This is a genomic window from Streptomyces sp. CRN 30 (assembly GCF_034105845.1).
In genome coordinates this window covers 1-49,163 of record NZ_JAVRHI010000135.1, presented here as the reverse complement: position 1 = coordinate 49,163, position 49,163 = coordinate 1, and the positions used below count along the sequence as shown (strand labels likewise).

General features: G+C 71.5%; 49 protein-coding genes and 1 pseudogene. 32 read left to right on the top strand and 18 right to left on the bottom strand.

Features of this window, described 5'->3' with window-relative positions:
* Positions 1–128 precede the first annotated feature (128 nt).
* A complete protein-coding gene (locus UW392_RS13060; protein ID WP_320775109.1) occupies positions 129–773 on the top strand; it encodes a PhzF family phenazine biosynthesis protein in 645 nt (214 codons plus the stop codon).
* Positions 774–943: 170 nt separating this feature from the next.
* A complete protein-coding gene (locus tag UW392_RS13055) occupies positions 944–1,765 on the top strand; it encodes an endo alpha-1,4 polygalactosaminidase (RefSeq protein WP_320775108.1) in 822 nt (273 codons plus the stop codon).
* 59 nt (positions 1,766–1,824) lie between these two features.
* Here UW392_RS13055 and UW392_RS13050 read toward each other — a convergent pair whose 3' ends face one another.
* Positions 1,825–2,472: a biliverdin-producing heme oxygenase gene (locus UW392_RS13050; RefSeq protein WP_320775107.1), complete on the bottom strand. Its 648-nt coding sequence runs from the start codon at positions 2,470–2,472 to the stop codon at positions 1,825–1,827.
* 166 nt (positions 2,473–2,638) lie between these two features.
* On the bottom strand, positions 2,639–3,496 hold the full coding sequence (map, locus tag UW392_RS13045) for a type I methionyl aminopeptidase (RefSeq protein WP_320775106.1): 858 nt from the start codon (positions 3,494–3,496) through the stop codon (positions 2,639–2,641).
* A gap of 67 nt (positions 3,497–3,563) precedes the next feature.
* Between map and UW392_RS13040 the strand changes: the two genes are divergently transcribed.
* The 4 genes from UW392_RS13040 to UW392_RS13025 all read left to right on the top strand — a co-directional run bounded on the left by UW392_RS13040 (position 3,564) and on the right by UW392_RS13025 (position 6,017).
* The gene (locus UW392_RS13040) at positions 3,564–3,791 is read left to right on the top strand and encodes a hypothetical protein (RefSeq protein ID WP_320775105.1); all 228 of its coding nucleotides are present in this window, start codon (positions 3,564–3,566) and stop codon (positions 3,789–3,791) included.
* A gap of 151 nt (positions 3,792–3,942) precedes the next feature.
* Complete coding sequence (locus UW392_RS13035; protein WP_320775104.1) at positions 3,943–5,013, top strand: sialidase family protein; 1,071 nt, start codon at positions 3,943–3,945, stop codon at positions 5,011–5,013.
* 37 nt (positions 5,014–5,050) lie between these two features.
* The gene (npdG, locus tag UW392_RS13030) at positions 5,051–5,758 is read left to right on the top strand and encodes an NADPH-dependent F420 reductase (protein WP_320775103.1); all 708 of its coding nucleotides are present in this window, start codon (positions 5,051–5,053) and stop codon (positions 5,756–5,758) included.
* 79 nt (positions 5,759–5,837) lie between these two features.
* Positions 5,838–6,017: a hypothetical protein gene (locus UW392_RS13025; protein ID WP_320775102.1), complete on the top strand. Its 180-nt coding sequence runs from the start codon at positions 5,838–5,840 to the stop codon at positions 6,015–6,017.
* Here UW392_RS13025 and UW392_RS13020 read toward each other — a convergent pair.
* Entirely contained in the window at positions 6,007–6,804 is a 798-nt protein-coding gene (locus UW392_RS13020; protein WP_320775101.1) for a site-2 protease family protein, read from the bottom strand. The two genes, UW392_RS13025 and UW392_RS13020, sit on opposite strands and share 11 nt — an antisense overlap.
* A gap of 160 nt (positions 6,805–6,964) precedes the next feature.
* Between UW392_RS13020 and UW392_RS13015 the strand changes: the two genes are divergently transcribed.
* Positions 6,965–10,765 carry an AfsR/SARP family transcriptional regulator gene (locus UW392_RS13015; protein ID WP_320775100.1) on the top strand — a complete coding sequence of 1,267 codons (3,801 nt, stop codon included), beginning with the start codon at positions 6,965–6,967 and terminating at the stop codon, positions 10,763–10,765.
* Between the two features lie 17 nt (positions 10,766–10,782).
* On the opposite strand, the gene UW392_RS13010 is transcribed toward UW392_RS13015, so the two are convergent.
* The 3 genes from UW392_RS13010 to panB all read right to left on the bottom strand — a co-directional run bounded on the left by UW392_RS13010 (position 10,783) and on the right by panB (position 13,704).
* Complete coding sequence (locus UW392_RS13010) at positions 10,783–11,589, bottom strand: ABC transporter permease (protein WP_320775099.1); 807 nt, start codon at positions 11,587–11,589, stop codon at positions 10,783–10,785.
* Positions 11,586–12,617: an ATP-binding cassette domain-containing protein gene (locus tag UW392_RS13005; RefSeq protein WP_320775098.1), complete on the bottom strand. Its 1,032-nt coding sequence runs from the start codon at positions 12,615–12,617 to the stop codon at positions 11,586–11,588. The genes UW392_RS13010 and UW392_RS13005 overlap by 4 nt, the downstream gene beginning before the upstream one ends.
* Positions 12,618–12,816: 199 nt before the next feature.
* Positions 12,817–13,704 carry a 3-methyl-2-oxobutanoate hydroxymethyltransferase gene (gene panB, locus UW392_RS13000; protein ID WP_320775097.1) on the bottom strand — a complete coding sequence of 296 codons (888 nt, stop codon included), beginning with the start codon at positions 13,702–13,704 and terminating at the stop codon, positions 12,817–12,819.
* A gap of 247 nt (positions 13,705–13,951) precedes the next feature.
* On the opposite strand from panB, the gene UW392_RS12995 reads away from it, so the two are divergent.
* The 4 genes from UW392_RS12995 (at position 13,952) to UW392_RS12980 (ending at position 19,202) form a co-directional block, all read left to right on the top strand.
* Complete coding sequence (locus UW392_RS12995; RefSeq protein WP_320775096.1) at positions 13,952–15,001, top strand: endonuclease/exonuclease/phosphatase family protein; 1,050 nt, start codon at positions 13,952–13,954, stop codon at positions 14,999–15,001.
* Between the two features lie 123 nt (positions 15,002–15,124).
* Positions 15,125–16,339, top strand: a complete 1,215-nt coding sequence (locus UW392_RS12990) for an MFS transporter (RefSeq protein ID WP_320775095.1) — start codon at positions 15,125–15,127, stop codon at positions 16,337–16,339.
* Positions 16,340–16,433: 94 nt separating this feature from the next.
* Complete coding sequence (locus UW392_RS12985; protein ID WP_320775094.1) at positions 16,434–17,843, top strand: MFS transporter; 1,410 nt, start codon at positions 16,434–16,436, stop codon at positions 17,841–17,843.
* Between the two features lie 60 nt (positions 17,844–17,903).
* Positions 17,904–19,202 carry a hypothetical protein gene (locus tag UW392_RS12980; protein ID WP_320775093.1) on the top strand — a complete coding sequence of 433 codons (1,299 nt, stop codon included), beginning with the start codon at positions 17,904–17,906 and terminating at the stop codon, positions 19,200–19,202.
* On the opposite strand, the gene UW392_RS12975 is transcribed toward UW392_RS12980, so the two are convergent.
* On the bottom strand, positions 19,195–20,634 hold the full coding sequence (locus tag UW392_RS12975) for an FAD-dependent oxidoreductase (protein ID WP_320775092.1): 1,440 nt from the start codon (positions 20,632–20,634) through the stop codon (positions 19,195–19,197). The two genes, UW392_RS12980 and UW392_RS12975, sit on opposite strands and share 8 nt — an antisense overlap.
* Positions 20,635–20,884: 250 nt before the next feature.
* On the opposite strand from UW392_RS12975, the gene UW392_RS12970 reads away from it, so the two are divergent.
* The gene (locus UW392_RS12970) at positions 20,885–21,997 is read left to right on the top strand and encodes an agmatinase family protein (protein ID WP_320775091.1); all 1,113 of its coding nucleotides are present in this window, start codon (positions 20,885–20,887) and stop codon (positions 21,995–21,997) included.
* On the opposite strand, the gene UW392_RS12965 is transcribed toward UW392_RS12970, so the two are convergent.
* The 7 genes and pseudogenes from UW392_RS12965 to UW392_RS12935 all read right to left on the bottom strand — a co-directional run bounded on the left by UW392_RS12965 (position 21,994) and on the right by UW392_RS12935 (position 27,467).
* Positions 21,994–22,305 (bottom strand): DUF6092 family protein, encoded by a 312-nt coding sequence (locus UW392_RS12965; RefSeq protein WP_320775090.1) that lies wholly within the window; start codon positions 22,303–22,305, stop codon positions 21,994–21,996. The genes UW392_RS12970 and UW392_RS12965 overlap by 4 nt on opposite strands.
* Entirely contained in the window at positions 22,265–22,831 is a 567-nt protein-coding gene (locus UW392_RS12960) for a nitroreductase family protein (RefSeq protein WP_320775089.1), read from the bottom strand. Before UW392_RS12960 ends, UW392_RS12965 begins: the two co-directional genes overlap by 41 nt.
* An 84-nt stretch (positions 22,832–22,915) precedes the next feature.
* Positions 22,916–25,276, bottom strand: coding sequence for an excinuclease ABC subunit UvrA (locus tag UW392_RS12955; protein WP_320775088.1), 2,361 nt, complete (start codon positions 25,274–25,276; stop codon positions 22,916–22,918).
* 81 nt (positions 25,277–25,357) lie between these two features.
* Entirely contained in the window at positions 25,358–25,774 is a 417-nt protein-coding gene (locus tag UW392_RS12950) for a VOC family protein (RefSeq protein ID WP_320775087.1), read from the bottom strand.
* Positions 25,775–25,784: 10 nt separating this feature from the next.
* A complete protein-coding gene (locus UW392_RS12945) occupies positions 25,785–26,204 on the bottom strand; it encodes a helix-turn-helix transcriptional regulator (RefSeq protein WP_320775086.1) in 420 nt (139 codons plus the stop codon).
* Positions 26,205–26,215: 11 nt separating this feature from the next.
* Positions 26,216–26,302, bottom strand: a pseudogene (locus tag UW392_RS12940) (glutamine synthetase); the annotation flags it as partial.
* 217 nt (positions 26,303–26,519) lie between these two features.
* Complete coding sequence (locus UW392_RS12935) at positions 26,520–27,467, bottom strand: pentapeptide repeat-containing protein (RefSeq protein WP_320775084.1); 948 nt, start codon at positions 27,465–27,467, stop codon at positions 26,520–26,522.
* 512 nt (positions 27,468–27,979) lie between these two features.
* Here UW392_RS12935 and UW392_RS12930 point away from each other — a divergent pair.
* Complete coding sequence (locus UW392_RS12930) at positions 27,980–28,330, top strand: GntR family transcriptional regulator (protein ID WP_320775110.1); 351 nt, start codon at positions 27,980–27,982, stop codon at positions 28,328–28,330.
* A 1-nt stretch (position 28,331) separates the two neighbouring features.
* Positions 28,332–28,898, top strand: coding sequence for an HD domain-containing protein (locus tag UW392_RS12925; RefSeq protein WP_320775083.1), 567 nt, complete (start codon positions 28,332–28,334; stop codon positions 28,896–28,898).
* On the opposite strand, the gene UW392_RS12920 is transcribed toward UW392_RS12925, so the two are convergent.
* The gene (locus UW392_RS12920; RefSeq protein ID WP_320775082.1) at positions 28,886–29,359 is read right to left on the bottom strand and encodes an NUDIX domain-containing protein; all 474 of its coding nucleotides are present in this window, start codon (positions 29,357–29,359) and stop codon (positions 28,886–28,888) included. The genes UW392_RS12925 and UW392_RS12920 overlap by 13 nt on opposite strands.
* A 1-nt stretch (position 29,360) precedes the next feature.
* Positions 29,361–30,128, bottom strand: coding sequence for a helix-turn-helix transcriptional regulator (locus UW392_RS12915; protein ID WP_320775081.1), 768 nt, complete (start codon positions 30,126–30,128; stop codon positions 29,361–29,363).
* Positions 30,129–30,954: 826 nt separating this feature from the next.
* Here UW392_RS12915 and UW392_RS12910 point away from each other — a divergent pair.
* From UW392_RS12910 to UW392_RS12835, 16 genes are all read left to right on the top strand, one after another.
* The gene (locus tag UW392_RS12910) at positions 30,955–31,224 is read left to right on the top strand and encodes a DUF6284 family protein (protein WP_320775080.1); all 270 of its coding nucleotides are present in this window, start codon (positions 30,955–30,957) and stop codon (positions 31,222–31,224) included.
* Positions 31,221–31,673, top strand: coding sequence for a Pycsar system effector family protein (locus UW392_RS12905; protein ID WP_320775079.1), 453 nt, complete (start codon positions 31,221–31,223; stop codon positions 31,671–31,673). Before UW392_RS12910 ends, UW392_RS12905 begins: the two co-directional genes overlap by 4 nt.
* Positions 31,673–32,008 carry a hypothetical protein gene (locus UW392_RS12900; protein WP_320775078.1) on the top strand — a complete coding sequence of 112 codons (336 nt, stop codon included), beginning with the start codon at positions 31,673–31,675 and terminating at the stop codon, positions 32,006–32,008. Before UW392_RS12905 ends, UW392_RS12900 begins: the two co-directional genes overlap by 1 nt.
* Positions 32,005–33,024, top strand: a complete 1,020-nt coding sequence (locus tag UW392_RS12895; protein ID WP_320775077.1) for a DUF2637 domain-containing protein — start codon at positions 32,005–32,007, stop codon at positions 33,022–33,024. The genes UW392_RS12900 and UW392_RS12895 overlap by 4 nt, the downstream gene beginning before the upstream one ends.
* Positions 33,021–33,671 (top strand): GGDEF domain-containing protein, encoded by a 651-nt coding sequence (locus UW392_RS12890; protein WP_320775076.1) that lies wholly within the window; start codon positions 33,021–33,023, stop codon positions 33,669–33,671. Before UW392_RS12895 ends, UW392_RS12890 begins: the two co-directional genes overlap by 4 nt.
* Positions 33,671–34,054, top strand: coding sequence for an RRQRL motif-containing zinc-binding protein (locus UW392_RS12885; protein WP_320775075.1), 384 nt, complete (start codon positions 33,671–33,673; stop codon positions 34,052–34,054). The genes UW392_RS12890 and UW392_RS12885 overlap by 1 nt, the downstream gene beginning before the upstream one ends.
* A 125-nt stretch (positions 34,055–34,179) precedes the next feature.
* Complete coding sequence (locus UW392_RS12880) at positions 34,180–36,411, top strand: cell division protein FtsK (protein ID WP_320775074.1); 2,232 nt, start codon at positions 34,180–34,182, stop codon at positions 36,409–36,411.
* A 141-nt stretch (positions 36,412–36,552) separates the two neighbouring features.
* Positions 36,553–36,804 (top strand): hypothetical protein, encoded by a 252-nt coding sequence (locus UW392_RS12875; RefSeq protein WP_320775073.1) that lies wholly within the window; start codon positions 36,553–36,555, stop codon positions 36,802–36,804.
* A 36-nt stretch (positions 36,805–36,840) separates the two neighbouring features.
* Positions 36,841–37,032 (top strand): hypothetical protein, encoded by a 192-nt coding sequence (locus UW392_RS12870; RefSeq protein ID WP_320775072.1) that lies wholly within the window; start codon positions 36,841–36,843, stop codon positions 37,030–37,032.
* Between the two features lie 20 nt (positions 37,033–37,052).
* Complete coding sequence (locus tag UW392_RS12865; protein ID WP_320775071.1) at positions 37,053–37,541, top strand: hypothetical protein; 489 nt, start codon at positions 37,053–37,055, stop codon at positions 37,539–37,541.
* 32 nt (positions 37,542–37,573) lie between these two features.
* Positions 37,574–37,999 carry an NUDIX hydrolase gene (locus tag UW392_RS12860; protein ID WP_320775070.1) on the top strand — a complete coding sequence of 142 codons (426 nt, stop codon included), beginning with the start codon at positions 37,574–37,576 and terminating at the stop codon, positions 37,997–37,999.
* A 92-nt stretch (positions 38,000–38,091) separates the two neighbouring features.
* The gene (locus UW392_RS12855) at positions 38,092–38,784 is read left to right on the top strand and encodes an SAM-dependent methyltransferase (protein ID WP_320775069.1); all 693 of its coding nucleotides are present in this window, start codon (positions 38,092–38,094) and stop codon (positions 38,782–38,784) included.
* Entirely contained in the window at positions 38,781–39,629 is an 849-nt protein-coding gene (locus tag UW392_RS12850) for a bifunctional DNA primase/polymerase (RefSeq protein WP_320775068.1), read from the top strand. Before UW392_RS12855 ends, UW392_RS12850 begins: the two co-directional genes overlap by 4 nt.
* Positions 39,630–39,632: 3 nt before the next feature.
* Complete coding sequence (locus tag UW392_RS12845; RefSeq protein WP_320775067.1) at positions 39,633–41,114, top strand: ATP-binding protein; 1,482 nt, start codon at positions 39,633–39,635, stop codon at positions 41,112–41,114.
* A gap of 448 nt (positions 41,115–41,562) precedes the next feature.
* Entirely contained in the window at positions 41,563–41,802 is a 240-nt protein-coding gene (locus tag UW392_RS12840; RefSeq protein WP_320775066.1) for a helix-turn-helix domain-containing protein, read from the top strand.
* 79 nt (positions 41,803–41,881) lie between these two features.
* Positions 41,882–43,150: a site-specific integrase gene (locus UW392_RS12835; RefSeq protein WP_320775065.1), complete on the top strand. Its 1,269-nt coding sequence runs from the start codon at positions 41,882–41,884 to the stop codon at positions 43,148–43,150.
* Between the two features lie 76 nt (positions 43,151–43,226).
* On the opposite strand, the gene glnA is transcribed toward UW392_RS12835, so the two are convergent.
* Complete coding sequence (gene glnA, locus UW392_RS12830; RefSeq protein ID WP_320775064.1) at positions 43,227–44,588, bottom strand: type I glutamate--ammonia ligase; 1,362 nt, start codon at positions 44,586–44,588, stop codon at positions 43,227–43,229.
* Positions 44,589–44,883: 295 nt separating this feature from the next.
* Here glnA and UW392_RS12825 point away from each other — a divergent pair, with 295 nt between their 5' ends.
* Positions 44,884–46,635, top strand: coding sequence for an NAD+ synthase (locus tag UW392_RS12825; RefSeq protein ID WP_320775063.1), 1,752 nt, complete (start codon positions 44,884–44,886; stop codon positions 46,633–46,635).
* A gap of 77 nt (positions 46,636–46,712) precedes the next feature.
* Here UW392_RS12825 and UW392_RS12820 read toward each other — a convergent pair whose 3' ends face one another.
* Positions 46,713–47,162 (bottom strand): VOC family protein, encoded by a 450-nt coding sequence (locus UW392_RS12820; protein ID WP_320775062.1) that lies wholly within the window; start codon positions 47,160–47,162, stop codon positions 46,713–46,715.
* A 142-nt stretch (positions 47,163–47,304) separates the two neighbouring features.
* On the opposite strand from UW392_RS12820, the gene UW392_RS12815 reads away from it, so the two are divergent.
* A partial coding sequence (locus UW392_RS12815; RefSeq protein ID WP_320775061.1) for a bifunctional [glutamine synthetase] adenylyltransferase/[glutamine synthetase]-adenylyl-L-tyrosine phosphorylase occupies positions 47,305–49,163 on the top strand: 1,859 nt, incomplete at its 3' end.

Below are 49,163 nucleotides of genomic sequence, written 5' to 3'. Positions count from 1 at the left end.
GGTCGCCGTCGCGGCGGGCGCGGGCGTCGTGGTCGCCGTCCGCAGGCGCCGTACGGCCGCGCAGTGACCGGCCGGGGGGACCCGCACCGCCCGGCCCGGGTCCCCCCCCCGGGTGTTTGAATGCCCTGGTGACTGACTACGACGTGCTGCGCGTCTTCTGCGCGGCGAACGGCGGCTACGGCAACGAGCTGGGCGTCGTCCGCGAGGGCTCCGTACTGCCGGAACGGGCGGACCGGCAGGCGCTCGCCGCCAAACTCGGCTTCAGCGAGACCGTGTTCGTCGACGACCCCGAGCGCGGCGTCGTCGACATCTACACCCCCACCCTGCGGCTGCCCTTCGCCGGCCACCCCTGCGTCGGCACCGCCTGGCTCCTCGACGTGCCCGAACTCATCACCCCCGCCGGGGTGGTGGGGGCCCGCCAGGACGGCGAGTTCAGCTGGATCGAGGCACGGGCGGAGTGGGCGCCGCCGCGCACCCTGCGCCAGTACGCCACGCCCGCCGAGGTCGACGACCTCGCGGTGCCGCCGAAGGGGGAGTGGGTTTATGCGTGGGCGTGGGAGGACGAGGCGGCCGGACGCGTCCGCGCCCGCGCCTTCCCCGGGCGCGACGACGGCATCGACGAGGACGAGGCGACGGGCGCGGCGGCCCTGCTGCTGACGGACCGGCTGGGCCGCGCGCTGAACATCACGCAGGGCGCGGGATCGCAGATCCTGACCGCCCCGCAGCCGGAGGGCTGGGTGGAGATCGGCGGACGGGTCCACCTGGAACGTTGACAGGGGGCACAGCTGATCGATTTACTCGGGCATCGCCGACCCCACACTCGGCGCAAGAGGTACGCCCAGCCGGTAATTGGCCCCCACCAAGAGTCCGGACCGAGTCGCCAGGAGCCCGTCGACGGGCGTCCGAGGCGGGGACGTACCCGCAACACCATGGAGCTCACCCCATGAGCCGTCATTCCCTCACCTCCCGCAAGACCCTGATCGTCGCCGGTGCGGCGACGACGGCGCTGGCCGCCGCGCTGCTCAACCCGTTCGGCGCCACCGCGGCCACGGCCGCCGTCACGACCCCGCCCGTCGGCGCGGAGTTCGACTACCAGATCGGCGGGGCCTACACCCCGCCGTCCGGCGTCGGGATCGTCTCCCGCGACCACACGGCCGACCCGGTCGACGGCCTGTACAACATCTGTTACGTCAACGCCTTCCAGACGCAGCCCGGCGCCACCTCCGAGTGGAAGAACCTGCTGCTGAAGGACGAGGACGGCAACGTCGTCTACGACGACGAGTGGGCCGGCGAGGCCATCCTCGACATCACCACCAAGGCCAACCGCGAGGCCATCGCCGAGAAGGTGAACGGCTGGATCGACGACTGCGCCGCCAAGGGCTTCCAGGCCGTCGAGCCGGACAACCTCGACACCTACGACCGCTTCGACGACCTGCTCACCGCCTCCCAGGCGCAGGCGATGATCCAGCTCCTCTCGGCGCACGCGCACGAGAAGGGCCTCGCCATCGCCCAGAAGAACGCCTCCGAGCTGGCCGGGAACCGCGAGGCCAACGGCCTGGACTTCGCGGTGGCCGAGGAGTGCGGCAAGTGGGACGAGTGCGGTGACTACGCCGAGGCGTTCGACGACAAGGTCGTCGTCATCGAGTACGACGACGAAGGCATGGCCAACGCCTGCTCCGGCTGGGGCGACGAGCTGAGCATCGTCAAGCGGGACCTCGACGTCGTGACGCCCGACGACAGCGCGTACGTCCGCGAGACCTGCTGACATGACGGTGCCGGGGCGGCTCACCGCTCCGGCACCCTCCCGCGTGGCCGCACGGCGTGTCACGCGCTCAGCGGGAACTCCTCGCCCAGCGCCCGGAAGACCGCCGTGTTCAGCGCGAACGCCCGCTTGCACTCGGCCACGATCCGCTGCTTCTCCAGCTCGTCGGCGCGTACGCCGTCCAGCAGCTCCCGGTAGTCGCGCTTGAACGCGGCCGGGTTGGTGATCTCCTCGAAGACGTAGAAGCGGACGCCGTCGCCCTTCTTCGTGAAGCCCCAGGTCCGCTCGGCCTTGTCGCGGATGATCTGTCCGCCGGAGAGGTCGCCGAGGTAGCGCGTGTAGTGGTGGGCGATGTACCCGCCGGGCCACTCCCGCGCGCACTCCCGCACCCGCTCCGCGTACTCCTCGGTCGCCGGCAGCGGGGTCAGGCCCGTCCGCCACTTCTCGCCGCGCAGGTGCGCGAGGTCCCGCTCCAGGGAGGGCAGCCGGTACAGCTCGGGCTGGACGAAGGGCCCGGCCACCGGGTCGGACGCGAGCCGCCCGGCGGCGGCCTCCAGCGCCTCGTAGACGAACCACAGCTGCTCGGTGTAGCGCGCGTACGCGTCGACGCCGAGGCGGCCGCCGAGCAGGTCGCTCATGAACGTCGACGTCTCCGCTTCCACGTGCTGCTCGTGGGAGGCGGTGCGGATGAGGGTGGAGAAGGAGTCCATGGCCTCAGCTTCTATGGTTAGGCTTACCTAAGTCAATAGGTATCCGACGTACTGTCGGTAACCTTTCCGACAGTCTGTCGGTAACGACGATACCCGGGCCGACCAGCCCGGGAAACGCGAAAGCCCGCACTCTCGCAAGGAGTGCGGGCGCGCGGTACGGCGCGGCTCAGGGCAGCGTGAGGATCTCCGCCCCCGACTCGGTCACCACCAGCGTGTGCTCGAACTGGGCCGTCCGCCTGCGGTCCTTCGTCACGACCGTCCAGCCGTCGTCCCACATGTCGTAGTCGTACGACCCGAGCGTCAGCATCGGCTCGATCGTGAACGTCATGCCGGGCCGGATGACGGTCGTCGCGTGCGGGCTGTCGTAGTGCGGGACGATCAGCCCGGAGTGGAACGACGAGTTGATGCCGTGGCCGGTGAAGTCCCGGACCACCCCGTACCCGAAGCGCTTCGCGTACGACTCGATGACCCGGCCGATGATGTTGATCTGCCGGCCCGGCCGGACCGCCTTGATCGCGCGGTTCAGGGACTCGCGGGTCCGCTCGACCAGCAGGCGGCTCTCCTCGTCGACGTCGCCGACGAGGTAGGTGGCGTTGTTGTCGCCGTGCACACCGCCGATGTACGCGGTGACGTCCAGGTTGACGATGTCGCCGTCGTTCAGGACCGTCGAGTCCGGGATGCCGTGGCAGATGACCTCGTTGACGGAGGTGCACAGCGACTTCGGGAAGCCGCGGTAGCCGAGGGTCGAGGGGTAGGCCCCGTGGTCGCACATGTACTCGTGCGCCACCCGGTCCAGTTCGTCCGTGGTCACGCCCGGCGCGATGAGCTTCGCGGCCTCCGCCATGGCCCGCGCCGCGATCCGCCCGGCCGTGCGCATCGCCTCGACCGTCTCGGGCGTCTGCACCTCCGGTCCGGTGTACGGCGTCGGGGCGGGCTTGCCGACGTACTCGGGCCGGCGGATGTTTCCGGGTACGGAACGGGTGGGAGACAGCTCCCCTGGTACGAGCAGCGACTGGCCAGACATGTCAGCGAGTCTAACCAGCGGGCATACGAGACCATGTCCTCGCGACATCTGGCGGAAGGAGCCGGTCATGGCCCTGTTCAAGAAGCGCACGGTGGGCAAACCGGGCGAGTGGTACTACTGCCTGGAGCACGGCAAGGTCGAGGAGGGGCCGGAGTGCCCGGCGAAGGACCGGTTCGGGCCGTACACGTCCCGTTCCGAGGCCGAACACGCGATGGCTACCGCTCGGGAGCGGAATCTCCAGTGGGAGAACGATCCCAAGTGGCACGACGCGCCGTCGGAGGGCTCGAAGGACTGACGTCGCGGGGCGGCCGCGGGCAGTCGGTGGTTGCTCGCGCAGTTCCCCGCGCCCCTGACGGGGCACGTGCACCGCGCGTCCCTGAAAGGGGCGCGGGGAACTGCGCGACCAGCCACCACGCACCCGCAGCCGGAAAAACACAGGAGGCCCCATGACCGCCGCCGGTCCCGGCGTGAGAGAACCGTCCGTCCCGTTCCGCGCGGGCGAGGACGGATACACCAGCTTCCGCATCCCCGCCGTCGTACGCACGACGGAGAACACCCTCCTCGCCTTCTGCGAGGGCAGAGAGGACGGCCCCGCCGACCACGGCACCATCCGAGTCGTCTGCCGGCGGTCACAGGACGGCGGCCGCACCTGGGGCCCGCTCCACGTCGCCGCCGAGAACGGCGACGGACTCGCCGGCAACCCCGCCCCCGTGGTCCTGGCCGACGGCCGGGTCCTCCTCGTGCACGTCCGCAACGCCGCGTACGCCACCGAGGCCGCCATCCGCCGCGGCGAGGTCCCCGCCGAGGACGGCCGCCGCGTATGGGTGACGCACAGCGACGACGACGGCCGCACCTGGACGGCACCCACCGAGATCACCGCCGGCGTGAAACGCCCGGACTGGCTCTGGTACGCCACCGGCCCCGGCCACGCCCTGCGCCTCACCACCGGCCGCGTCGTCGTCCCCGCCAACCACTCCGTACCCGACGGCCCCGGCGGACCTGACGGCGGACCGGACGGCGGGCACTGCCTGATCAGCGACGACGGCGGCACCACCTGGTCCCTGGGGTACGCCGACGACGGCGGCGCCAACGAGTCCACCGCCGCGCAACTCCCCGACGGCACGCTCTACGTCAACGCCCGCACCATGTCCCCGTCCGCCACCGTCCGCGCCGACGCCCGCTCGACGGACGGCGGCACGACGCTCACCGCGCCGTTCGCGCCGTGCCCCGACCTGACCGGACCGGTCTGCCAGGGCAGCCTCCTCCAGCTCCGCGACCCCGACGTGCTGCTCTTCTCCGGACCCGCCGACCCCGCCGCCCGCGCCCGGATGACCGTGCGCGCCTCCACCGACGGCGGCACGAGCTGGTCCCCGGTCCGTACCCTCGACGACCGGCCCGCCGCCTACTCCGACCTCGTACGCGTCGACGACCGCACCGTCGGCCTGCTCTACGAGACCGGCGACGACGGCCCCTACGACACGATCACCTTCGAGCGGCTGACGGTGTGGCGTACCTGACCCGGTGACGGGTGCCGCGCGCACATAGAGTCGGCCCATGACCTCTACCGAGAGCGCCGCACAGAAGGCGCCCGCCAAGGACCCCTGGGACCTCCCCGACGTATCCGGCCTGGTCGTCGGCGTCATCGGCGGCACCGGACCGCAGGGCCAGGGCCTCGCCTACCGCCTCGCCAGGGCCGGCCAGAAGGTGATCGTCGGCTCGCGGGCCGCCGAGCGCGCGCGGGCCGCCGCCGAGGAGATCGGCAACGGCGTCGAGGGCGCCGACAACGCCGAGACCGCCCGCCGCAGCGACGTCGTCATCGTCGCCGTCCCCTGGGAGGGCCACGGCGACACGCTGACGGCGCTGCGCGAGGACCTGGCCGGCAAGCTCGTCGTCGACTGCGTCAACCCGCTCGGCTTCGACAAGAAGGGCGCCTACGCGCTCAGGCCCGAGGAGGGCAGCGCCGCCGAGCAGGCCGCCGCCCTGCTCCCCGACAGCCGGGTCACCGCCGCCTTCCACCACCTCTCCGCGGTGCTGCTGAAGGACCCGGAGATCGACGCCATCGACACCGACGTGATGGTGCTCGGCGAGGTCCGCGCCGACGTGGAGACCGTGCAGGCGCTGGCCGGCCGCATCACCGGCATGCGCGGCGTCTACGCGGGGCGGCTGCGCAACGCCCACCAGGTCGAGTCGCTGGTCGCCAACCTGATCTCCGTGAACCGCCGCTACAAGGCGCACGCGGGACTCCGCGTCACGGACGTATGAGGCGATGGGGGACACTGGTGGCCATCAGCACAGCCAGCCCGTGTCCCCCTTCCCGGGCAGACAGACAGGAGCCCACGCCATGCCCCGCCTCGCCCTCTACGCCCTCATCGTCTGCGTCCTCGCCGTCGTCGCGGCCGTCGTCTCCTTCGTGCAGGGCGTCGCGCTGGTAGGCGTCGTCTGGGTGCTGCTGGCCGGGCTGTCCTCCAACATGTGCTGGTACTACCTCAAGCGCCGCCGGAGCCCCTCCGTCACGAACTGACCGTGCAGATGTCGGCCGTCTGCCAGAAACGGAACAGTTCGAAGCCGCAGTAGGTCTCGTAGTCGCTGATGCCGAGCCCGCGCAGGACCGCGTCGACCGCGTCGAAGAACACGCCGTTCACCGCGGGGACCCACAGCAGCGCGAACACGAACAACAGCCCGAACTGCGCGAACGGCTCCAACTGCCGCCGGACGCCGTACGACAGCCAGGGCTCGACCACGCCGTAGCCGTCCAGGCCCGGCACCGGCAGGAAGTTCAGGATCGCCGCCGTCACCTGGAGCAGCGCCAGGAAGGCCAGCGCGAGACGGAAGTCGCGCGGCACGCCGTCCAGGGCGCCCAGCCAGAACGGCGCCGTGCAGACCACCGCGAACAGGACGTTGGTCAGCGGACCGGCGGCCGAGATCAGACTGTGCCGCCACCGGCCCCTGATCCGGCCCCGCTCGATGAAGACCGCCCCGCCCGGCAGACCGATGCCGCCCATGATGACGAAGACCACCGGCAGCACGATGCTCAGCAGGGCGTGGGTGTACTTCGCCGGGTTCAGCGTCAGATAGCCCTTCGCGCCGACCGAGATGTCACCGCTGTGCAGGGCGGTGCGGGCGTGCGCGTACTCGTGCAGGCAGAGCGAGACGATCCAGGCGGCCGTCACGAACAGGAACACGGCCAGCCCCGGCTGCTCGGCGAAGCCGGTCCAGGTGGCCCAGCCGGTGACCGCGGTGACGGCGACGATCCCGAGGAAGACCGGGCTGATCCGCCGGTCGCTCGGGCGGGCGGGGGCGGTGGTCATGGGGCTCCTGAGTTCGCGTCCGGGTGGAGGGGACGACCGTACCGGTGACAAGGGGGGAACGCGCCACGGGGCGCCCGGGGTTCCGGGACGGAACGGCCCCGCGGTCACGCCCGTGCAAACCCGGAGGCGGCTCCCCGGCCCGGCCGGGGACAATGGGCCGGTGCGCTACCGCATTCTCGGCACCACCCAGGCAGTCCGCCCCGACGGCGCCACCGTCCCCGTCGGCGGCGCGCGGCTGCGCGCCCTGCTGACCGTGCTCGCCCTCAGGGCCGGCCGGACCGTCCCCGCGGGCCTGCTGGTGGCCGAGGTGTGGGGCGAGGACCCGCCCGCCGACGCCCCGGGCGCGCTCCAGGCGCTGATCGGGCGGCTGCGCCGGGCGCTCGGCGCGGACGCCGTCGCCTCCGCCGACGGCGGCTACCGGCTGACGGCCGCCCCGGACGACGTGGACCTGCACCGTTTCGACCGGCTGGCCGGTGACGGTGCCCGCGCCCTGGCCGACGGCGACCCGGCGAAGGCCGCCGACGCCCTCGACGACGCCCTCGCCCTGTGGCGGGACCCCGTCCTCGCCGACCTGCCCGACCGCACCGCCGAGGCGGCCCGCTGGGAGCGGCGGCACCTCGACGCGCTGCGCGTCCGGCACACCGCCGCCCTCGGTCTCGGCCTCGGCCACGCCGAGCGGTCCCTGCCCGAGCTGACCGCCCTGTGCGACGCACACCCGCTGGACGAACCCCTCCAGGCGCTGCGGCTGCGGGCCCTGCGCGCCACCGGCCGCACCGCCGAGGCGCTCGCCGCCTACGAGGACGTACGCCGCCTCCTCGCCGACCGCCTCGGCTCCGACCCGGGCCCGGAACTCCGCGCCCTCCACGCGGAACTGCTCCACCCCGACCCGACACCCCCGTACCAGGCGCCCCCGTACTCGGGTCCTCCGTACTTGGGTCCCCCGTACCCGGGTGCCTCGTACCCGGGGACCCCGCACCAGGGACCCTCGTCCCCGGAATCGTCGTACCCGGGGACCTCGTACCCGCCGGCCCCAGGATCGCCGCCCGCCGCGCCGCGTCCGGCCGCGGGTGCCTCCGGTCCTTCCGCCGCGCATCCGGCCGCGGGTGCTTTCGCTTCTCCCGTCGTGGACGCCGCCGCGCGTCCGGCCGCGGGTATCTCCGCTCCTTCCGCCGCGCATCCGGCCGCAGGCGCCTCCGCTCCTCCTGCCGTGGACGCCGCCGCGCGTCCGGCTGCGGGTGCCTCCGCTCCTCCCGCCGCGCATCCGGCCGCCGGTGCCTTCGCTCCTTCCGCCGGGCATCCGGCCGCTGGCGCCTCCGGTCCTCCCGTCGTGGACGCCGCCGCGCGTCCGGCCGCCGGTGCCTCCGCTTCTCCCGCCGCGGACACCGCCGCGCATCCGGCCGCGGACGCCGCCGCCTCGCCCCCCGCCCGTGAGACCCGCCCGCGCGGGAACCTGCGGGCCCGGCTCACCTCCTTCGTCGGGCGGGACAGCGACATCGAGACGCTCCGTGCCGACCTGGCCGGCACCCGGCTCGTCACCCTGCTGGGTCCCGGCGGCTCCGGCAAGACCCGGCTCTCCCTGGAGGCGGCCGACACGGCGGGCCCGGAGACCGCCCGGGACGGCGCGTGGCTCGCGGAACTCGCCCCCGTCGACGACCCGGCCGCCGTCCCCGAGGCCGTGCTGACCGCCGTGGGAGGCCGCGAGACCGTGCTCTACGGCGCCGGCGCCGAGGAGCTGCGCGCGGTGTCCGACCGTACGGACACCGCCGTGGACCGGCTCGTGGAGCACGTCGGACGGCGCCGGATGCTGCTGGTCCTCGACAACTGCGAGCACCTCGTCGACGCCGCCGCCCGCCTCGCCGAGGAACTCCTCGCCCGCTGCCCCGGCGTCACCGTCCTCGCCACCAGCCGGGAACCGCTCGGCGTGCCGGGGGAGCTGCTGCGGCCGGTGGAGCCGCTGCCCGAGCCGTCCGCGCTGCGGCTCCTCGCCGACCGGGGCGCCGCCGCCCGCGCCGGATTCCGCGTCGACGCCGACGCCGGGACCGCGGCCGCCTGCGCCGAGATCTGCCGCCGCCTCGACGGACTGCCGCTCGCCATCGAACTGGCCGCGGCCCGGCTCCGGGTGCTCACCCCCCGGCAGATCGCCGACCGGCTCGACGACCGGTTCCGGCTGCTCACCTCCGGCAGCCGCACCCTCCTGCCCCGCCAGCAGACGCTGCGCGCCGTCGTCGACTGGTCCTGGGACCTGCTGGACGGCGAGGAACGCCAGGTGCTGGGCCGCCTGTCGGTGTTCGCGGGCGGCTGCGACCTCGCCGCCGCCGAGGCGGTGTGCGGCGCCGCCGCCCTGGACGCGGTCGGCTCCCTCGTCGACAAGTCCCTGGTGGTGGCCGCCCCCGACGACGACGGCGGCGAGATGCGCTACCGGCTCCTGGAGACCGTCGCCGAGTACGCGCGGGAGCGGCTCGACGAGACCGGCGACCGCGCCGCCGCCGCCCGCGCCCACCTGACGTACTACCGTGAACTCGCCCGCACCACCGACCCGTTGCTCCGCGGCCCCGGCCAGCTCGCCGCCGTGCGACGCCTGGAGCGCGAGTACGAGAACATCCGCACCGCGCTGCGGTACGCCGTCGCCGAACGCGACGAGCAGGAGGCGCTCTGCCTGATCCTGTCGATGGTCTGGTACTGGCAGGTGCGCGACCTGCGGATCGAGGCCCGCACCTGGTGCGCCGAGGTGATGACGCTCGGCCCCGACCCGTTCGCCGGCCCGGTCCGGCCCGCCGCCCCCGTCTGGGAGCGGCTGACGCACAACCCGCCCCCGATGACCGGCGAGGTCCTCGCCGAGGCCCGGCGCGGCGTCCACCTCGCCCACCTGGCCTGCATGGACACCGAACTGGACGCCTGGCACAACCCCAGGGCCCAGGAGAAACTCCAGATCATCGCGGACACCTACGAACCCGGCCTGCCGCAGACCTGCCGCAGCCCCGGCCTGCTCTGGTTCTACGCCGTGATGCTCACCGGCGACATGGAACGGCTGCGCGTCATCATGGACGCCGCCGTCGAAACCGGCCGCACCACCCCCGACTTCGAGTGGGAGCTGGCCGGCGCCCTCCAGATGCGCGCCAACCTCCTCGCCAACCGCGTCGAGTGGGCGGGCGACGCCGTCCGCGACGCCGACGAGGCACTGGAGATCTACGGCCGGCTCCACGACGCGTGGGGACTGGCCGAGGCGTACTCCTCCCGTGCCGAGGCCCGGGAACGCACCGGCGACGCCACGGGCGCCGCCGCCGACTACGAGGCCGCCAAGGTGTACGCGGAGAGACTCGACGCGCACGCCCAGGTGGACGTTCTCGACGCCCGGCTGGGCAGCGTCCTGGCCGACTCGGGCGAGATCGAGCGGGGCGAACGCGTGCTGCGCGAGGTGATCGACCGTACGGCCGGTTCCGCGCACAACGGGGCGATGCCCGCCGCCCGGCTCTTCCTCGCCGGGCTGCTCGGCACGACCGGCCGCGTCGCCGAGGCCCGCGAGCAGCTCAGACGGCTCCGGCAGGACTTCAGCATCGCCCAGTTCGTCGTCTTCGACGCCTTCATCCTGGGCACGGAGTCCTGGATCGACGCGCTGGAGGCCCACTACGAGGAGGCCCTCGACAAGGCCCGGCGGGCCCTGGAACAGGCCGGGGACCCGCTGTCGGTGACGATCGCGCCGCAGATGCGCTCGGCGTATCTGGTCATCGCCGCGCTGTCGCTGGCCCACGTCGACGGCGGGCGCCGGGCCCCGGACGCCGCCCGGTGCCTGGGCGCCGCCGCCGCGATGCTGCCGGCCGGGCACGTCGAGAACATGAGGGAGCGGAGCGTGCGGGAGCGGGCCGTCGAGGAGGCCCGAGCCGTGCTCGGCGCAGCCGCTTTCGACACCGCCTACGCCGAGGGCGGCGGCCTCTCCGTGGGGGAGGCCGCCGCCCTCGTCTGATTCCGCCGGGCGGGCGCTCAGCTCTTCGTACGGAACTTGTGGATGGCGACCGGCGCCATCACCGCCGTGATCGCCGCGGACCAGCCCAGGGTGATCCACAGGTCGTGGGCGACGGGACCGCCGACCATCAGGCCGCGCGCCGCGTCCGCGAGCGTGGAGAGCGGGTTGTAGTCGGTGAAGGCCTGGAGCCAGCCCGGCATCGACTGGGTCGGCGCGAAGATCGACGAGCCGAACTGGAGCGGGAACAGCACCAGGAAGCCCATCGCCTGCACGGACTGCGCGTTCTTCAGGACCACGCCGAGGGTGAGGAACACCCACATGATCGACGAGGCGAACGCCGCGGAGAGGCCCACGGCGGCGAGGAGCCCGCCCCAGTGGACGATGTCGAAACCGACCAGCACGGCGACGACCATCAGCACGGCCGTCGCGAACAGCATCCGCGCCAGCTCCACCGTGATCTTCGCGAACAGCACCGAGCCGCGCCCGATCGGCAGCGACCGGAAGCGGTCCATCACGCCCGAGTTGAAGTCCTGGCTGAACCCGGTGCCGACGCCCTGCGACAGCGTCATGCTCATCATCGCGATCATGCCGGGGATCACGTACTGGACGTAGCCGTCCTGCCCGCCGCCCAGCGCCTGGCCGATCGACCCGCCGAAGACGTAGACGAAGAGCAGGGTGAAGACGACCGGCATCAGCAGCGCGTCGAACATCGACTCCGGGTCCTGCCGTATCCACAGCAGGTTGCGGCGGATCAGGGCGCCGGTGTGGCGTACGTGCGCACGCGGGGAGATACGGGCATCGGGGGTCACGGTCACGGCGCTCATACGGCGACCTCCTCGCGGTTGTCGGCGGTGGCGGGCACGGTGTCCTGCGGGGCACCGGCCCTGTGGCCGGTGAGGGAGAGGAACACCTCGTCCAGGCTGGGGAGTTCGGTGGTGACGGAGGCGAGTGTGATGCCGCGCGCGGTGACGGCGCCGACCACGGCGGTCAGCTGCTCGTCGCTGAGGATCGGCACCAGCACGGTGCCGCGCTCGGCGTCGACGGTGGTGGTGGCGAGCCCGGTGATGCCGAGCCCGTCGAGGTGGCCGGCGAGCGGGGCCAGCTGTCGCGGGTCGGCCGGGCGGACGCGCAGCGTACGGCCGCCGACCTTCGCCTTCAGCTCCTCGATGCCGCCGTTCGCGATGACCTTCCCGCGGTCCACGACGGTCAGCTCGGAGGCGAGCTGCTCGGCCTCCTCCATGTACTGCGTGGTCAGCAGGACCGTGACGCCGTCGCCGACCATGGCCTTGACCTCGTCCCACACCTCGTTGCGGGTGCGCGGGTCCAGGCCGGTGGTGGGCTCGTCCAGGAACAGCACCTGCGGCCGGCCGATCATGGAGGCCGCGAGGTCGAGCCGCCGGCGCATACCGCCGGAGTAGGTGCTCGCGGGCCGCTTGGCGGCCTCGGTGAGCGAGAACCGCTCCAGCAGCTCGTCGGCGCGGGTACGGGCGTCCTTGCGGGACAGGTCCAGGAGCCGCCCGATCATGTAGAGGTTCTCCCAGCCGGGGAGCTTCTCGTCCACGGAGGCGTACTGCCCGGTGAGACCTATCACCCGGCGCAGCTGCCGGGGCTGGCGCAGGACGTCGTACCCGGCGACCGTGGCCTCGCCGCCGGTCGGCTCCAGCAGGGTGGACAGGATGCGGACCAGGGTGGTCTTCCCGGCGCCGTTCGGCCCGAGCACGCCCATCACGGTGCCCTCGCGCACGTCCAGGTCCACCCCGTCCAGCGCCTTGGTCTCGCCGTAGTGCTTGACCAGCCCCCGTACACGGACGGCGGGGCGCGCACCGTCGGGGCGGTTGTCGATTCGCTTCATGGGGACGACGGTGCCAGCCCCCGCCGACATCCCACCGACATATCGCCGACAGCCGTTCCGACAGCCGTGCGACCGTTCCGACAGGCGTGCCTACAGCCGTGCCGACAGTCGTGCCGACGCGCCGGGGCCCCGCCGACGGGGGAAGGATCGGCGGGGCCCCGGTTCCGAACCGCGATGGCTCTTCGAGAGGGAGCGGTCCCTAGTGGACGGAGTGCTCCTCCTGCGGGAACGTTCCGCCTACGACGTCCTCGGCGAACGCCTTCGCCGCGCCGGTCATGACCCCGCGCAGGTCGGCGTATTTTTTGACGAACTTCGGCATCCGCCCGCCGGTCAGCCCGAGCATGTCGGTCCAGACCAGCACCTGCGCGTCCGTGTCCGGACCCGCGCCGATGCCGACGGTCGGAATGTGCAGGGTCCGGGTCACCTCGGCGGCCAGCTCGGCCGGCACCAGCTCCAGGACGACCGCGAAGGCGCCCGCGTCCTGCACGGCCTTGGCGTCGCGCAGCAACTGCTGGGCGGCCTCCTCGCCGCGGCCCTGCACCCGGTAGCCCATGGAGTTCACGGACTGCGGGGTGAGGCCGATGTGCGCCATCACCGGGATGCCGGACTCGACGAGCAGCCGGATCTGCTCGTGCGACCGCTCACCGCCCTCCAGCTTCACGGCCCCGGCGCCGGCCTCCTTCACCAGCCGCATCGCCGAGCGCAGCGCCTGCACCGGGCCCTCCTGGTACGAGCCGAAGGGCAGGTCGGCGACGATCAGCGCCCGGCCGGTGCCGCGGACCACCGCCGCGGACAGCATGGTCATCTCGTCGAGGGTGACGGGGACGGTGGTGTCGTACCCCAGGTGACAGTTGCCGGCCGAGTCGCCGACCAGCATGACCGGGATACCGGCCTCGTCGAACACGGACGCGGTCATCGCGTCGTACGCGGTGAGCATCGGCCACTTCTCGCCGCGCTCCTTGGCGAGGGCGATGTCGCGGACGGTGACGCGGCGGGTGCTCTTCCCTCCGTACAGCGCCTTGCTGCCGTCGGAGGGTGTGGTGGCTTGCGCGCTCGATGCGCTCCGGGCAGCGGAAAGCTGCGTCATGGCGACGGCTCCTTCATGTCATCTCGAGGCGCCCTGACGGCGTCCCCGGATCTCCTCCATGGTGGCACCTGGTGCCCGCGTCGGGCTAGGGGACCCACGTCACGTGGTGCCGACCGCAACCGCGCACGCGTACCGGGTCGTCCCCGTGCGAGTACGACCCACACAAGTGGGCCGGAACCGGACTGTTCATCCCCTAGTGTTTGGTCGCACGGGGTGACCGTGTGCACAGCAGGCAGTGAGGCGAGTGATGGCGCAACAGGCGTATCTGGCGGAGACGGACGACGGAGGCCCGCGGTCCGGGCGCCGGCAGGACCGGCTCCGGCGCCTGCGGCACCGGGTGACCCGGGGCTGGCGCGGCCGGCCCCTGTGGACCAGGGGAATCGTCACGGCGGTGGTGGCGCTCCTGCTGGCCGGGGTCATGGCGGGCCACGCCCGCATCCCCAACCGGATCGGCAACCTGGGCAGCCTCACGGAGACCTTCCTGCCCTGGCTGGGGCTGCTGCTGCCGGTGCTGCTGCTGATCGGGCTCTTCCGCAAGTCGGCGACGGCGCTGATCGCGCTGCTGGTGCCGGTGACGGTGTGGCTCAACATGTTCGGCGGGCTGCTCACCACCAAGTCCACGGGCGGCGGCGACCTCACGGTGGCCACGCACAACGTGAACGCCGACAACGCGGACCCCGCCGGGACCGCCCGCGCCGTCGCCGCGTCCGGCGCGGACGTGGTGGCGCTGGAGGAGCTGAAGGCGTCGGCGGTGCCGACGTACGAGAAGGCGCTGGCGTCGGCGTACGAGTACCACGAGGTGGTCGGCACCGTCGGGCTGTGGAGCAAGTACCCGATGACCGGTGTGGAGGCCGTCGACATCAAGCTGGGGTGGAAGCGGGCGATGCGCGCCACGGTCGCCACCCCGTCCGGCCCGGTCGCCTTCTACGTCGCCCACCTGCCGTCGGTGCGGGTGAAGCTGGAGGCCGGTTTCACGGCCCGGCAGCGGGACCGCAGCGCGGACGCGCTGGGCGAGGCCATCGAGAGCGAGAAGACCGAGAAGGTGATCCTGCTCGGTGATCTCAACGGCACGATGAACGACCGTGCGCTGAACGCCGTGACCTCGCAGCTGCGCTCCACACAGGGCGCGGCAGGTGACGGGTTCGGCTTCAGCTGGCCGGCGTCGTTCCCGCTGGCGCGGATCGACCAGATCCTGGTCCGGGGCGTCGAACCGGAGAGCAGCTGGACCCTGCCGGAGACGGGCAGCGACCACCTGCCGGTGGCGGCGCGGGTGAAGGTCGACACGTCGCGGTCTTGAGGGCCTCCGGGATCTTCAGGGTCCTGAAACGCGTGCGTCACCTGGTGGAATACTCGACCTGAGAGACTTTGTTCCGTACGTGAACTTAAGTTGCTCTGTTGGTCTCGAAAGGTGAAGCCCCTCATGCCCCTGGCCCTGCTCGCCCTCGCCGTGGGCGCCTTCGGCATCGGTACCACGGAGTTCGTGATGATGGGGCTGCTGCCCGACGTCGCGGACGACCTGGGCATCTCGATCCCCTCCGCCGGCCACCTCGTCTCCGCGTACGCGCTCGGCGTCGTCGTCGGCGCCCCGCTGCTCGCGGCGCTCACCGCCCGCATGTCCCGCCGCACGGTCCTCATCGGCCTGATGGCCCTGTTCGTGATCGGCAACGCCCTGTCGGCGGTCGCCCCCGACGACCACCTCCTGCTCGCCGCCCGCTTCGTCAGCGGACTGCCGCACGGCGCGTTCTTCGGCGTCGGCGCGGTCGTCGCGACCGGCATGGTCGCGCCCGAGCGCAAGGCCCGCTCCGTCTCCCTGATGTTCCTCGGCCTGACCGTCGCCAACATCGTGGGCGTCCCCGCCGCCACCGCCGTCGGCCAGTCCCTGGGCTGGCGTGCGGCGTTCTTCGGCGTCAGCGCGATCGGCGTCGCGGCGATCGCGGCACTGGCGTTCCTGGTCCCGCGCGACCGGCCCGCCCCGGCCGGGACGACGGCCGGCCTGCGCGGCGAACTGGCGGCACTGCGCTCCCTGCCCGTCTGGCTGGCCCTCGGCACGACGGTGGCGGGCTTCGGCGCGCTCTTCTCGGCGTACAGCTACATCACGCCGATGCTCACCGACACGGCCGGGTACGCCGAGACCAGCGTCACCCTGCTCCTGGCCCTCTTCGGCGTCGGCGCCACGGTGGGCAACCTGCTCGGCGGCCGCCTGGCCGACCACTCCCTGCGCGGCACGCTGCTCGGCGGCCTGGTCTCCCTGGCCGTGATCCTGGCCCTGTTCCCCCTCCTCCTCCAGACCCAGGTGACGGCGGCGCTGGCGGTCGCCCTCCTGGGAGCCGCCGCGTTCGTCACCGGCTCCCCCCTCCAGCTGATGGTCATGGAGAAGGCGTCGGCGGCCCCGTCCCTGGCGTCCTCCGCCAACCAGGCGGCCTTCAACCTCGCCAACGCGGGCGGCGCCTGGATCGGCGGCCTGGCCCTGTCGGCGGGGTTCGGCACGACGTCCCCGGCGCTCGCGGGCGCGGCCCTGGCGGTCCTCGGCCTGATGGTCGCGGGGGCGGCGTGGGCGGTGGACCGGCGGACGGTGACCCCTGGCCGGGTGGTCGCGGGGTATGTGCCGGAGGCGGCGGAGGCGGTACGCCACTGAGGTCCCCGCCGCGTGGACGCGGCTCACCCGCGCCCTGGCGGAGTGACTCACCGCTCCGCCGTGTGCGACCGCCCCGAACGGTGACCCGGGACGCGTGTCCCACGCGTCGGAGCAGCACCACGTCACCGCCACCGTCACCGTGGCCGTACTCGGCGTCTTCTGCGTCTACCTCCCGGTGAACGCCGTGGCGGCCGCGCTGCACGACATCGCCGCCGCCACGGGAGCCCGTACCGCCCAGTTGCAGTGGGTCTCCGACGCCTACGTCATCCCGATGGCGGCGGCCGTGCTGTCCGCCGGGGTGTTCGGGGATCTGTACGGCCGCCGCCGTGTCTTCGCCCTGGGCCTGGCCCTCACCGGTACCGGGGGGACCCTCGCGGTGGTGGCCGGGCTGCTGGGCGGCGGCGCCGCGCTGCCGCTGCTGTGGGCCGGGCAGGCCGTCTCCGGTCTCGGTGCCGGGCTGCTGCTGCCCACCACCCTCGCGCTCATCGCCCATGCCGTTCCCGACGAAGGCGGGCGGGGCCGCTGCATCGGGTGGTGGGCCGCCGGGGTGGCCGCCGGACTCGCGCTCGGCCCGCTGGTGTCCGGGGCGCTGCTCGCGATCGGCGCCTGGGGGTGGGTCTTCCTGCCCGCCGCCGTCCTCTCCTTCGCCACGCTCGGGTACGGGTACCTGTGCCTGCCGGAGTCGAAGAGCCCGGAGGGCCGCCGCCCGGACTGGCCGGGGCAGCTCACCGCCGCCCTCGCCATCGCCGCCCTCGTCCTCGGCGTCATCGAGGGCGGGGCCAGGGGCTGGACCTCCGCCGTCGCGCTGGCCGGCCTCGCCGTCGGCACCCTCGCCCTGGCCGCGTTCCTCGCCGTCGAGCGGCGCGCCCCCGCCCCGCTGATGGACCTGCGGCTGTTCGCCTCGCCCGGCTTCGCCACCGCCGGCTTCGCCTCCGTGATCGCCCTCTTCTCGACCGTGGGCTTCACCTTCCTGCTCAGCCTCTATCTGGGGGACGTCCACCATTACTCCGCCCTCGACGTCGGCCTGCGGCTCTTCCTCTTCGCCGGGGTCAGCGCGGTGGTCAACGTGCCGGTCGGGTACCTGATGGGCCGCGTACCGCCCCTGGTGGTGCTCACCGCCGGTCTCGCCCTGGGGACCGCAGCCGTCTTCCTGTTCACCGGGGTCGTCCCCGGCACCGGCTTCGGCGGCCTCGCCTGGCGGCTGGCGCTCTTCGGCGTCGCCGTCTCCCTGATGCTCACCTCCGTCACGGTCGTCTCCGTCAACGCGGCGCCCTGGCATCTCGCCGGCATGGCCTCCGCCACCAGTACCGCGCTGCGCCAGTTCGGCGGCGCCCTCAGCCCGGCCGTCCTGGGCTCCGTGTACGCCGGGGGACTCACCGGGGCCGGCGGTCCCACCGCCGCCTTCCACACGGCCCTGGTCGTCACCGGCGCCCTGCTGGCCGTCGGCTTCCTCGGCTGCCTGGCCGTCCTGGCCGCCGAGTTGCCCGGCCGAGAAGGACCCTGATACTGGAAAGAGCGCTTTACGCCTCATTTGCCCACCTGTGTCCATGCCCCGGGAGGATGTGTGCGTGGCAGCGACGATCTGTTCGTGATCAGACAGCCGGAGGACCCGGCGGAGCCCGCCGTCCTGCGCCGGTACGACACCCCCGACGGCTCGGGCCCACGGCCCGTCCCCGGCACCGAGGGCCTGTGGCAGACGGCGGCCACCGGGGCGCCGGACCAGGAGAAGGCCGTGCGGCGCGCCTTCCAGCGCGTGCACACGCTCGGCGAGTACCTCGGCGAGGGCGACTTCGCGACGGGCGCCGACGCGCTGATCGTGCGGAGCCGCAGGGACCAGGCCCACAAGGCGGTCTTCGCCGGGGCCGAGTTCGGCGGCAGCCGCCACCGCGTCCACATCAAGGGGGCCCGCAACCTCCAAGGCACGGCCCGCCACGCGGACCGCGTGGAACTGGTCAGCGGCGTCTGCCTCTTCAGCCACCGCAACCTGCGCTTCGTCGACGAACACGGAGACCGCACCGAACTGCTGCGCGCCGACGCCGCCCCGCCGGCCGCCCGGCTGCGGTCCATCGTCACCGAGGGCGAGCTGTCGTTCTACGAGTACGAGACCGTCGTCCGCCAGGCCCGCGTGATCGGCGACGTCGCCGCGATGCTGCCGTCCTCCCTGCCGCTGACCGTCACCCTCGACGTGCCACGGGTCCAGTACTACCTGTACCTCCTCGACGCCTTCCAGGGCGGCCTGGTCGCCACCGAACTGGTCCAGGACTACTTCCGCCTGGTCGACGGCCGCTACACCCAGGTGCTGGACCTGTTCCGCCGGCACATCCGCCGCGCCCTGGACGCCACCGGCCGCACCGACGCCACCCTGCGGGTCGCGCCGGGGCTCGACCCCCTGGCCGAGTGTCTGTGGGAGGCCGTGACCACCGGCGGCGTCCCGGACGACGAGGACCTTCTCGGCCTGATGCTCGCCACCGGTGACCCGCTCTGGAAGGAGCTGCGGGAACTGGACGTCCCGCACGGCCGCCACTGCCTCGGTTACACCAGCTACCTCGCCGAGCTGCTGCGGGCGACCGGCCTCTCCGACGAGACCGGGGGCGCCCTGAGTATTAACGTGGACAGCTTCGGCGAGGCGCTGCTGTTCGACCAGGCCCGGCAGTTGCGGCAGCGGCTCGACCCACCGGACGACGGCCTGCCGTCGCTGGGCATCTACGCCGCCGAGACCGTGCAGACCCTGCGCCCCGACGGCCACGCGGCCTCGCTCTACCTGACCGACCCCGGCCGGTACGCCGTCGACGAGGACGGCGCGCGCGTCGACCTCTTCGGTCTGGTCGACGGGGTGTACGCACCGCGTCCCGGCGTCACCTGAGATAGGTGACCAGCAGCGACCACAGGGCCTCGGGCACGGGGGCCTGCTGCCAGGTGCGCCGGACCTCCGCACCACGCGGGTGGTCCCCGTCGGCGGCCAGGCCCCGCAGGCTCTGGTGCAGCAGGTCCGCCAGTACGCCCTGCATGGGGGTCGGTGTTCCGCTCGGCGGGAGGAAGAGGTCCACCAGCTCCGGCAGCCACCGTTCGAGGGTCTCGGGCAGGGCGTGCGGGGTGATCGGACGGGTCGGGTCGAAGGGGTGCGCGGCGACCGGGTCCAGCGTCAGGTGGTCGGCGATCATCTCGGCGAGGCGGGGCGCGAGGAGCATGCCGTTGCGGTAGGTGCCGGACGCGATGAGCACCCGCGGATCGGCGGTGGGGCCGACCAGCGGGAGGTGGTCGAGGGTGAAGGGGCGGTACCCGACGCGGGTGCCGACGAGCTGGCCCTCGTAGAGCTTGGTGCTCAGCTCCTCGCCGGCCTCGCGCAGCAGGTCGGCCAGTTCCATGACCAGCGGGAACCGGACGGCCGCCGAGGGGGAGAGGCGGTTCGTGGCGCCCAGGTAGACCGTCCCGTCGGCGCGGGGCACCAGGTGCATTCCGCAGGCGAAGTCCCGCATCGGGGTGCGGACCGCGGCCGGCAGCTCGACCGGGACGTCGCGCAGCAGCGCGCTCACCCCCTTGCCCGCCAGCATCGGCGGCAGCGCCAGGTCCAGTTCCCCGCTGCCCGCCACCAGGTCGGTCAGGCCGACGCCGACGGCCAGCACGACGCGCGGCGCGGCGACCTCGGGTGTGCCGGGCGCCCCGGCGCAGGTGACGGTCAGCCCGCCGCCGTCCGACGGACGCAGACCGGTGGCCTCCGCATCGGTCCACTCCACGTGCGCGTGGGCGTGGAGCGCGTCGGTCAGGGCGGCCATCAGCTCACCCGAGTCGACGGTGGCCTCACCGGGCAGCCACAGGGCGCCGTGGGCGGTGCAGGACCGGGCCGGGGACAGGCCGGGCACCTCGCCCGGGTCGTGCCGCTCCGCCACGTGGCCGTGGCCGAGCGCCGCGTCGGCGATGGCGTCCAGCTCCCGCGCGTCGCCACGGCCGCCGGTGGTCGCCACCACCCACATGCCGGGTGTCAGGGCGAGCGGCCTGCCGGTCGCCTCCCGCAGCGACGGCAGCCACGCGTCGTACAGGTTCCGCGCGGCCACCCGCTCGCCGACCTCCAGGGCGACACGCTCCGGGCTGTCGGAGGCCGCCACCTCGCTGAACGGGGCGAGCATCGCGCCTGCCGCCCGGGACGCCTGTCCCTGGTGCGCCCCCGAGCACGGCCCGACCAGGTGCACCCGCAGCCCCCGGCGGGCGGCCTCCCAGGCCGTGGCCAGTCCGATGACGCCCGTACCGACGACCGCGACATCCGCGCGCGTGTCAGCGCCCGTGTCAGTTGGCAGCATCAGCTTTCCCTTCGGGTGCTTCGGCCGGTACGCCGGTAGCCTCGCGGTGCACGCACGCTTCGCCACCGACGTTTCCCGGACGCCGGGCCGCGCGCACCTCCGAGGGCTCCGTTCGAGGGAGTGCGCGCCGTCCACCGGGCGGGCCGGGCCGCCGCCGGGAAGGACGGTCCCGGGGGACCGGGCAGGACGGCCCCGGGAGCCGGCCGGAGACCGCCGGTCGCGCCCCGTACGCGACGACAAGGAGCGCCCCGTGCAGGACGACGCGACCGCGGACGCCTGGAGACGGCGGATCGACCGCAGGGGCGGCCCACGGCGCGAGCCCGGCCCGATCGACCTCCAGCGCTACGCGTTCACACCCCCGTACGCCGGTATCGCGACCCTCTTCGGGCTCCCGCTCTGCCTCGACCAGGACGACCTGCGCGCGGGGCAGGTCGACGTGGCGGTCCTGGGAGCACCCGTGGACATGTCCACCGGGCACCGGGGCGCCGCCTTCGGCCCGCGGGCCATCCGGGCGGACGAGCGGTGCCTGCCGCACACCCCGCAGCTGCTCATCAACCCCACCACCCGTGTCAAGCCCTTCGAGGAGCTGACGGTCGTCGACTACGGCGACGCGGCGGTGGACTGGTTCAGCGTCGAGAACTCCATGGAGCCCGTCCGCGCCCTGGTCCGCGAGATCGCCGAGACCGGCGCCGTTCCGATCGTGCTCGGCGGCGACCACTCGATCCTGTGGCCCGACGCCGCCGCGATCGCCGACGTCTACGGGGCGGGCAACGTCGGCGTCATCCACTTCGACGCGCACCCGGACTGCGCCCCCCACCTCTCCGGGCACCTCGCCTCGCACGGCACGCCGATCCGCCGGCTCATCGAGGACGAGCACATCCCCGGGCGCAACTTCATCCAGATCGGCCTGCGCAGCGCGATCGTCCCCGAGGACGGCCTGCTCGACTGGATGCGGGACAACGGGCTGCGCGCGCACTTCATGGCCGAGATCGACCGGCGCGGCTTCGACGCCGTCCTCGACCAGGCCATCGAGGAGGCACTGGACGGTCCCGAGCACCTGTTCCTGTCCCTGGACATCGACGTGCTCGACCCGGCCTACGCGCCCGGCACGGGCACCCCCGAGCCGCCGGGCCTGACCAACCGCGAGCTGCTGCCGGCCATCCGCCGCATCTGCCACGAGACCCCGGTCGTCGGCATGGACGTCGTCGAGGTGGCGCCCCACCTCGACCCCACCGGCACCACCGCGATGAACGCCCGCCGGGCCGTCTTCGAGGCGGTGTCCGGCCTGGCGGCGCGGCGCATGGGGCTGCCGGGTCCCGACTACGTCGACCCCCGGGTGGCGGGATCGTCGGAAGCGCCCTAGTCGCGGGGCTCCTTGACGACCGTCGCCACCTGCTCGCACAAGGAGTCCAGCAGGTCGGGGGAGTGCTCGTGGTTCTGCGGTCCGGTGAGCACCTCCTCGATCCGGGCGCGGACGGCGTCCAGCCGGGGTTCGCCGGCCTGTGCCTCGTCGAGCAGGTCCAGTACCCGGGCGGCGGCGCCCAGACAGCGCATCGGCCCGTAGTTCTGCGGCTCCTGCAGCAGACCCCGGGCGCTGCACAGCAGGTTCCCGGCGAGCAGGAGCAGTTCCTCACGCAGCGGGGCCGGGAGCGTGCTGTCCGAAGACTTCATAGCTGATCACTTCGCTTCTGGGTCGGCGCTTGGACATCTGGCGCTCGCCGGCCGGGTGGCCCATCGGCACCATGAACACCGGCTCGATGTGGTCGGGCAGGTCCAGCAGCACCCGCAGGACCCCGGGCCGGAAACTGGTGACGGGGCAGGCGCCCAGCCCGTACGCGTGAGCCGCCAGCAGCAGGGTGTTGACGGCCATGGTCACGCAGAGCCGCGGTGCCCCGTCCTGCGAGGCCAGGTCGAGGCGTTCGCCGTCCACGCAGGCGACCACCACGGCCTGCGGCCTGCCCACCAGTCCGGGCGAGAACGCCCGCAGCCGCCGCAGTGCCGTGGCGTCCCGCACCACCACGAAGGCCCACGCCTGGGCGTTGCTCCCGGTGGGCGCCGACAGCATGGCGTCGAGCACGTCCTCCAGGACCCGGTCCTCGATGGGGGCGTCGGTGTAGTCGCGCACGGCACTGCGGGTGCGTACGACCCGCACGAACCGCTCGGGCGACAGGACCTCACTGCATCGACCGTCAGTCACCCCTCCGGTATAACCGGACCTCGGGCGGGCAGCCACCCGGGCCACCCGCCCGTGCCACCCGCCCGTGCCGTCACGCCCGTGCCGTCACGCCCCCACGTACGCCGCCAAGTGCTCACCCGTGAGCGTCGACCGCGCCGCCACCAGGTCGGCCGGTGTCCCCTCGAACACGACCCGTCCGCCGTCGTGTCCGGCGCCGGGGCCCAGGTCGATGATCCAGTCCGCGTGGGCCATGACCGCCTGGTGGTGTTCGACGACGATCACCGACTTGCCGGAGTCGACCAACCGGTCGAGGAGGCCGAGCAGTTGCTCCACGTCCGCGAGGTGGAGGCCGCTCGTCGGCTCGTCGAGGACGTAGACGCCGCCCTTGTCGGCCATGTGCACCGCCAGCTTCAGCCGCTGGCGCTCGCCGCCGGAGAGGGTGGTGAGGGGCTGGCCGAGGGTGAGGTAACCGAGGCCCACGTCCGAGAGCCGGGTCAGGATCCTGTGCGCGGCGGGGGTGCGGGCCTCACCCTCGGCGAAGAACTCCAGCGCCTCCGACACCGGCATCGCCAGCACCTCGGCGATGTCCCGGCCGCCGAGCCGGTGGACGAGGACGGAGGCGTCGTAGCGCCGCCCCTCGCACTCCTCGCAGGTCGTGGAGATGCCGGCCATCATGCCGAGGTCGGTGTAGACGACGCCCGCGCCGTTGCAGTTCGGGCAGGCGCCCTCGGAGTTGGCGCTGAACAGGGCGGGCTTGACCCCGTTGGCCTTGGCGAACGCCTTGCGGATCGGGTCGAGCAAGCCCGTGTACGTGGCCGGGTTGCTGCGCCGGGAGCCGCGGATGGCGCCCTGGTCGACGGAGACCACGCCCTCGTCGGAGCGGACCGAGCCGTGGACCAGGCTGCTCTTGCCGGACCCCGCGACGCCCGTCACCACGCACAGCACCCCGAGCGGGATGTCGACGTCCACGTCCCGGAGGTTGTGCGTGGTCGCGCCGCGGATCTCCAGCGCGCCCCTCGGCTCGCGCACCGTGTCCTTGACCTTCGCCCGGTCGTCGAGGTGCCGGCCGGTCAGTGTGCCGCTCGCCCGCAGCCCCGCCACGGTCCCCTCGAAGCAGACCGTGCCGCCGCCCGTGCCCGCGCCGGGCCCGAGGTCCACGACGTGGTCGGCGATCGCGATCGTCTCCGGCTTGTGCTCGACCACCAGCACCGTGTTGCCCTTGTCGCGCAGCCGCAGCAGCAGGTCGTTCATCCGCTGGATGTCGTGCGGGTGCAGGCCGACGGTCGGCTCGTCGAAGACGTACGTGACATCCGTGAGGGACGAGCCCAGGTGGCGGATCATCTTCACGCGCTGTGCCTCGCCGCCGGAGAGCGTGCCCGAGGGGCGGTCCAGGGAGAGGTAGCCGAGGCCGATCTCGGTGAAGGAGTCGAGGCTGTGCCGGAGCGCGGTGAGGAGAGGCGCCACGGACGGGTCGTGCAGCCCCCGTACCCACTCCGCGAGGTCGCGGATCTCCATCGCGCAGGCGTCCGCGATCGAGACGTCCCCGATCCTCGACGCCCGGACGGCCGGGCTGAGCCGCGTACCGTCGCACTCCGCACAGACACCGGTCGTCGTCGCCCGCAGGACGAAGGCGCGGATGTGCGGCTGGAGGGAGTCGACGTCCTTCGACAGCATCGACTTCTGGATCTTCGGGATCAGGCCCTCGTAGGTGAGGTTGATGCCGTCGACCTTGATCTTGGTGGGCTCCTGGTGGAGCAGCGCGTGCAGTTCCTTCTTGGTGAACTCCGCGATCGGCTTGCCCGGGTCGAAGAAGCCGCAGCCCCGGTAGATCCGGCCGTACCAGCCGTCCATCGTGTAGCCGGGGATGGTCAGCGCGCCCTCGTCCAGCGACTTCGTCGCGTCGTAGAGCTGGGTGAGGTCGATGTCGGAGACGGTGCCGCGCCCCTCGCAGTGGGTGCACATACCGCCGGTACGGCTGAAGCTGACCTTCTCCGTCCTCGTCTTCTCGCTGCCCCGGTCGACGGTGAAGCCGCCGCTCGCGGACACCGACGCCACGTTGAACGAGTAGGCGCCGGGCGGCCCGACGTGCGGCTCGGCGAGGCGGCTGTAGAGGATGCGCAGCATCGCGTTGGCGTCGGTGACGGTGCCGACCGTGGAGCGCGGGTCGGCGCCCAGCCGGGACTGGTCGACGATGATCGCGGTGGTCAGCCCGTCGAGGACGTCGACCTCCGGCCGGGCCAGTGTCTCCATGAACCCCTGCACGAACGCGCTGTACGTCTCGTTGATCAGCCGCTGCGACTCGGCCGCCACCGTGTCGAACACCAGCGAGCTCTTGCCCGAGCCGGAGACCCCGGTGAACACCGTCAGCCGGCGCTTCGGTATCTCGATGCTGACGTCCTTGAGGTTGTTCTCCCGCGCTCCGTGTACGCGGATCAGGTCGTGGCTGTCGGCGGCGTGCGTGGTCATGTGTGTCGTCTCCCCCTGTGGATCTGGACCGGCCCCCGGCCCCGTCCCCGGGGGCCGGGAGACCTTACCGGACGGCCGTGGCTAACGCTTGCGCGGCTGGTTGAAGCGGAGCATGTTCCCCGCCGGGTCCCGGAACGCGCAGTCGCGCACACCGTACGGCTGGTCGATCGGCTCCTGGAGCACCTCGCCGCCGGCCGCGCGAATCCGCTCGAAGGCGGCGTCCACGTCGTCCGTGGAGAAGATCACGCCCCGCAGCATCCCCTTGGCCAGCAGCTCCGCCATCGCCTTGCGGTCGGCCTCGGGCGCCATCGGGTCGGCGAGCGGCGGCTCCAGCACGATCTCCACGTCCGGCTGGCCGGGCGGCGCCACCGTCACCCAGCGCATCCCCTCGAAGGCGACGTCGTTGCGGACCTGGAAACCGAGGACGTCGCGGTAGAACGCGAGAGCCTTGTCATGGTCGTCGACCGCTATGAAGCACTGTGCGAGTTTGATGTCCATGACGCCGACGCTACGAGGTGGCGGCGCCCGGCGCTTCTCCATTCCTGACCGGACGCGTACGGACTTTCGCGACGCACGCCGGAATCGGTGCCCCCGTCTCGTGCGACCGGGCCTTGTACGCGCTCGGCGACTCCCCGACCAGCTCCGTGAAGCGCGTGCTGAACGACCCCAGCGACGTACACCCCACGGCGAAGCACACCTCGGTGACGCTCAGATCGCCCCGCCGCAGCAACGCCTTCGCCCGCTCCACGCGCCGGGTCATGAGATAGCTGTACGGCGTCTCCCCGTACGCGGCCCGGAAACTCCGCTGGAAGTGCCCGGCCGACATCAACGCGACCCGCGCCAGCGCCGGGACGTCGAGCGGCTCGGCATAGTCCCGATCCATGACGTCCCGCGCACGGCGCAGCCGCTTCAGGTCATCGAGGTCCATACGGCGCCCGCCTACAGCACCGGCAGGTTCTTCCGCAGCTCGAACGCGGTCACCTCGGAGCGGTACTCCTCCCACTCCTGGCGCTTGTTGCGCAGGAAGAGATGCATATTCGTCATGGGCTCAGGCTACGGCGTAGATCGGGCGTAGCCCAGCGGGGGAGCGGTCGGTGTTGGTCGTCGTTGGTCGCTGTGGGCCGTGCTCCGACGGCCCACAGACGGCCCGGCCGCGGTTGGTGTACCGGAGGACTTTCCCTTCTCACGGGCTATAAGAGCCATACCCGGAGACAGGCAAGAGGTGGCGGCAACGGAACTCGGCCTATTCGAGAACCGTTGTAGGGCCCGATAGGATCGTACCCCGAACAGTGGCCCCAGACAGATCTGCGTCCTCAAGATTAGCCTCAGTTAAATCGGCCTCGGTTAGATTGGATTCCTGGAGGTTGGCTCGGCGGAGATTGGCTTTGCTCAGATTCGTCCTGTACATTTCTGCGGCGCTAATCGTGGCTCCTACCAAGCTAGCTTCGGAAAGGTTAGCTCCATCTAGGATTGATGCGGACAAATCTGCCCTATCGAACGTCGCTTGTTCGAGATGTGCCTCATTCAGGGACGCTGTGAACAGTGTGGCTTCCGATAGATCTGCTTCGAAAAGATCTACCGCAGTGAGTGAAGCGCGTAGCAAATTCGCTCGAATCAGTGTGGCTTTCCGCATGTTGGCTCGCACGAGTGACGTATCCGACAAGTTGGCTTCGGTCAGCACGGCTCTCGACAAATCGACGCCATCTAGTGACGCTGCGGACAGGTTTGCGCCGGTGAGGTCAGCGTCGTTTAGTTTGACGCCGGCAAGGTGTAGGTCATGTAGGTCGATTACCTCTCGAGCGTCCACATGGATGCGTGACTCAATTCGCGTAAGAGCGGTGAGTGCCTCCTGGATATCTGCCGCTATTTCCTGGAGCATGTATGGCGCAACTGAATCAGCAGTGCTTGTCTCTTCGTTGTCGGTGATTGTTCTTCTGATGGCTATATCTGATCTCGGGGTGCGGTCGCGAATGAAATGCCCCAGGACGCGGGCCGCGTCAGTGGCGGCTTGCTCAGGTGCGTCTCGGACGATTTGCTCAAGTGCGAGAATGCCGCCGATACGTACGTATTGTTGATCCGAACCGAGGCGCTCCAATGCCTTGGTGAAACGTTCGGTGATTTGTCCGCGCCGAGTGAGACGGTAATTGCGCGCGGTGTAGAGGAGGGCGATGCCAGCGCCGAGCGCGGCCACGCCTGCAACTACTGCGGTGCGTAGCCCAGTGACCAAGGCGGCCGATCCGTCAGCCAGGCCCCTGCGATCAAGATACTGCGCGTCGATTGCGTAAGGGCCCCGCCATACCAACCAGGGCAGGCCGACGAGTAAGCCCAATACGCCAGTTCCAATGAGCAAAATTGCAGCCCATCGGCTGAGCCTTGCCCTTCTGCGTGCCGCAACGCGGCGCTGTTCCAGGGGGGTCACGCGCTGTGCCGCCCGACGGTGCGCTTGCGCAGCACGGAGCCAGGAGAGCAGTTGTCGAGTCTTCATGCTCTGTACATGTCCATGTGTCAGTGGGCGGTTGCAGTTCGTCCCGCTCTCTCTTGCTAGCCATGGGAAGCTTGTCGGGTGCAAGAGCGATCGGAGAGGGGGAGTGAGTGTCGCAGCAGGCCAGCCCTCGGGGTACCTATCTGAAGGTTGCCGACGCAGTCAGGAGACAGATTGAGGACGAGCCGGAGAGGGTCGAACTTCCATCGCTTGCCGAGATCATGCGAGTCCACGCAGTCTCGCGGGGGGTGGCGATCCGCGCTTTCAACGTGCTTCGCCAAGAGGGCGTAGTCGAGCCGACACCGGGCAGTCGGTGGCGCGTTGTCCGGAGTGATGCGCCAGTCGACCGGCGCCCTCTCGAACAGCGACTTGCAGACATTATCGCGGCTGACGGGCTGGTAGCTGGGGAAGCGTTCCCGAGTGCCTCCGCGTTGGCTGAGCGGTTCGGGGTCTCGCGGCCCACGGTCACCAAGGCGTTGGACAAGCTGGAAGCCACCGGCGTGCTGGCCGGGGGAGGACAGGGCAGAGTGCGGACGGTCCGCGCTGTGCCGAACCGAGAGGGGCGTTCGTAGCTTGCCGAAGTTGACCGAGTGGGCCTATCCGCTGGCTGAGTCGCTGCTTGCTGAGCCCCTGCCGCGACGTTGGAAGCACTGCCTAGGAGTTGCCGAGCGGGCCCGAAGCATCGCCCTCATCCTCGACCAGGACGCGGACCTACTGGAGGCCGCGGCGGTGCTGCATGACATCGGCTACGCGCCCGACCTAGCCAAGACGGGCTTTCACCCGCTGGACGGTGCCCGCTACCTCCGAGATGTCGCTGGCGCCGATGAGCGGGTGACCAGCCTGGTAGCTCACCACTCCTGCTCGTGGCTGGAGGCGGAAGCGCGTGGGCTACACGCGGACCTGGTCGGGGAGTTCCCCCGCGACGGCGAGCACCTGAACGACGCGCTGTGCTACTGCGACATGAACACCACCCCGGACGGCACGCCGACGAACCCCGTCGACCGGATCAACGAAATCACCGGGCGCTACGGACCGGACAGCCTGATCGGTCGGTTCATCCGCCGGGCCGAACCGGAGATCCTCGCTTGCACATGCCGTGTCCTCGAACGGGTAGCCACCGCCAAGCGTCAGCCGATGTAGGGCGCCGTCCGCGTCCGGTCCATGGCGTGCTCGATCCGGAGCCGCATCGTGGGGTGCACGTCCAATCCGTTCAGGTCCGCCGGGGCGACCCAGCGGACCTGAGTCGTTTCGTTGCTCGTGCGGAGTTCACCGCCGACTGGCCGGGCGCGGAAACAGATGCTGAATTGCTGGCGGACTTCACCATCGTCGTACTGCATGACGTGCCCCGGGTCGGTGTAAAGACCCGACACGTCGACCACCTCGGACCGAATCCCGGTCTCTTCCCAGACCTCCCGTACGACGGTGTCACTGATGGACTCGCCCACATCGTGGCCACCGCCGGGCAGGGCCCAACGCCCGTTGTCGGACCGCTGAATCATCAGCACCTTCCCGGCATCGTTCTGCACGAACGCCACGACGGACGGCACGACCGAGTTAGCCCGCGGGGCGTCCGGATCGTGCAGGTAGTCAATGCGTCCCATATCAGGCTCCCGTGATACTGGCGATGTCCTGGTCAGTGATCGACCGGGCGTTATCCCAGGTGTGTTCGATGCTGTTCGCGTAAGTGTCGAAGAGGCTGCCGCCCGGAAGTCGCCGGAGGTGCAAAACAGGCGCCATGTAGGCACCGATGCCGTAGACGTGCGGGTTGACGAGCATCTCGTCATCGGCCCGGTAGATCGAGTTGTAGAGCGTCGAGTCGTGCAGACGGAAGCCGATGTCTGGATGGCTCCGCATGAGGGGCCGGTACAGCACCAAAGCATTGCGAATCTTGCCGTCCATGATTTGGTGTCCCTCATCAACGCCGCGCTGCTGGACAGCCGCGCACTCCGGGTCACCAAGCAGGATGCGCACCCGAGCACCAGCCTCAGTCTTCGCCTTCAGCAGGTCGTGAAACAGCGGGTCCTCAGAGAGGAACAGCCCGGAGTAGACAAGCACGTCCAAGTTCTGGTCCGCGCGCTTGTAGAGCTCCCGCCAAAGCCCAGTCGGCACCGTGTGTCGGTGCGGGTACACGGTCGCGATTTCGGCCTTTGCCAGATCTGCCGTGCTGTCGGCAATGCGGTTGTCCTCCCACAGCGTGGTCACGTCGACCTTGAGCGCTGCCGCTGTCGAGTACTGGTGTCGCCGGTACGGAACCTTGCCCTGAGTGATCCAGCGCTCGACCGTCTTGGGGTTCACCTCGATCGCCTCAGCCAGGCTCTGCACGGTCATGCCGCGGGCGAGGAGGGCAGACCGCAAGCGCTCGTTCGACATCTGTACCCCCTGAGGGACTTCTAGGGACGTCTTGACCGTAACGAGAAGTCTTGGAGCTGTCCATGGAAGGGGTGACCAACTCCCCTGACCTGGACGGATGCTGAGAGTACGCCAAGACGTCCCGGCAGAGAAGCAAGAGAATCCGGCGCCGTACTTGACAGCCCAGCATGCAGTACCTGTAAAACAGGTACTGCAAGGCGTTCGGAGGAAAGCCCCCGCTCCGCTGGGGTGAGTACGAAGTGAACGCTCGTTGGTTGAGAACTCAACAGAGTGACGAGTCGACGGGGTGAAAGTCCCCGTCCCCGCAGTGGCCCGGGTGACGGCCGCCGGTGGCCACTTCGTGGCAGGCGAACCTGTCCTGTCCTGCGTACAAGCACTGGAGAACAGCCACGGGGATCATCCCTTCCACACGGGAGGTCAACCCCGGAGCTGCCACCTGGTACGCGCCACCCTGCTGGCGTCAGAGCAGTGACGATGACGCGCCCGACTCCCCCGGCTCGGGGCCGGTGCTCTGTGGCAACGGAGCACCGGTAAAAGCCGTGTCCCTGCGATCGGCAGGAGGGTCGGTGTGAATCGACGACATACAAGGGCCGCCGCCGCTTGGACCGGCCGGCGGCGCCCGATCAGCAAGCCCGGTCCGCCACGGTTCCGCAGCGCGTGACGCTGCGGGCCGGCTGCCTCTCCCGCCCGTCCGTTCCGCGCGCTGCGCGAGGACGTACGGACGGGAGCGCGGGGAGCCGGAATCGACTCCAACGGCGCGCGCCCCCGGTGCTGGAACACCGGGGGCGCTGTTCGGGCCGTTCCTCGCTGGAAGGAACCACGACCCATGAACCACGTTGTCACACTTCAGGACGCCATCACGGCGTTCGCAGACTTCATTGAGCCGACGGACGCGGAGTTGGACGCGATCGATCAGGAGATGCCGCTGATCCTGGCGGACGTCGACCTGTTGGACGCCCACATCGTCACCCTGGACCGCACCCCCACCGAGCTGGACAAGCGGCGCATCCGCCGGGCCCGGCACCGGGCGCTCACCGCCCGCGTCACCCTGGCCAACCGCGCGGCCGGCGAGACCTTGCCCGGGGGTGCCGCGTGAGCGTCACCACGGAGAAGAATCTGACCGCTGCGCACACCGAGGTGAAGGCGGAGATCGCGCGGACGGACGCGAAGACGGCACTGCTGCTGGCGTTCGTCGGCGCCGTCCTCGCCGGATCATGGACGGTCGCCCGCGACCTCCCGCTGAACACGGCCTCCGGCATCGTCGGCGGCGCCGGTATGGCGCTGCTGGTCGGTGCGGCCGGTCTGCTGCTGCGGTCGGTCCGCCCGAACATCCGCGGTCGGCACGGTTTCCCGCTGTGGGCGACGCTGACCGCCGAGGAGATCACCACCACTGCCAGCGCCCGGGACTGGGCCGCCGATGTCGCCGGACTGTCCCGGCTGGCGGTCGCCAAGTTCACCTGCCTGCGCCGTGCGGTCGACCTCACCTTCGCCGGTGGCGCCCTGCTTGTCCTCGCTGCCTTGATCATTGTCGGGGGTGCGCTGTGATGACGCTGGACGACCTCACGGTCCCGCTGCACGCGCTGCGGCTGCTGACCGTCGACTTCGGGCACCTACCCGCCCCGGACGTGGAGATCTCTACCGTCTTCCCGGAGCGGCTGCGGCTGGCTTTCCACGACAGCTCAGGTGAGAGCCTGGCCGCGTTCGAACAGTGGCGTCATGCCCTGCGGATCACTGAAGACGCGGTCGACTACCGCACGCAGAGCGATGGAGAGACCCGCGTTCTTTCGGTTGAGGGACGGTTCGCCGGCGCGGTGGTCATTCTGACCGCGTTCGCCGATGTCCCGAAGGATGCCCCGGCCTTGACGGGGGGTGCCCTGTGAGTGCGGCTGCTGCTGTGGAGCGGCTGGCCGTGCCGCCGCTCACCCGGCCCGAGATGGGGCTTGCCGGCGTCGGTGCCGCCGCGGCGGCCGGTGTCGGCGCCCTCGGACTGATTTCCTCGTTCGACGCGGTGTCCGCCGCGGCGGTCCGCTGGGGGTTCGGCGAGCCGTGGATGCTGCCGGTCGGTATCGACGTGGCGATCCCGGTGTTCACCGTGGCCAACCTGCTGCTGATCCGTATGGACATGGCGTTGGCGTGGGTGCGGTTCGTGCCCTGGGTGCTGACCCTGATTACCTGCGGGCTGAACGTCGCTGCCGGACACGAGATGTGGGCGAAGGTCGCGCACGGCACCATGCCGCTGCTGTGGGTGGTGTTCTCCGAGATCGGCGCGCACATCTACGCCGTACGGATCGGCGCCGCCACCGGCCGCCGCATGGAAAAGATCCGGTTCTCCCGCTGGCTGCTCGCTCCCCTGTCCACGTTCGCACTGTGGCGGCGCATGACGCTGTGGGAGGTCACCTCCTACAGTGCCGCGCTCGCCCATGAGCGTGACCGGCTGCTGGCCCGTGCCGACCTGCACGAGCAGTACGGCCGGTGGTGGCGCTTCAAGACACCACGCCGCGCCCGGGTCACCCTGCGCATGGGCCACCTCGCCCCCGCCGCCACACCCGCCGGCCCGGAGCCTGCCCCGGAACCGGTGGAAGAGCCGGCCGCCGCGGCGGCGCCGCGTCCACCGGCCAAGTCGCGCAAGCGGCCGGCCGCGGGCAGGGCGAAGACGACGCAGCGCAGCGCGACCGATGTCCTCGCCGAAGCGCGCACGGTCACGGCCGACTGGCCGGACGCGCAGATCAACGCCGAGTCACTGCGCAAGGCGCTGCGCTGTGGGGCCGGTCCGGCGCGGCAGGTGCGTGACGCCCTGCTCGCCGAACGCGCCGACGCTCCCGCCCCGCACCCCGTGGGCGACGTTGCCGACGCCGCGACCGCGGCGCCAGCCGAGGTTGAGGCGGTGGCGGCATGAGCACTCCGGCCGTTGTCCTGCTGTCCGCGCTGCCGCTCACCGCCGGGTGGGCGGTGCATGTGTGGTGGCTGCGCGGCGTGCTGCACACGGCACGCCGTGACCCGCTCACCGGCCTACGGACTCGCGACGGCTTCACCCGCCGCGCTGCGGTCCTGCTGAAGGCCCCCCGCGCGGTCATCGTCCTCGCCGACGTCGACCGTTTCAAGCACATCAACGACCGCTTCGGACACGCCGCCGGAGACGCGCTGCTGAAGGCAACCGCGGACCGGCTCGCCCACCACGTCGGCCGCGATGGGGTCGCGGGCCGTCTCGGAGGCGATGAGTTCGCCGCTGTCCTCATCGACCAGCACGGCACTGCCGGTGATCTCCTCGCCGTGCTGCACGGGGTGCTCGCCCGGCCGGTCGACGGCCAGGACCCCGCCGCGCACACCACCGTGTCGCTCGGCTGGGTCCGTGCCGAGGACTTCCCCGAGGACGACCTGTCGGGGCTGCTGCGCCGTGCCGATGAGGCGATGTACGCCGCCAAACAGGGACGCGCCGGCACCCGCCGGGCCGGACTGGGACGGCTGTTCGCCACGGTCACCGGACGCCGCTCCGGCCGCACCGGCGCCCGCGCCGACGCTCCGGTGATCGGAGTGGCGGCCTGATGTCCGCGGCCTACGGCAAGTGCTTCGACCCGACCGGCGCCCGCTACGGCGTGCCCACCTACCCCTGGAAGTTCGCCCCCGACGGCTACGCCACCCGCCGACAGCTCCGTGCCCAAGGGCTCCGGCCCGGTGGACAGCCGGTCGCGGCGCAGCTCATGCGCGCGAGCCGGCGGGCGGTCGGCGGGGTGCGCGTGGCCCACCTCTACCGGGTCGACCGCGCCAAGCCGGTCCGCCCGATGACCTCACGCAAGTGGGGCGCGCTCGCCCTGGCGATGCTCGCCCGCCGCACCTGCCCCGAGTGCGGGGTGATCTACAGCTACTGCCTGCCGACCTCACTCGGCATGTGCGTGCTGTGCGCCTACCCCGACCAGCGCGCCGCCTGAACGGATGCCAGGGCGAGCCCATGGGCTCGCCCGGCGCGTACTGCCCGACCGGCGGAGCCGGTCCGCCCACCTCCTACAGCGACGGACCGGCCCCGCCTTTCCTCCTCTGAGAGAAGGACTCTTCAGTGAAGCACCCCGACGACGACAACGAACTCTTCAACCGACTGGAAGCCGAGATGGCTGCCGACCGGTCGCCCGACTCGGGCGGCGAGGTGGTCGACCTCAACAAGGCCCGATCGGCGCGTGCCGAGTCGACCGACCGGACCGCCGACCGGTCGCCCGACTCGCCCCCGGTGCAGTCGGGCCCCGAGTCGGCCGACCCGACCAAGCCCGTGAGCGTCGACCAGCCGACCCCGGCCGGCATCGGTCCGGGCTACCTCGGTCGGCTCGCCGCCGCCAAGCGCCGGGCGGTCGTCCCCGTCTGGTTGAAGTCCGTGAGCGAGCTACGGACCGCCTCCGCCTGGGTGGCCCGCCACTACGCCCACGCCGCCGGCTACCACGCCCTGCGCACCCCGGTCTACGCCGCACGGCTCGCCCTGCGGGCCCCGGCCGGCGCCGCCAAGTTCGTCGGCGGCACGCTGCGCTGGGTGGCCGACCGGGAGGGCGAGCCGGTCCGGCTCGCCGCCGTGCGCCGCGAGGACGCAGCCGAGTACCTCAAGCTCTCCCGGCAGCGCGACGGGCGGGTGCGGCTGCGCACCCTGGTCGCCGCGCTCGCCGCGTTCACCGGTCTCGGGCTGGCGCTCGCCCTGTATGTACTGGCCCCCGACTGGCTGCAAACCGTGTCGGTCGGCGCGGTCGTCCTCGCCCTCGGGGCGGTCGGCCGACGGGCGGACGACCCGGTCGTGCACAAGGCCGTGGAACTGCCCGATGCGCCCAAGCTCACGTCTGACATCGTGCTGCGCGCCCTGGGGGCGCTGGGCATCCCCGCCATCAACCAGGCGCAGAGCAAGGGACGGGATGGGTTCGCGTTCACCGCTCCCATCACCCGTGACGGCCCCGGCTGGCGGGCCGAGGGCGACCTGCCCTACGGCGTGACCGTGACCGACGTCATCGAGCGGCGCGAGCGGCTCGCCTCCGGGCTGCGCCGCCCGCTGGGCTGCGTGTGGCCCGAGGCGGTCCCCGACGAGCACACCGGACGGCTGGTGCTGTGGGTCGGCGACCAGGACCTCAAATCCGCGCCCAAGCCGGCGTGGCCGCTGGCCAAGTCCGGCGGGGTGGACCTGTTCAAGTCCGTGCCCTACGGCACCGACCAGCGCGGACGCTGGGTGAACGTCACGCTGATGTTCATCGCTGGTGTCATCGGCGCCATCCCCCGTATGGGCAAGACCTTCCTTCTGCGGCTGCTGCTGCTCATCGCCGCCCTGGACCCGCGGGCCGAGTTGCACACCTACGACATGAAGGGCACCGGCGACCTGGACCCGGTCGGCGAGAAGGTCTCCCACCGGCACGGCGTGGGCGAGGAGGACGAGACGATCCAGTACGCGCTCAACGACTTCCGCGCCCTGCGCGAGGAACTCCGGCGCCGCACGAAGGTGATCCGCTCGCTGCCCCGGGACATCTGCCCCGAGTCCAAGGTGACGTCCGCGCTCGCCGACAAACGGTCCCTCGGGCTGCACCCGATCGTGATCGGGGTGGATGAGTGCCAAGTCCTCTTCGAGCACCCCGAACACGGCAAGGAGTTCGAGGAGATCGGCACCGACCTGGTCAAGCGCGGCCCGGCCACCGGCATCGTGCTGCTGCTGGCCACCCAGCGCCCCGACGCCAAGTCACTGCCCACAGGCATTTCGGCGAACGCCGGCGCCCGGTGGTGCCTGAAGGTCATGGGCCAGACCGAGAACGACATGGTGCTGGGCACTTCCTCCTACAAGCGCGGCGTGCGCGCGACCATGTTCGCCTGGGGAGACAAGGGTCTGCACTACTTCGTCGGTGAGGGCGCCGACGCCCGGATCGTCTCCAGCACCTTCGTGGACGCCCCCGGCGCCGAAGCCATCGCCGCCCGCGCCCGCACCGCCCGCGACAAGGCCGGACTCCTGTCCGGCTACGCCCTCGGGGAAGCCCCCGAGCAGCCGACCGGCCCGGCCTACGACCTGCTCGCCGACATCACCGCCGTACTGGCCGAGAAGGAAGAGCGGGTCTGGAACGAGCGCATCGCCGCCCGCCTCGCCGAACTCCGCCCCGACGTGTACGGCGGCTGGAAGGGCGAGAACGTCACCTCCGCGCTGAAGCCGCACGGCATCCGCACCCGCGACGTGGCCGGCACCACCGACGACGGCACCCGCACCACCCGCCGCGGCATCGTCCGCGCCGACGTCCTCAAGGCGATTGCGGAGCGTAACGAAAAGCCGGACGCCGCATAGGCCCGGCACGGTGCTACCGGTAGCACCCGCACCTGCTACCGGTAGCACCCCCGCTAGCACCCCAAAGCGCACCTCATCTGCGATCTAGCGGATAGCACCCCACCTGCGGAAACCATCGAAAACCGCCTGGGAGGGCCCGACGTGACCCCCGTCCTGCTCGCTATCACTCTCATCCTCGGCATCACGCTGTGTTATATCGCCGTGTGTGCGGCCTCACCGTTCGGGACCTGCCGCCGCTGCCGCGGCATGGGCCACGCGCTCAAGACCGACCGCAAAGGACGCCTCAAGCGCGGCAAGGACTGCCGCCGCTGCCACGCCACCGGCAAGCGCATCCGCGTCGGCCGCTGGCTCTACAACCGGTGGGCGCGCATCTACCGCGCCGGCACCGGCTGACCACCCTTCCGCCCCCTCGCCCGGAAGCGAGTCCCAGTGCTGTTCAACGTCTCCGCGGTGCTGCTGTTCGGCGCCGCCTCCGTCCTCGCCGTCAAGACCAAGTCCGCCGGCGGCGGCGCCGCCATCGTGCTGTTCCTCTTCGGGTTCTTCGCCGCCGGCACCGGCGCCTACGGGCCCATCCGCGACCTGGTCGCATCCTTCGCCGACTTCGCCAACCACCTCGGCTGACCGGAAGGGAACCCCCCACCGTGACGGACCACACCCCTGAGACCACCGCCCGCCCGGCGGGTGCGCTGAGCGACACGGAGGCCGCCGCCGAAGCACGCCGGATCATCGCCGACGCCTACCGGCCCGCCCCCGAGACGCCGACCATCTACCGCGACGACACCCCCGTACCCACCCACGGCAGCACCCCGCCCGTGGCGCAGCCCGGACGCCCGCCCATGAGCCAGGGCGCCACCGACGCCAGCGTGCTCATGCTCACCGGCGGCGGCGCCGTCTCCATGGTCGGCCTCACCGCCGCCGTCCTGATGTACGTCTCGCAGTACGCCGACCCCGTCGTCTGCGCACTCGTCTTCGGCACCCCCACCGTCTTCGTCGTCGCCCTGGGACGCCTCGCCGGCAAGGCCCGGCCCGCGCCGGACGTCCACCACCACTACACGGGGCCAGTCCGGCAGACGAACACCACCGCCCACGTCCGCAAAGCCACCGTCAAGCGCAACCACTTCCACGGCTGACCCACCCCAACCAGGGAGCGAGAACCCCGCACATGACCGAGATCTTCGAAACGATCCGCTACACCGCCGACGTGGTGTGCGTCCGGGACGGCGCCGTCCTGCTGATCGAGCGGGGCTGGCCCCCGCACAAGGGACGCCTGGCTCTGCCCGGCGGGCACGTCGACCCCGGCGAGACCTCCCGCACCGCCGCCGCCCGCGAACTGCTGGAAGAGACCGGCGTCCACGTCGACCCCCGGGACCTGACCCTGATCGGCATCTACGACGCCCCCGACCGCGACCCACGCGGCCGGTACGTCACCGCCGCCTACCTCGTGACCGTCCCCGCCGACACCACCGCCCACGCCGGCGACGACGCCGCCGCCGTCCGCTGGGTCCCCATCGAAGACGCCCGGGGCCTCGCGTTCGACCACAGCGACATCGTCACTGCCACGCGGTACAGGCAGAACAGCCCCTTCTAGCTACGCCACGGGCGACCCCCACCTCACGCCAATGAAAGAGGGGTCGCCCGTGTCCAACCAGCCCATCTCAGACCCGTTGGAGGTCTCCCAGCATGACGCAACCGACCCCCTTCCGGCGAGTGTTCGGTCGTCGGCCGATGCTGCTGGATCTGTACTGCTGCCAGGGCGGCGCCGCCAAGGGTTTTGACGCTGCCGGTTTCGACGTGACCGGCATCGATAAGGACCCGCAACCGCGCTACCCGTTCCGGTTCATGCAGGCGGACGCGGTCGCGTTCGTCCGCGAGCACGGGGCCGCGTTCGACTTCATCCACGCTTCCCCGCCCTGCCAGCACGACACCGAATGCCAGCGCATCCAGGGCAACACCCACCCCGACCTGATCGCCCCCACCCGCGCCGCCCTGGACGCGTCGGGACGGCCGTGGGTGATGGAGAACGTGAGGGGCGCGGTGCCCAAGCTGCTCGCCCCGGTGATGCTGTGCGGGCAGATGTTCGCCCTGGCCAACTACCGGCACCGGTTCTTCGAGACCGGAGGCGGCTTCCGCCTTGCGCAGCCGGACCACCCCGCGCACCGCGTGCCACAGGCCAAGATGGGCCGCCCGGTGCTGCCGGGGCACTACGGGCAGTTCGTCGGCAACTTCTCCGGCGTCGAACTCGCCCGCGAGGTGCTGGGGGTGCCGTGGATGAATCGTGATGGCATCCGCGAGTGCATCCCCCCGGCCTACGCCCGCCACATCGGCACCGCCGCGCTCGCCCATCTCGCCCCCGCGCTGGGGGTGGTGGCATGACCGAGACGCTCTACCCCCAGCACACCGCGCTGAGCCTGGCCGCGTCCGGGGTGCCGGTGCTGCCCCTGCGTCGGGGCAAGGTCCCCTTCGGCAACTGCCCGGCGTGCACCGGCAACGCGTGCGGGGGCCGGCCGAACATGAAGTCTCCGGGCCCCTGCGACTGCCCGGCGCCGTGCCACGGGTGGGCGGCCGCCACCACCGCGCCCGCGGTTCTCGTCTCGCCCCCGTGGCGTGCGGCGTGGCGGCAGGCGGTGTGCGTCGGCTACCACCCCGGCGGCGCCACGTTGACCGTGGTCGACCTGGACGACGCGGACGCCATCGCGTGGGCCCGGACCGCCCTGCCCGCCACGCGCACGGTGGTGACGACGCGCGGGGAGCACTGGATCTACCGGGGCGCCATGGCCTCCCGCAACGCGGTCCGGCCCGGGGTGGACGTCAAGTCGTCCATGGCCTACGCCCGCTACCTCGGGCCCGGCATCGGCACCCTGACCGCCCTGCCCGACGCCGTCCGCGCGCTGGCAGTCAAGGCGCCCGCCCCGGTCCGGCCGGCACCGCCGACCGTGACCGTGCCCGGACGGTCCGGGGAGGGGAAGTGTCCGCACCGCACGCCCGCCTACCTCACCCGGGGCATCGCCATGGCGGAGCAGCAGATCACCACCGCCCGTAGCGCGGTGCACGCCACCGTCTACCGGACCTTCCTGGCGGTGCTGTCCCGGCACGGCCGGTGCGGTTGCCTGACCGATGCCGACATGGCGCGGCTGTTCGCCGCCGCACAGACCCGGGGCGAGACCGTCCGGCACTGCGCGGACGCGTGGGCCAACGCCCGCACCACGTTGGGACTGTGAGCCATGTCCGAGGACGACGACAAGACACCCGCACGGCAGATCATCACCGACTACGCCCAATCGCACTTCCGGTACTTCCGCACCGCTGACGGCACCGTGTACGCGCAGCGCAACGGCCACCCCGTGGCCCGCCCGATCCGCTCCCAGGGCACCACCGGCAGCCACCGCCAGGAACTCATGGTCGGACTGTTCAAGGACGGGGTGGGTGTGTTCAACGGCACCGCCATGAAGGAGGCACTCGACTTGATCGAAGCATTGGCACTGACCGAGGACGTGCAGCCCGTGCACATCCGCGTCGCCCCCGGATTCGACGGGGCGACGTGGCTGGACCTTGGGCGCAGCGACGGGCAGTCGGTGCGTATCCACCCCACCGGCTGGGACATCTGCACCCCCGACCCACGTGAGGTCTGCTGGCGCCGTACCCAGCTCACCGGGGAACTCCCGTTGCCGGTGAAAGACACCGACGGCAAGGGCATCGATCTGCTGATGCGGCTGTGCAACTTCGCCAATGCCGAGACGGAGTGCCTGGCCATCGCGTGGCTGATCGGCTGCCTGGGTCCGTCCGTGCCCGTCCCGGCCCCGTTCCTCACCGGCCCCCAGGGGGCGGGCAAGTCGACGGGCGGGCGGATGCTCGTACGGATCATCGAGGGCATGAGCGGCGACCTGCGCCGGGCCCCCAAGGACGAAGAAAACCTGATCGCGGCCGTGGCCGCCGGATGGGTCACCGCGCTGGACAACCTCTCGCACATGACCCCGGACCTCTCCGACGCGATGTGCTGCATCGTCACCGGCGCGGAGAACGTCAAACGCGCCCTGTTCACGGACGGAGACGTGTTCCGCGTCGGCTACCGCCGGCCGCTGCTGCTGACCGGTATCGATGTCGGGGTGATCCGGCCCGACCTCGCGGAGCGGCTGTTGCCCCTGCGGCTGGAACGTCCCCGGGTGCGGCGCACGGAGGCGGAGTTGTGGGCCGACTTCGCCGAGGTGCTGCCCGTCATTCTCGGCTCGCTCCTGGACCTCACGGTGCAGGTACGGGCAGCGGAGGCGGACATCCCGACCGACCTGCGGATGGCTGACTTCGCGCACCTGTGCGCGCAGCTCGACGCCGCCACCGGCTTGGGGGCGCTGGCCGCGTACCGGGCCAGCCTGGACGACCTCAACGACGACGTCATCGAGGGCGACCTGTTGGCACAGACCGTGCTCAAGCATGCCGCCGGCATCGCCCCGGGGGCGGAAGAGCGGATGACGTCCGCCGAGTGGCTGCACGCCCTCACCGGCCTCTACAGCGGCGAGGAGGTCCGCCCGCTGCCTAAAGGCTGGCCGACCACCGGCAAGGTGCTCTCGGACCGCCTCAAGCGGCTTCAGCCCACTCTCGCCGCCCGGGGAGTCCTCATCGACTGGGGACGCACCAAAACCTCCCGGTACATCGAGATCGCGCGACCGGCGGGCGCACCGCCCGCGCACGAGCAGGAAGCGGCCTTCTGACCGTCCCCGGCACCCACGGCGGACAAGCAAGAGGAGCACCCGGCGCCCGGCAAGACGTGCTCCTCTTGCTGTTCGGCGGCGGCGCCGCCTTGCACAGGTCGCGCCGCGAAGCGGCTCGTTCTTCACGTTCTGAGCCACGCACCACCACAGACAGCACCCCCTCTTTGTCCTAGGTAGGAAGACCCTGCGTCACCTGCGTCACCCACACCCCCGAAACGGCGTGTGACCTGCCCAGACAGGGGTGACGCAGACGGCCGATTCCTGCGTCACCCCGCGTCACCCCGCGTCACCCGGTGACGAAGGGGTGCGTCACCGGGTGACACACCCTGCGGTCCCTGCGTCACCACAAAGCAGCAGGTCAGACGCCTAGATGACGCAGATGACGCGGGTGACGCAGAAATCCGCACCTCGGACAGGCGCAGCCACGCTCTTTCCGCTTGGAGCTCTCATGGCAGAACCGACAGAGGCCGACCCCCGCGCCACTCTCCGAGGCGGTCTACCCGATCGGTATCTCACCCCTGACGACGTGGCCCAGATCTTCGGTGTGCCCGTCGAAACCGTCTACCAGTGGCGGAAGAAGCGGACCGGCCCGCTCGGGTTCCGGGTCGGCAAGCACCTGCGATACGACCCCGCCGATATCCGCGCCTACGTCACAGAATGCAAGAACGTCGACCGATACGCCGTCTGACCAGGCACCACGAGAAACAGCAGGGAGAGCCGTACCCGCGGCTCTCCCTGCCGCACTTCCAAGAGAGGAAAGCCGCCGTATGGCAGGCCACATACAAGACCGCTGGTACAAGACCGAGACCGGCGCCAACGGCAAGTCCGTCCGGGCTCGCACCGACCGACACGGCAAGGGCATGAGGTACCGCGCCCGCTACATCGGGCCCGACGGAACCGAGAAGTCGAAAAGCTTCCCCGACGGACAGAAGCGGTTGGCTGACCAATGGCTAGCCCACATAGAAGCGGACATGTCCCGCGGGCAGTATTTGGACCCCGCTGCGAGCCGAGTGACGTTCCGGCAGTACGCCGAGAAGTGGCTGAGCACGCAGACGACCGACATGACCACGCGCGAATCAGTGGAATCCGCGCTCCGCGGCCACGCGATTCCTTACCTGGGGCCGCGACCGCTCGGCTCGTTCAAGCCCGAACACATCCGGGACTGGCTCAGCGAACTGGAAAAGGCCGTGCCGGCGTCGTCGTACCGGCGCGTGATCTACAACAACGTATCGACGGTCCTGAATGCCGCCGTCGATGACGGCCACCTGCCGAAGAACCCGTGCCACGCGCAATCCGTGCGTCCGCCGGCCGCGGGGACTGGTCGGGTTGTGCCCTGGAGTGCTGAGCGCGTCTTCGCCGTAAGGGCCGCCCTCCCCGAGCGCTACCGGGCCGCGGTCGACCTCGGAGGCGGATGCGGACTCCGGCAGGGGGAGATCTTCGGTCTGCCAGCCGATGAGATCCGTTTCGACTCCGGATGGCTGCACATCGTGAACCAGGTACGCGTCACGAAGCAGGGGCTTGTCTTCGCCCCACCGAAGCGGAACAAGGTACGTGACGTCCCCCTGTCGGACCGCGTGGCGCACGTCCTCAAACAGCACATGGAGACGTTCCCCCCGGTAGAGATCACCTTGCCCTGGCTGCGAGCGGACGGCCCGCGCGTCACGAAGCGTCTGCTGTTCACCCGTCTCGACGGGGCCGGCGCGGTTCGGCGCACCGACTTCAACGACCGGGCGTGGAAGCCCGCTCTCGTAGAGGCTGGAGTAATCCCGCAGCCCAAGCCGGGGGAGCGGTACCAGTCCGCCCGCGAGCATGGGATGCACGCCCTCCGGCACTTCTACGCCTCCGTCCTGCTGGACGCCGGCGAGAACGTCAAGGCGCTGAGTCACTACCTCGGACACAACGACCCGGGGTTCACGCTCCGGGTCTACACGCACCTCATGCCGAGCAGCGACGCACGGGCCCGGAAGGCCGTGGACGGCCTGTACGAGAGCACCGGTCCGGCACCGGACGGCCCACAGACGGCCCCGGAGCGGTGAGACGCAATGGGGGCGACGGTCCGTGACCGTCGCCCCCATCCGTCGAATCAGCGGGCGGAAATGCCCTGACCTGCCATTACAGCACCGGCAGGTTCTTCCGCAGCTCGAACGCGGTCACCTCGGAGCGGTACTCCTCCCACTCCTGGCGCTTGTTGCGCAGGAAGAAGTCGAAGACGTGCTCGCCGAGGGTCTCGGCGACCAGGTCGCTGCGTTCCATCAGGGTCAGGGCCTCGCCGAGGTTCTGGGGGAGCGGCTCGATGCCGAGGGCGCGGCGCTCGGCGTCGGAGAGGGCCCAGACGTCGTCCTCGGCGCCCGGAGGAAGCTCGTAGCTCTCCTCGATGCCCTTCAGGCCGGCGGCCAGGAGGACGGCGTAGGTGAGGTACGGGTTGGCGCCCGAGTCGATGGAGCGGACCTCGACGCGGGCCGAGCCGGTCTTGCCGGGCTTGTACATGGGCACGCGGACCAGCGCGGAGCGGTTGTTGTGGCCCCAGCAGATGTAGGACGGTGCCTCGCCGCCGGCCCCGGCCGTGCGCTCCGTACCGCCCCAGATGCGCTTGTAGGAGTTGACCCACTGGTTGGTGACCGCCGAGATCTCGGCGGCGTGCCGCAGCAGGCCCGCGATGAAGGAGCGGCCCACCTTGGACAGCTGGTACTCCGAGCCGGACTCGTAGAACGCGTTGCGGTCGCCCTCGAAGAGGGAGAGGTGGGTGTGCATGCCGCTGCCCGGGTACTCCGAGAACGGCTTCGGCATGAACGTCGCCTGCACGCCCTGCTCCAGCGCCACCTGCTTCATCACCAGGCGGAACGTCATGATGTTGTCGGCCGTCGAGAGCGCGTCGGCGTAGCGGAGGTCGATCTCCTGCTGGCCCGGGGCGCCCTCGTGGTGGGAGAACTCCACCGAGATGCCCATCGACTCCAGCATGGTGATCGCCTGGCGGCGGAAGTCCATGCCGATGTTCTGCGGGGTGTGGTCGAAGTAGCCGGAGTTGTCGGCGGGGGTCGGCACCGAGCCGTCGACCGGCTTGTTCTTCAGCAGGAAGAACTCGATCTCCGGGTGGGTGTAGAACGTGAACCCCGAGTCCGAGGCGCGGTTCAGGGCGCGCTTGAGGACGTAGCGCGGGTCGGCGAAGGACGGCGAGCCGTCCGGCATCAGGATGTCGCAGAACATCCGGGCCGTGCCGGGGGCCTCCGCGCGCCACGGCAGCACCTGGAACGTCGACGGGTCCGGCTTGGCGATCATGTCGGACTCGTAGACCCGGGCGAAGCCCTCGATCGCGGAGCCGTCGAAGCCGATCCCCTCGTCGAAGGCCTGTTCCAGCTCGGCGGGGGCCACGGCGACGGACTTCAGGAAGCCCAGCACGTCCGTGAACCACAGGCGGACGAACCGGATGTCACGCTCCTCAAGCGTCCGGATCACGAACTCCTGCTGCTTGTCCATCTTCCGCTTCCCCATCCTTGCTGGTCAGGCCGCCTGTCTCCGGCACCGTCTCCGGTACCGCCGAAAGCCGGTCGGGCACCTGAGCATCCCACCACAGCACCGTTTCATGCGCGTTGCGGACCTTGATCGGCAGGCCGACCCCGGTCTGAACACCGCGCGTACGGACGGTGCGGCACCGCGGCAGGCTCCGTGCTCTCCCCGCAGCGTAAAGGCCACGTGTTCGATCGGGCCATTCCCGTGTACCGCGGGTCCCCGCGCCACCCCATCGCGTCGGTATGACGATTACACTGGCCGGGTGCCCCAACTACGACTCGCCCTGAACCAGATCGACTCCACCGTCGGTGACCTCGCGTCGAACACCGAGTCGATCGTCCGCTGGACCCGGCACTCCGCCGAGCAGGGAGCCCACCTCGTGGCCTTCCCCGAGATGGCGCTGACCGGGTACCCCGTCGAGGACCTCGCCCTCAGGTCCTCCTTCGTGGAGGCGTCCAGGGCCGCGCTGCGCGCGCTGGCGGCCCGGCTCGCCGGGGAGGGCCTCGGCGAGCTGCCGGTCGTCGTCGGCTACCTCGACCGCTGCGCCACCGACCGGCCGAAGTACGGCCAGCCCGCCGGGGCGCCCCAGAACGCCGCCGCGGTCCTGCACCGCGGCGAGGTGGTCCTCACCTACGCCAAGCACCACCTGCCGAACTACGGCGTCTTCGACGAGTTCCGCTACTTCGTGCCCGGCGACACCATGCCGGTCCTGCGCGTGCACGGCGTCGACGTCGCGCTCGCCATCTGCGAGGACCTCTGGCAGGACGGCGGCCGCGTACCGGCCGCGCGCTCCGCCCGCGCCGGACTGCTGCTCTCGATCAACGCCTCCCCCTACGAGCGCGACAAGGACGACACCCGCCTGGAACTCGTCCGCAAGCGCGCCCAGGAGGCCGGCTGCACCACGGCCTACCTCGCGATGACCGGCGCCCAGGACGAGCTGGTCTTCGACGGCGACTCCATCGTGGTCGACGCCGGGGGCGAGGTCGTCGCCCGCGCCCCGCAGTTCTCCGAGGTCTGCTTCGTCGTGGACCTGGAGCTGCCCGCCGCGGCGGCCGACGCGCCGGAGGGCGTCGTCGACGACGGCCTGCGGGTGGAGCGGGTCGTCCTCTCCGCGGAACCCGTCGCCCCCTACGAGACCGAGCCCGCCGGCGCCTGCGCCGACCGCCTCGACGACGACGAGGAGGTCTACTCCGCGCTCGTCGCCGGCCTGCGCGCCTACGTCGCGAAGAACGGCTTCCGCTCGGTCCTCGTCGGCATGTCCGGCGGCATCGACTCGGCCCTGGTCGCCGCCCTCGCCTGCGACGCGCTCGGCGCGGAGAACGTGTACGGCGTCTCCATGCCGTCCAAGTACTCCTCCGAGCACTCCAAGGACGACGCGGCGGAGATGGCCCGGCGCACCGGCCTCGACTTCCGCACCGTGCCCATCGCGCCGATGTTCGACGCGTACATGGGGGCGGTCGAGCTGACCGGGCTCGCCGAGGAGAACCTCCAGGCCCGGCTCCGCGGCACCCTGCTGATGGCCCTCTCCAACCAGGAGGGCCACATCGTCCTCGCCCCCGGCAACAAGTCGGAGCTGGCCGTCGGCTACTCCACGCTGTACGGGGACGCGGTGGGCGCCTACGGGCCCATCAAGGACGTCTACAAGACCTCCGTCTTCCGGCTGGCGGAGTGGCGCAACCGGGCGGCCCGGGAACGGGGACAGACCCCGCCGATCCCGGAGAACTCGATCACCAAGCCGCCCAGCGCCGAGCTGCGCCCGGGACAGGTCGACACCGACTCCCTGCCGGACTATCCCGTCCTCGACGCGATCCTGGAGCTGTACGTCGACCGGGACCGCGGCGCCGACGAGATCGTCGCCGCCGGGTACGACCGGGAGCTGGTGACGAAGACGCTGCGCATGGTCGACACCGCCGAGTACAAGCGCCGGCAGTACCCGCCGGGCACGAAGATCTCCCCCAAGGGCTTCGGCAAGGACCGCCGCCTGCCGGTCACCAACGCGTGGAGGGAGCGCTAGACGCCCCGAAGGGGCAGCGTCCCGAAGGGGCGCGGGGAACTGCGCGACCAGCCACGACGCACCCGCGCCCGAAGAAACTACCCCTCCCGCCCCGCGGCCAACGCCGCGAGCAACGCGTGCAACGGTTCCGCCGACCGCCGCCGGTACTCCTGCACCGACCACCCGTTCCCGTCGGGGTCCTGGAAGTACATGAACGTCGCCCCGTCGTCCGGCGAGTAGCTGACCGGCTCGGACACGTCCAGGCCGCGGCCGGTCAGCTCCGCGTGCGCCGCCTTGATGTCGGCCACGCAGAGCTGGAGCCCCTGGTACGAGCCGGGGGCCGGCCGCGGGCCCCGCGCGATCTCCCAGATCTGGTCGCCCAGGGCGATCGAACAGCCCGACCCCGGCGGGGTGAGCTGCACGATGCGCATGCCGGGCAGGACCTCCTGGTCGATGTCCACGTGGAAGCCGACCTTGTCCCGGTAGAAGTCACGGGCGCGGTCGAGGTCGGTGACGGGCAGCGGGATCACTTCGAGGGTCAGGTCCATGGCGTTCCCCTTCTTCCCTGGCTGTCTTCCTGGCTGTCTTCCTTGCTGCGGCTGACTCTCAGGGAAGCCGAGATCGGCGCCCCGCGCCAGCGTCCCGGCTAGGCTCGGGCCAGGACGACCTTGATCGGACAGGAGGCCGGAGATGACGGCGCCGGGGCGCAGGAGCAGTACCTTCACACGGCTGCTGCGGCACGGCTTCACGGACGCCTCCGCCGCCGAGCGGCTGCTGGACGGACCGGAGCTGGCACCGGTCCGCAACGATCCCGTCCTCCTCGACGCCTTCGGCGCCACCGCCGACCCCGACCTCGCCCTGCTCGGCCTTGTCCGGCTCCTGGAGGCCCAGCCCGAACCCGCCGCCCGGCGCGAGCTGCTCGACACCCTCACCGCGTCCAAGCCGCTGCGCGACCGGCTGCTCGGCGTGCTCGGCGCCTCCGAGGCCCTCGGCGACCACCTCGCCCGGCACACCGGCGACTGGCGGGCCCTGGTCACGTACGAGCCGCGCGACCTGCACCCCGGCGTCGAGGAGTTCGAGCAGTGCCTGGGGGAGGCCGCCGACCCCGTCGCGCTGCGCGTCGCCTACCGGCGGTGCCTGCTCTCCATCGCCGCCCGCGACGTCTGCGGCACCGTGGACGTCGCCGAGACCGCCGCCGAACTCGCCGACCTCGCCACCGCCACTCTCCGGGCCGCCCTGCGCATCGCCGAGAGCGCCGCGCCTGAGGACGCCGCGCTGTGCCGGCTCGCGGTCGTCGCGATGGGCAAGTGCGGCGGACACGAGCTGAACTACGTCTCCGACGTCGATGTCATCTTCGTCGGAGAGCCCACCGACGGCGCCGACGAGACGGCGGCCGTACGGGCCGCGACGCGGCTCGCCTCCCACCTGATGCGGATCTGCTCCGAGACCACCGTGGAGGGGTCGATCTGGCCCGTCGACGCCAACCTGCGGCCCGAGGGGCGCAACGGGCCGCTGGTGCGGACGCTGAGCAGCCACGTCGCGTACTACCAGCGGTGGGCCAAGACCTGGGAGTTCCAGGCCCTGCTCAAGGCCCGGCCGGTCGCCGGGGACCTCGCGCTGGGGGAGGAGTACACCGCCGCGCTCCAGCCGCTGGTCTGGCAGGCCGCCGAGCGGGACAACTTCGTCGCCGACGTGCAGCAGATGCGGCGGCGCGTCGTCGAGAACATCCCCGTCGCCGAGGTGGACCGGCAGCTGAAGCTCGGACCCGGTGGACTGCGGGACGTCGAGTTCGCCGTACAGCTGCTCCAGCTCGTGCACGGGCGGGCCGACACGTCGCTGCGCAGCGGCACGACACTGGACGCGCTCAAGGCGCTCGCCGCGGGCGGTTACGTGGGACGGGTGGACGCCGCCCAGCTCGACGACGCGTACCGGTTCCTGCGCTCCCTGGAGCACCGTATCCAGCTGCACCGGCTGCGGCGGACCCACCTCGTGCCCGAGGACGAGGCGGATCTGCGGCGCATCGGGCGGTCGCTGGGCCTGCGCACCGACCCCGTCGCCTCGCTGCTGCGGGAGTGGCGGCGGCACGCGGCGGTCGTACGGCGGCTGCACGAGAAGCTGTTCTACCGGCCGCTGCTCGACGCGGTGGCCGCGCTGGCGCCCGGGGAGGCCCGGCTCAGCGCGGAGGCGGCGCGGGAGCGGCTCGTCGCCCTCGGGTACGCCGATCCGGGCGCCGCGCTGCGGCACCTGGAGGCGCTGGCCTCCGGGGTGACCCGGAAGGCCGCGATCCAGCGGACGCTGCTGCCGGTGCTGCTGGGGTGGTTCGCGGACTCCGCCGACCCCGACTCGGGCCTGCTGAACTTCCGGAAGGTGTCCGACGCGCTGGGCAACACGCCCTGGTACCTGCGGCTGCTGCGGGACGAGGGCGCCGCGGCGGAGAACCTCGCGCGCGTGCTGTCCGCCGGGCGGCTCGCCCCGGACCTGCTGATGCGCGCGCCCGAGGCGGTCGCGCTGCTCGGGGACGGCGACGGCGCGGGGCTGGCGCCGCGCGG

Coding starts and splice junctions, on each gene's coding strand:
- UW392_RS13055 (WP_320775108.1), top strand. CDS start 944: ATGAGCCGTCATTCCCTCACCTCCCGCAAGACCCTGATCGTCGCCGGT.
- UW392_RS13050 (WP_320775107.1), bottom strand. CDS start 2,472: ATGGACTCCTTCTCCACCCTCATCCGCACCGCCTCCCACGAGCAGCAC.
- map (WP_320775106.1), bottom strand. CDS start 3,496: ATGTCTGGCCAGTCGCTGCTCGTACCAGGGGAGCTGTCTCCCACCCGT.
- UW392_RS13040 (WP_320775105.1), top strand. CDS start 3,564: ATGGCCCTGTTCAAGAAGCGCACGGTGGGCAAACCGGGCGAGTGGTAC.
- UW392_RS13035 (WP_320775104.1), top strand. CDS start 3,943: ATGACCGCCGCCGGTCCCGGCGTGAGAGAACCGTCCGTCCCGTTCCGC.
- npdG (WP_320775103.1), top strand. CDS start 5,051: ATGACCTCTACCGAGAGCGCCGCACAGAAGGCGCCCGCCAAGGACCCC.
- UW392_RS13025 (WP_320775102.1), top strand. CDS start 5,838: ATGCCCCGCCTCGCCCTCTACGCCCTCATCGTCTGCGTCCTCGCCGTC.
- UW392_RS13020 (WP_320775101.1), bottom strand. CDS start 6,804: ATGACCACCGCCCCCGCCCGCCCGAGCGACCGGCGGATCAGCCCGGTC.
- UW392_RS13010 (WP_320775099.1), bottom strand. CDS start 11,589: ATGAGCGCCGTGACCGTGACCCCCGATGCCCGTATCTCCCCGCGTGCG.
- UW392_RS13005 (WP_320775098.1), bottom strand. CDS start 12,617: ATGAAGCGAATCGACAACCGCCCCGACGGTGCGCGCCCCGCCGTCCGT.
- panB (WP_320775097.1), bottom strand. CDS start 13,704: ATGACGCAGCTTTCCGCTGCCCGGAGCGCATCGAGCGCGCAAGCCACC.
- UW392_RS12995 (WP_320775096.1), top strand. CDS start 13,952: ATGGCGCAACAGGCGTATCTGGCGGAGACGGACGACGGAGGCCCGCGG.
- UW392_RS12990 (WP_320775095.1), top strand. CDS start 15,125: ATGCCCCTGGCCCTGCTCGCCCTCGCCGTGGGCGCCTTCGGCATCGGT.
- UW392_RS12975 (WP_320775092.1), bottom strand. CDS start 20,634: ATGCTGCCAACTGACACGGGCGCTGACACGCGCGCGGATGTCGCGGTC.
- UW392_RS12965 (WP_320775090.1), bottom strand. CDS start 22,305: ATGAAGTCTTCGGACAGCACGCTCCCGGCCCCGCTGCGTGAGGAACTG.
- UW392_RS12955 (WP_320775088.1), bottom strand. CDS start 25,276: ATGACCACGCACGCCGCCGACAGCCACGACCTGATCCGCGTACACGGA.
- UW392_RS12950 (WP_320775087.1), bottom strand. CDS start 25,774: ATGGACATCAAACTCGCACAGTGCTTCATAGCGGTCGACGACCATGAC.
- UW392_RS12945 (WP_320775086.1), bottom strand. CDS start 26,204: ATGGACCTCGATGACCTGAAGCGGCTGCGCCGTGCGCGGGACGTCATG.
- UW392_RS12930 (WP_320775110.1), top strand. CDS start 27,980: ATGCGAGTCCACGCAGTCTCGCGGGGGGTGGCGATCCGCGCTTTCAAC.
- UW392_RS12920 (WP_320775082.1), bottom strand. CDS start 29,359: ATGGGACGCATTGACTACCTGCACGATCCGGACGCCCCGCGGGCTAAC.
- UW392_RS12915 (WP_320775081.1), bottom strand. CDS start 30,128: ATGTCGAACGAGCGCTTGCGGTCTGCCCTCCTCGCCCGCGGCATGACC.
- UW392_RS12910 (WP_320775080.1), top strand. CDS start 30,955: ATGAACCACGTTGTCACACTTCAGGACGCCATCACGGCGTTCGCAGAC.
- UW392_RS12900 (WP_320775078.1), top strand. CDS start 31,673: ATGACGCTGGACGACCTCACGGTCCCGCTGCACGCGCTGCGGCTGCTG.
- UW392_RS12890 (WP_320775076.1), top strand. CDS start 33,021: ATGAGCACTCCGGCCGTTGTCCTGCTGTCCGCGCTGCCGCTCACCGCC.
- UW392_RS12885 (WP_320775075.1), top strand. CDS start 33,671: ATGTCCGCGGCCTACGGCAAGTGCTTCGACCCGACCGGCGCCCGCTAC.
- UW392_RS12860 (WP_320775070.1), top strand. CDS start 37,574: ATGACCGAGATCTTCGAAACGATCCGCTACACCGCCGACGTGGTGTGC.
- UW392_RS12855 (WP_320775069.1), top strand. CDS start 38,092: ATGACGCAACCGACCCCCTTCCGGCGAGTGTTCGGTCGTCGGCCGATG.
- UW392_RS12850 (WP_320775068.1), top strand. CDS start 38,781: ATGACCGAGACGCTCTACCCCCAGCACACCGCGCTGAGCCTGGCCGCG.
- UW392_RS12845 (WP_320775067.1), top strand. CDS start 39,633: ATGTCCGAGGACGACGACAAGACACCCGCACGGCAGATCATCACCGAC.
- UW392_RS12840 (WP_320775066.1), top strand. CDS start 41,563: ATGGCAGAACCGACAGAGGCCGACCCCCGCGCCACTCTCCGAGGCGGT.
- UW392_RS12835 (WP_320775065.1), top strand. CDS start 41,882: ATGGCAGGCCACATACAAGACCGCTGGTACAAGACCGAGACCGGCGCC.
- glnA (WP_320775064.1), bottom strand. CDS start 44,588: ATGGACAAGCAGCAGGAGTTCGTGATCCGGACGCTTGAGGAGCGTGAC.
- UW392_RS12820 (WP_320775062.1), bottom strand. CDS start 47,162: ATGGACCTGACCCTCGAAGTGATCCCGCTGCCCGTCACCGACCTCGAC.